The sequence below is a fragment of the Streptomyces sp. NPDC008139 genome, assembly GCF_042957025.1.
GTDB lineage: Bacteria > Actinomycetota > Actinomycetes > Streptomycetales > Streptomycetaceae > Actinacidiphila.
The window spans coordinates 1-56,267 of the sequence record NZ_JBIBHM010000009.1; the positions used below are offsets into that span (position 1 = coordinate 1).

Annotated in this window: 50 protein-coding genes, 3 pseudogenes and 1 CRISPR repeat array; of the genes and pseudogenes, 14 read left to right on the forward strand and 39 right to left on the reverse strand. The window is 71.2% G+C overall.

All coding sequences use genetic code 11. The features are described from left to right. Positions 1 to 415: 415 nt before the first annotated feature. The 5 genes and pseudogenes from ACFZBB_RS19995 to ACFZBB_RS20015 form a co-directional block, all read right to left on the reverse strand. Positions 416 to 1,219, reverse strand: a complete 804-nt coding sequence (locus tag ACFZBB_RS19995; RefSeq protein ID WP_391123994.1) for a tyrosine-type recombinase/integrase — start codon at positions 1,217 to 1,219, stop codon at positions 416 to 418. Beyond that, the gene (locus ACFZBB_RS20000) at positions 1,126 to 1,392 is read right to left on the reverse strand and encodes a hypothetical protein (RefSeq protein WP_391124700.1); all 267 of its coding nucleotides are present in this window, start codon (positions 1,390 to 1,392) and stop codon (positions 1,126 to 1,128) included. Before ACFZBB_RS20000 ends, ACFZBB_RS19995 begins: the two co-directional genes overlap by 94 nt. A 45-nt stretch (positions 1,393 to 1,437) precedes the next feature. After that, positions 1,438 to 1,689 (reverse strand): annotated as a pseudogene (locus ACFZBB_RS20005) (transposase); the annotation flags it as partial. 62 nt (positions 1,690 to 1,751) lie between these two features. Continuing rightward, entirely contained in the window at positions 1,752 to 2,117 is a 366-nt protein-coding gene (locus tag ACFZBB_RS20010) for a hypothetical protein (protein WP_391123996.1), read from the reverse strand. Positions 2,118 to 2,477: 360 nt separating this feature from the next. After that, complete coding sequence (locus ACFZBB_RS20015) at positions 2,478 to 3,068, reverse strand: DUF4240 domain-containing protein (protein ID WP_391123998.1); 591 nt, start codon at positions 3,066 to 3,068, stop codon at positions 2,478 to 2,480. A 366-nt stretch (positions 3,069 to 3,434) separates the two neighbouring features. Between ACFZBB_RS20015 and ACFZBB_RS20020 the strand changes: the two genes are divergently transcribed. From ACFZBB_RS20020 to ACFZBB_RS20030, 3 genes and pseudogenes are all read left to right on the forward strand, one after another. Continuing rightward, on the forward strand, positions 3,435 to 3,719 hold the full coding sequence (locus ACFZBB_RS20020) for a transposase (RefSeq protein ID WP_391124000.1): 285 nt from the start codon (positions 3,435 to 3,437) through the stop codon (positions 3,717 to 3,719). Positions 3,720 to 3,777: 58 nt separating this feature from the next. Next, positions 3,778 to 4,302 (forward strand): annotated as a pseudogene (locus ACFZBB_RS20025) (IS701 family transposase); the annotation flags it as partial. An 89-nt stretch (positions 4,303 to 4,391) separates the two neighbouring features. Further along, positions 4,392 to 4,631: pseudogene (locus ACFZBB_RS20030) on the forward strand (transposase); the annotation flags it as partial. A 204-nt stretch (positions 4,632 to 4,835) separates the two neighbouring features. Here the strand turns inward: ACFZBB_RS20030 and ACFZBB_RS20035 are convergent. The 8 genes from ACFZBB_RS20035 to ACFZBB_RS20070 form a co-directional block, all read right to left on the reverse strand. After that, a complete protein-coding gene (locus tag ACFZBB_RS20035) occupies positions 4,836 to 5,789 on the reverse strand; it encodes a thiopeptide-type bacteriocin biosynthesis protein (RefSeq protein ID WP_391124002.1) in 954 nt (317 codons plus the stop codon). 11 nt (positions 5,790 to 5,800) lie between these two features. Next, positions 5,801 to 6,940, reverse strand: a complete 1,140-nt coding sequence (locus ACFZBB_RS20040) for a lanthionine synthetase LanC family protein (RefSeq protein ID WP_391124004.1) — start codon at positions 6,938 to 6,940, stop codon at positions 5,801 to 5,803. Further along, a complete protein-coding gene (locus ACFZBB_RS20045) occupies positions 6,937 to 9,942 on the reverse strand; it encodes a thiopeptide-type bacteriocin biosynthesis protein (protein WP_391124006.1) in 3,006 nt (1,001 codons plus the stop codon). Before ACFZBB_RS20045 ends, ACFZBB_RS20040 begins: the two co-directional genes overlap by 4 nt. A 102-nt stretch (positions 9,943 to 10,044) precedes the next feature. Beyond that, entirely contained in the window at positions 10,045 to 10,245 is a 201-nt protein-coding gene (locus ACFZBB_RS20050; RefSeq protein WP_391124008.1) for an FxLD family lanthipeptide, read from the reverse strand. Positions 10,246 to 10,287: 42 nt separating this feature from the next. Continuing rightward, entirely contained in the window at positions 10,288 to 11,535 is a 1,248-nt protein-coding gene (gene fxlM / locus ACFZBB_RS20055) for a methyltransferase, FxLD system (protein WP_391124010.1), read from the reverse strand. A gap of 43 nt (positions 11,536 to 11,578) precedes the next feature. Continuing rightward, on the reverse strand, positions 11,579 to 12,103 hold the full coding sequence (locus ACFZBB_RS20060; RefSeq protein ID WP_391124012.1) for a DUF6907 domain-containing protein: 525 nt from the start codon (positions 12,101 to 12,103) through the stop codon (positions 11,579 to 11,581). A 141-nt stretch (positions 12,104 to 12,244) separates the two neighbouring features. Next, positions 12,245 to 12,562: a DUF6415 family natural product biosynthesis protein gene (locus tag ACFZBB_RS20065; protein ID WP_391124014.1), complete on the reverse strand. Its 318-nt coding sequence runs from the start codon at positions 12,560 to 12,562 to the stop codon at positions 12,245 to 12,247. A gap of 83 nt (positions 12,563 to 12,645) precedes the next feature. Further along, positions 12,646 to 13,200 carry an ATP-binding protein gene (locus ACFZBB_RS20070; RefSeq protein ID WP_391124016.1) on the reverse strand — a complete coding sequence of 185 codons (555 nt, stop codon included), beginning with the start codon at positions 13,198 to 13,200 and terminating at the stop codon, positions 12,646 to 12,648. A gap of 161 nt (positions 13,201 to 13,361) precedes the next feature. Between ACFZBB_RS20070 and ACFZBB_RS20075 the strand changes: the two genes are divergently transcribed. Both ACFZBB_RS20075 and ACFZBB_RS20080 read left to right on the forward strand, forming a co-directional pair. After that, on the forward strand, positions 13,362 to 14,717 hold the full coding sequence (locus ACFZBB_RS20075; RefSeq protein WP_391124018.1) for a hypothetical protein: 1,356 nt from the start codon (positions 13,362 to 13,364) through the stop codon (positions 14,715 to 14,717). A gap of 442 nt (positions 14,718 to 15,159) precedes the next feature. Then, positions 15,160 to 15,624, forward strand: a complete 465-nt coding sequence (locus ACFZBB_RS20080; protein WP_391124020.1) for an SMI1/KNR4 family protein — start codon at positions 15,160 to 15,162, stop codon at positions 15,622 to 15,624. A 124-nt stretch (positions 15,625 to 15,748) separates the two neighbouring features. Here the strand turns inward: ACFZBB_RS20080 and ACFZBB_RS20085 are convergent, their stop codons facing one another. Continuing rightward, complete coding sequence (locus ACFZBB_RS20085) at positions 15,749 to 16,126, reverse strand: FG-GAP-like repeat-containing protein (RefSeq protein WP_391124022.1); 378 nt, start codon at positions 16,124 to 16,126, stop codon at positions 15,749 to 15,751. Positions 16,127 to 16,389: 263 nt separating this feature from the next. On the opposite strand from ACFZBB_RS20085, the gene mobF reads away from it, so the two are divergent. Next, the gene (gene mobF, locus ACFZBB_RS20090) at positions 16,390 to 17,604 is read left to right on the forward strand and encodes a MobF family relaxase (RefSeq protein ID WP_391124024.1); all 1,215 of its coding nucleotides are present in this window, start codon (positions 16,390 to 16,392) and stop codon (positions 17,602 to 17,604) included. Positions 17,605 to 17,630: 26 nt separating this feature from the next. On the opposite strand, the gene ACFZBB_RS20095 is transcribed toward mobF, so the two are convergent. Further along, a complete protein-coding gene (locus ACFZBB_RS20095) occupies positions 17,631 to 17,780 on the reverse strand; it encodes a hypothetical protein (protein WP_391124026.1) in 150 nt (49 codons plus the stop codon). A gap of 54 nt (positions 17,781 to 17,834) precedes the next feature. Next, positions 17,835 to 18,169: direct repeats of the CRISPR family, unit length 29 nt; unit sequence GTCCGTCCCGCAGGCGCGGGGGTGAACCG. 245 nt (positions 18,170 to 18,414) lie between these two features. After that, the gene (gene glnA, locus ACFZBB_RS20100) at positions 18,415 to 19,824 is read right to left on the reverse strand and encodes a type I glutamate--ammonia ligase (protein WP_391124028.1); all 1,410 of its coding nucleotides are present in this window, start codon (positions 19,822 to 19,824) and stop codon (positions 18,415 to 18,417) included. A gap of 241 nt (positions 19,825 to 20,065) precedes the next feature. On the opposite strand from glnA, the gene ACFZBB_RS20105 reads away from it, so the two are divergent. Then, on the forward strand, positions 20,066 to 20,533 hold the full coding sequence (locus ACFZBB_RS20105) for an RDD family protein (RefSeq protein WP_188283232.1): 468 nt from the start codon (positions 20,066 to 20,068) through the stop codon (positions 20,531 to 20,533). 81 nt (positions 20,534 to 20,614) lie between these two features. Here the strand turns inward: ACFZBB_RS20105 and ACFZBB_RS20110 are convergent, their stop codons facing one another. The 4 genes from ACFZBB_RS20110 to lipB form a co-directional block, all read right to left on the reverse strand. Beyond that, a complete protein-coding gene (locus tag ACFZBB_RS20110) occupies positions 20,615 to 21,304 on the reverse strand; it encodes a DUF4191 domain-containing protein (protein ID WP_355334356.1) in 690 nt (229 codons plus the stop codon). A 31-nt stretch (positions 21,305 to 21,335) separates the two neighbouring features. Then, positions 21,336 to 21,542, reverse strand: coding sequence for a hypothetical protein (locus ACFZBB_RS20115; protein ID WP_188283230.1), 207 nt, complete (start codon positions 21,540 to 21,542; stop codon positions 21,336 to 21,338). A gap of 389 nt (positions 21,543 to 21,931) precedes the next feature. Then, entirely contained in the window at positions 21,932 to 22,921 is a 990-nt protein-coding gene (lipA, locus tag ACFZBB_RS20120) for a lipoyl synthase (RefSeq protein WP_355334351.1), read from the reverse strand. 258 nt (positions 22,922 to 23,179) lie between these two features. Then, a complete protein-coding gene (gene lipB, locus ACFZBB_RS20125; protein WP_391124030.1) occupies positions 23,180 to 24,019 on the reverse strand; it encodes a lipoyl(octanoyl) transferase LipB in 840 nt (279 codons plus the stop codon). Positions 24,020 to 24,310: 291 nt separating this feature from the next. On the opposite strand from lipB, the gene ACFZBB_RS20130 reads away from it, so the two are divergent. After that, positions 24,311 to 25,816: a regulator gene (locus tag ACFZBB_RS20130; RefSeq protein WP_391124032.1), complete on the forward strand. Its 1,506-nt coding sequence runs from the start codon at positions 24,311 to 24,313 to the stop codon at positions 25,814 to 25,816. A 327-nt stretch (positions 25,817 to 26,143) separates the two neighbouring features. Here ACFZBB_RS20130 and ACFZBB_RS20135 read toward each other — a convergent pair whose 3' ends face one another. Beyond that, positions 26,144 to 27,439, reverse strand: a complete 1,296-nt coding sequence (locus ACFZBB_RS20135; protein WP_391124034.1) for an FAD-dependent oxidoreductase — start codon at positions 27,437 to 27,439, stop codon at positions 26,144 to 26,146. Positions 27,440 to 27,787: 348 nt separating this feature from the next. Further along, positions 27,788 to 28,681 carry a TIGR01777 family oxidoreductase gene (locus tag ACFZBB_RS20140; RefSeq protein WP_391124036.1) on the reverse strand — a complete coding sequence of 298 codons (894 nt, stop codon included), beginning with the start codon at positions 28,679 to 28,681 and terminating at the stop codon, positions 27,788 to 27,790. 64 nt (positions 28,682 to 28,745) lie between these two features. On the opposite strand from ACFZBB_RS20140, the gene ACFZBB_RS20145 reads away from it, so the two are divergent. Then, complete coding sequence (locus tag ACFZBB_RS20145; RefSeq protein ID WP_391124038.1) at positions 28,746 to 29,255, forward strand: GNAT family N-acetyltransferase; 510 nt, start codon at positions 28,746 to 28,748, stop codon at positions 29,253 to 29,255. Positions 29,256 to 29,405: 150 nt separating this feature from the next. Here ACFZBB_RS20145 and ACFZBB_RS20150 read toward each other — a convergent pair whose 3' ends face one another. The 12 genes from ACFZBB_RS20150 to ACFZBB_RS20205 all read right to left on the reverse strand — a co-directional run bounded on the left by ACFZBB_RS20150 (position 29,406) and on the right by ACFZBB_RS20205 (position 46,921). Further along, complete coding sequence (locus tag ACFZBB_RS20150) at positions 29,406 to 29,918, reverse strand: DUF4240 domain-containing protein (protein ID WP_188283223.1); 513 nt, start codon at positions 29,916 to 29,918, stop codon at positions 29,406 to 29,408. A 119-nt stretch (positions 29,919 to 30,037) separates the two neighbouring features. Continuing rightward, a complete protein-coding gene (locus ACFZBB_RS20155; protein ID WP_391124041.1) occupies positions 30,038 to 31,033 on the reverse strand; it encodes a GNAT family N-acetyltransferase in 996 nt (331 codons plus the stop codon). Between the two features lie 341 nt (positions 31,034 to 31,374). After that, positions 31,375 to 34,041 (reverse strand): pyruvate dehydrogenase (acetyl-transferring), homodimeric type, encoded by a 2,667-nt coding sequence (gene aceE, locus ACFZBB_RS20160; RefSeq protein WP_391124043.1) that lies wholly within the window; start codon positions 34,039 to 34,041, stop codon positions 31,375 to 31,377. Positions 34,042 to 34,269: 228 nt separating this feature from the next. After that, complete coding sequence (locus tag ACFZBB_RS20165; protein WP_391124045.1) at positions 34,270 to 34,908, reverse strand: FCD domain-containing protein; 639 nt, start codon at positions 34,906 to 34,908, stop codon at positions 34,270 to 34,272. A 161-nt stretch (positions 34,909 to 35,069) separates the two neighbouring features. Then, a complete protein-coding gene (gene sucB / locus ACFZBB_RS20170; protein ID WP_391124047.1) occupies positions 35,070 to 36,866 on the reverse strand; it encodes a 2-oxoglutarate dehydrogenase, E2 component, dihydrolipoamide succinyltransferase in 1,797 nt (598 codons plus the stop codon). Between the two features lie 51 nt (positions 36,867 to 36,917). Then, a complete protein-coding gene (lpdA, locus tag ACFZBB_RS20175; protein ID WP_391124049.1) occupies positions 36,918 to 38,306 on the reverse strand; it encodes a dihydrolipoyl dehydrogenase in 1,389 nt (462 codons plus the stop codon). 238 nt (positions 38,307 to 38,544) lie between these two features. Continuing rightward, complete coding sequence (locus ACFZBB_RS20180; RefSeq protein WP_391124051.1) at positions 38,545 to 40,050, reverse strand: leucyl aminopeptidase; 1,506 nt, start codon at positions 40,048 to 40,050, stop codon at positions 38,545 to 38,547. Between the two features lie 665 nt (positions 40,051 to 40,715). Continuing rightward, entirely contained in the window at positions 40,716 to 41,510 is a 795-nt protein-coding gene (locus ACFZBB_RS20185; RefSeq protein ID WP_391124703.1) for an adenosylcobinamide-GDP ribazoletransferase, read from the reverse strand. 110 nt (positions 41,511 to 41,620) lie between these two features. Then, positions 41,621 to 42,349 carry a hypothetical protein gene (locus ACFZBB_RS20190; RefSeq protein ID WP_391124054.1) on the reverse strand — a complete coding sequence of 243 codons (729 nt, stop codon included), beginning with the start codon at positions 42,347 to 42,349 and terminating at the stop codon, positions 41,621 to 41,623. A 46-nt stretch (positions 42,350 to 42,395) separates the two neighbouring features. Continuing rightward, entirely contained in the window at positions 42,396 to 44,150 is a 1,755-nt protein-coding gene (locus ACFZBB_RS20195) for a phosphatidylglycerol lysyltransferase domain-containing protein (protein WP_391124056.1), read from the reverse strand. Between the two features lie 91 nt (positions 44,151 to 44,241). Further along, a complete protein-coding gene (gene cobT / locus ACFZBB_RS20200) occupies positions 44,242 to 45,402 on the reverse strand; it encodes a nicotinate-nucleotide--dimethylbenzimidazole phosphoribosyltransferase (protein ID WP_391124058.1) in 1,161 nt (386 codons plus the stop codon). A gap of 334 nt (positions 45,403 to 45,736) precedes the next feature. Continuing rightward, the gene (locus tag ACFZBB_RS20205) at positions 45,737 to 46,921 is read right to left on the reverse strand and encodes a bifunctional adenosylcobinamide kinase/adenosylcobinamide-phosphate guanylyltransferase (protein ID WP_391124060.1); all 1,185 of its coding nucleotides are present in this window, start codon (positions 46,919 to 46,921) and stop codon (positions 45,737 to 45,739) included. Between the two features lie 188 nt (positions 46,922 to 47,109). Between ACFZBB_RS20205 and ACFZBB_RS20210 the strand changes: the two genes are divergently transcribed. Continuing rightward, on the forward strand, positions 47,110 to 47,319 hold the full coding sequence (locus ACFZBB_RS20210; RefSeq protein WP_391124062.1) for a hypothetical protein: 210 nt from the start codon (positions 47,110 to 47,112) through the stop codon (positions 47,317 to 47,319). An 80-nt stretch (positions 47,320 to 47,399) separates the two neighbouring features. On the opposite strand, the gene ACFZBB_RS20215 is transcribed toward ACFZBB_RS20210, so the two are convergent. The 3 genes from ACFZBB_RS20215 to ACFZBB_RS20225 all read right to left on the reverse strand — a co-directional run bounded on the left by ACFZBB_RS20215 (position 47,400) and on the right by ACFZBB_RS20225 (position 50,292). Continuing rightward, positions 47,400 to 48,491: a trypsin-like peptidase domain-containing protein gene (locus ACFZBB_RS20215; RefSeq protein WP_391124064.1), complete on the reverse strand. Its 1,092-nt coding sequence runs from the start codon at positions 48,489 to 48,491 to the stop codon at positions 47,400 to 47,402. 201 nt (positions 48,492 to 48,692) lie between these two features. Beyond that, complete coding sequence (locus tag ACFZBB_RS20220) at positions 48,693 to 49,472, reverse strand: methyltransferase domain-containing protein (RefSeq protein ID WP_391124706.1); 780 nt, start codon at positions 49,470 to 49,472, stop codon at positions 48,693 to 48,695. 238 nt (positions 49,473 to 49,710) lie between these two features. After that, a complete protein-coding gene (locus ACFZBB_RS20225; RefSeq protein ID WP_391124067.1) occupies positions 49,711 to 50,292 on the reverse strand; it encodes a DUF3043 domain-containing protein in 582 nt (193 codons plus the stop codon). Between the two features lie 205 nt (positions 50,293 to 50,497). On the opposite strand from ACFZBB_RS20225, the gene ACFZBB_RS20230 reads away from it, so the two are divergent. The 4 genes from ACFZBB_RS20230 (at position 50,498) to ACFZBB_RS20245 (ending at position 53,919) form a co-directional block, all read left to right on the forward strand. After that, on the forward strand, positions 50,498 to 51,289 hold the full coding sequence (locus tag ACFZBB_RS20230) for a PspA/IM30 family protein (RefSeq protein ID WP_355334301.1): 792 nt from the start codon (positions 50,498 to 50,500) through the stop codon (positions 51,287 to 51,289). A gap of 157 nt (positions 51,290 to 51,446) precedes the next feature. After that, positions 51,447 to 51,725: a hypothetical protein gene (locus tag ACFZBB_RS20235; protein WP_188282672.1), complete on the forward strand. Its 279-nt coding sequence runs from the start codon at positions 51,447 to 51,449 to the stop codon at positions 51,723 to 51,725. A gap of 89 nt (positions 51,726 to 51,814) precedes the next feature. Beyond that, positions 51,815 to 53,212, forward strand: coding sequence for a histidine kinase (locus tag ACFZBB_RS20240; protein WP_391124071.1), 1,398 nt, complete (start codon positions 51,815 to 51,817; stop codon positions 53,210 to 53,212). Continuing rightward, positions 53,209 to 53,919 (forward strand): response regulator, encoded by a 711-nt coding sequence (locus ACFZBB_RS20245; protein WP_391124074.1) that lies wholly within the window; start codon positions 53,209 to 53,211, stop codon positions 53,917 to 53,919. The genes ACFZBB_RS20240 and ACFZBB_RS20245 overlap by 4 nt, the downstream gene beginning before the upstream one ends. A 132-nt stretch (positions 53,920 to 54,051) precedes the next feature. Here ACFZBB_RS20245 and ACFZBB_RS20250 read toward each other — a convergent pair whose 3' ends face one another. Both ACFZBB_RS20250 and nadA read right to left on the reverse strand, forming a co-directional pair. Further along, entirely contained in the window at positions 54,052 to 54,930 is an 879-nt protein-coding gene (locus ACFZBB_RS20250; RefSeq protein ID WP_391124077.1) for a GNAT family N-acetyltransferase, read from the reverse strand. A 22-nt stretch (positions 54,931 to 54,952) separates the two neighbouring features. Further along, positions 54,953 to 56,125, reverse strand: a complete 1,173-nt coding sequence (gene nadA, locus ACFZBB_RS20255; protein WP_391124081.1) for a quinolinate synthase NadA — start codon at positions 56,123 to 56,125, stop codon at positions 54,953 to 54,955. Positions 56,126 to 56,267: the final 142 nt, after the last annotated feature.

Consider the following 56,267-nt stretch of genomic DNA (forward strand, 5'->3'; position numbering starts at 1 on the left):
GGGCCCTGCGCGGCGGGGGTGGCCGGGGGCCAATTGCCCGGCCTCCTGCCGGCGGGGGGGGGGGGGGGGGGGCCGGGCCCCCCCCGGGGGGGGGGGGGCCCCCCCGGCGCCGGTCGGTGGCACAGGCGGCGCAGGGCCGTCCGTCCCGCAGGCGCGGGGGTGAACGGGACACCAGCGCACATGCCCACCAACCGGACCGGTTTGTCCCGCCGTCGCGAGGGGGCCGGCGAGAGCGTCGGCGCTGGTCGGCGGCAGGCCCTCAGTTGGGCGACGTGCGGGGCCCCGTCACGCTCCGGGAGGGAGGCGGCGGGGCTCCGGTGCATCTCGTGAGGGTTGCCGCCAATGGGCGGCAGCCCGGGCTTAGATGTCGAAATAGAGCTCGAACATGGCTCTGACCTGGCCATACGGGGCCTCCTCAGTCGCCAGTCCACATTTGGTCCACATCGGGGCGCGCTCGCTCATGCGGCGGTCGGTAGCGGCGGCCAATCGCCTGCCGTGCCTTGTCGACGGCGCCGGTGACCCGGTGGACGTACATGCGGAGCGTGAACGCCGGGTCTTCGTGTCCCAGGAGGTCGGCGAGGGTGTAGACGTCCACTCCACCGGCTATGGCCTCGGAAGCGAAGAGGTGCCGGAGCGAGTGCATCATCTTCTCGCGGCACTTCTCCCACACGCGCCCGCGCCCAACCGGCTTGTCGTTGAGAGCTTCGACCAGGCCGATCGCTTCGAGTGCGGCCTTCCAGAGGTAGTTGAAGTAGTTCTTGTTGAGCGGCTTGCGCTCGCGCGAGGCGAACATCAAGCGGACGGTGACGGGCGGCCCGTCACTCTCCATCCAGGGCAGGGTGATCTCGACGGGTGGGAAGAGCCGTATGTGTTCGGCGAGGATGAAGGCGAGCTCGTCGCCGATGGGCACGTACCTGTCCTTCGGGTCCTCATCGGTTCCTCCCTTCGGCGGCGCGAACACCATCACGCCACGGTCGTGGGCGATCTGACGCTGTATGTGGACGACCTTCTCCTTGTGCAGCCAGTTGATGTCGTCCGGGCTGAAGCCGAACACCTCGCCTTGGCGCATGCCGATCCCGCGCCCGCAATCGACAGTCGCTTTGTAGGGGTCTGGAAGGTGGATCTTTATGCCTTCGGAGTCGTTCCAGTCGACGGCAAGATCCTTGAACCCCCGATCTGTCGGCGAGGCTTCACTCGTTGGACGGACCGAGAATCGCACGGGTTCTTGCGCACGACTTCGTCATCCACAGCCATGACGAGAATGGAGTTCAGGTGCGAGTAGATCAGGCCGGCTGTCCGTTCGCCGAGCGTCTTTCGTAGGAGCTTGATCCAGGCGACGATCTTTGACGGCGTAAGCTGCCGGATCTTGATGTCACCCAACGGCTCGATGATGTGGAGTCGAACCCGTGACTCGTACTGAGGTTTGGTCCGAGGGGGTCATGTCCCCTGTAGTGGTGTAACCGTGTCGGGTTGATCTTCAGGTGGGTAGATCTTGTCCATGCTGCCTTCGGGGAGGTAGCGGCGGGGGAAAGCGATCCATTCGTCGTGCATCTCGATGAGGACGGCGGTGGTGAGGCGTTCGAGGGCGTCGGGGTTGGGGAAGATCTGGACGACGTCGACGCGGCGCTTGATCTCCCGGTTGACCCGCTCCAGAGGGTTGGTCGACTGGATCTTCTTCTCACATGCACGATCACGCGAACCAAAGGTCTATGCCCGAGTTACCAAACACGCCCGCTGGGGCAAAACGCTCTTTAACTGCAGATGTGCTTGAAGGCACTTGCGCCGGGCCGGGCACGGAACTTCACCTCATGCCCGGCATCGTCGGCGAAGACGGCCTCCGTCTCGGACTTCAAGGTCATCGTGCCGCGCTGGGTAGGGTTGCCCCACCCCTCGGGCGGGTTTCCCGAGCCATCTGAGAGTGGGGTCTCCGCTTCGAAGTACGTCGAGCCGATACGGGCCTCGTCGATCCCGCAATGCGTATAGAGGTCGAAGGGAATCGTCCGGCCTGACGGTGTCGCCCGGACGGTGTCTGCGCCCTCGTCAGTCTGGGCACAGCCCGTGAGCACCCCAGCAGCCAGCGTGAGGGCGAAGATGATGTGTCCAGCTCTCTTAGTCATGGCCTTTCGACGCTCACGCCAAGTCGGCGGTTCCGCACCTCGCAGATGTGAGCCACGGGAGGGTGTCGTGCAGCGACGCCCATCGGCTCGGCTGGTCCGACTGGCGACGCTGCCACCAAGCCCGGCTCCGCCCCTGCGAGTACCAGCGGAAGGCCACTCAAGATCACGATCTACAGCTGGAGTATTAGTACTCCAGTGAGAGTTCTCCGTATGTGCTGGTCAGTGGCCTGGCGGCGGTGAGTGTAGCCGGGCCGATGCGGGGCCGGAGGCGGTTTCGCGGGGAGGTCGCACGAAGGTGTGTCCGCGGTGTTTGTAGTGGCAGCGGCGTGCGTGTGCTTGGTGCTGGCGGCGCCAGTGTGATCAGGATCCAGCACTGGAGTATTGGTCCAGAAAGATTCCGGCGAGGCGTGGCAGGCGGCGGAGCATCTCATCGCTGTCGGCAACGTCCCACCGAGCCCCGGCCAGCTCGGTGATAGCGCTGAGCGGGCCAGCTTCTGGGGAAGCCCCTAGCGCCTCGTTGAGCCCGTCCGGTTCACCGGTGAGACGTTGGTGCGCCCGGTGGGCCACCCCACTGAAGTCCTCGTTCCCGATGAGCACGTCCCCGCCGTCCCGCACCGCCGGATGGTCGGCGAGAGAGTCCGGATCCGCGAGCGCGCGCTCGTACCAGTATCGGCCGAGCGAGATGAGGCCCTCGCGGAAGTCCATAAATGCGTCGTCGGACCACCAGCCTTCGATGAGGAACGCCGCCGCCCACAGGTCGTATCGGTAGGCCTGGTCGCGCAGCTGCCACTGGCGCAGGGAGAACTGGACGATCTCGGCAGGCGTGCGGCTCGCAAGCCGCTCCTCGCACGCGCGCTCGATCGCGTCGCGCCGATTGTCGAAGTCCAGTTCCAGCGCGTCAACCTCGGCGCACGCCTCGCCTATCAGGGCCCAGAACTCCTCGACATCCATCACGGGCTGAGTATGCCAGGCGCTTCGAGACCCCACGCCTGCGGCACAACCGGCGCCAGACCGGCACACCGCCGGAGGACGGCCGTGCACACACGGTGGCGCCCCGGCGCCACCCCAAGCGCTGCGTTCAGGGGGGAGCGACCCACCGTTACACCGTTGATCGGAAATTCCCGCAGCGCCAGCGTGATCACGATCTACCGCTGGAGTATTAGTACTCCAGTGAGAGTTCTCCGTATGTGCTGGTCAGTGGCCTGGCGGCGGTGAGTGTAGCCGGGCCGCTGCGGGGCCGGAGGCGGTTTCGCGGGGAGGTCGCACGAAGGTGTGTCCCGGCGCATACGGTGGCAGCCCGGTGGACAGCCCACCGGTGTGCTCAATGATCTACTCGCGGAAGCGTGGGACCAGGAACTCGACGAACTGCTCCTCCGGATCGGTTCCCGCTTCGGCCGGGTCGAACCCCGGCGGCGGATGCGGGACTACGCGCGCGGGCTCCTCGGCCCGGTGGGCCGCAAGAACAGCCGGCAACTGGCCGAGTACGCAGGCCATACCGCCCCGCACCGGCTGCAGCACCTGCTCGCCGGTGCACGCTGGAACGCGGACCAGGTCCGTGACGACCTCCAGGCCTACGCCGCCGAGCGCCTCGGTGTTCTGTGACGGAGTCCTGATCATCGATGACACCGGCTTCATCAAGAAGGGCACGGTCTCCGCCGGCGTGCAGCGCCAGTACTCCGGCACCGCCGGCAGGACCGAGAACTGCCAGATCGGCGTCTTCGCGGCCTATGCCACCGCAAAGGGCCACGCCCTGGTCGACCGCGAGCTCTACCTGCCCAAGTCCTGGACTGAGGACCGCGAACGCTGCAAGGCCGCCCGTATCCCCGAGGACCGCGCCTTCGCCACCAAGCTCGAACTGGCACGGGACATGGTCCGGCGCGCTCTCGCTTCGCCCCTGCCGATCGCCTGGGTCACCGCGGACTCCGCCTACGGCCAGGACTCCCGCTTCCGCCGCTTCCTGGAAGACGCCGGGCTCTCCTACGTCGTCGCGGTCCCCAAATCCCAGCAGATCCACGGCCCACGCATCGACCACCTCCTCACCCAGGCCCCGCCCGAAGCCTGGCGGCGCCTGTCCGCCGGAGCGGGCGCCAAGGGCGAACGCCTCTACGACTGGGCCGCCGCCCGCCTGCCGTCGGTATCGGAATTCGACGGAGACGAACCCACCCGCCAGCGCTGGATGCTGGCCCGCCGCAGCATCGCCAAGCCCGACGAGGTCGCCTTCTACCTCGCCTGCGCACCCCTGGACGCACCACCGCCGACCTCGTCCGCATGGCCGGCTGCTACCGGGGAACCGGCCTGGTCATCCCGCACCGTCGCGAACGCGGCCAGACCGAACTGCCGGCCTGGAAAGAGGAACACAACACCTCCCACCGCAAAGTCCGCGCTCGCGTCGAGCACACCTTCGCCCGTATGAAGACCTGGAAGATCCTCCGTGACTGCCGACTCAAAGGAGAGGGCGTCCACCACGCCATGCTCGGCATCGCCCGACTGCACAACCTCACCCTCGCCGGGTAATCGAGAACCAAGCAGACCAGCGGGCATGCCGTAGATCATTTACGGGACAACCCTTAGTGGGGGCAAGATCATGCCAGAGCGATGCTCGGTGCGTCGGGGGTTTTGAGGCGATCGGTTCCCTGCGACTGAACGGTTGGGTCCAGGATTTTTGGGGACTGTGACTTGCTATCCAGCGACTTCGCTGCGTAGGTCGTATCCGTCGCTTCACCTCCCAAGAGCCGTCTCTCTGGCGGCGCGGGACCAGATGGATTGCTGTCGGGCCGTGAAGCCCATTCGGTTCCAGTGGAAGATGAGGTGGCGCGCGAGGATGCCGCGTACGCCGAGGTTGAGGTGGCCGTTCTCGGCGGCTTCTGCCAGAGCCTGTCCGCTGAGTTCGAGGCTTGCGATCCATGGGCGTACGGGGGCGAGTGCGCCGGAGTCCAGGAGCGGGCGGGCGTCGGTGAGGAGGAGGCGGCGCATGGGGGTGACCATGGCGCTGACTTGCTCCGGGGTGACGGCTTCGGGGAGCGGGCGGAGGTCTTCCACGCGGGCCCATACGTCTCCTTGCTCGCCGTATTCCAGGTGAGTTGCGCGCATCAGCAGCGTCAAGGCCAGGAGGGAAGTGGTCTTGGCGTCCGGCATCTTCTTGTTGCTGTCTGCCGCGCTGTGGAGGTAGTCGAGCACGCCGAGGCTGTCGGTGTGGAACAGCTCGTGGGCGAGCGTCATCCCGACCGGACCGCCGAAGGCGGTGGTTTCTGGTTCGTATGCGGTGGAGGACCAATCGGTCGTCACGCCGCAGGAGACGGACCGGTCAAGTGCGGCGGTGACGTGCCTGATGGCGTCTTCGGTGGTGGCGTCGGGTGCCGGGTGGTAGCGCAGTCGCCAGTGGGGGTGTTTGCGTACGAACCACCAGGCGCCGACTGGGCCGGTGCGCAGGGCGGGCGTGAGGTGGGTGTGGAAGGCCCGGTGTGCGGTGGGGTAGTCGGCGAAGTGGATGTTGACCTGGTGCCAGCCGGAGGGTTGGGCGTCGAGGGCGGCGCGGCCGGCGGCACGGTAGCGCTGGACCGCTTCGGAGAGGTGGGCGAGCGTCGTGTCGGCCGCGCGGGCGGCTTCTTCGACGGGCGTGCCGGCGAGGACGGCCAGGACGGCGCTCTCGGTGCGGTTGGCGTTGTGCGGCACGAGGGTTCCTCTCAGGTCAGCAGGAGGCAGGCGTCCCACTGTCCCTGGGGCGCGGAACCGGATTCGATGTCCTGGAAGCTGAGGGCGGCGCCGACCCTTCCGACTAGGAATCCGTCCTCCGGCGGAGGCCCGGTCGCCAGGAACTGTTTGGCGATGGTGTCGAGGTGTTGGGTGAAGTCGGTTGGGTCGTCGGCGTCTTGGGCAACGCGCTGGACGGTCCGGAGGAGGCCGCCGACCCCGTGGCACAATCCGCGATCGGTCATAGTGCCGAGTGCGACAGGATCGGTCAGGCAGTACAGCAGAGCCTGCTCGGCCATCCCCTTGCCGTCGCCGTCGCCGAGGGCGATCGCCGCGAGTTGCTGTGCACGGACGAGCCCCGGGGTTCCGTAACACCAGGACGGCGTCGAGGGGGGTGCGGGTGCGGGTCCTCCGTCGCTGATCCATCGCGGCCAGCGAAGGCGGCCGTGGTCGCGTTGCCGGATCTTGTCGAGCCATCGGCAGATCCGGACTATGGCTATCTGGTGGCCGTCCACGGTGATGCCCGCGCGCTTGGCCAGGGCGAGGAGGGCGAGGGGGCCGGTGATGCCGTGCGCAAGACCGGCGTTCGCGTGTCCGCCGGGGGTGGCCGTCGTGTCGCCAGCCGGGGCGTGAGCGACCCACCACCCGGGCCGGGGCTCGCCGTTGATGGGGTCGGTGACGGGCTCGGTCAGGCGGACGAGGTACTCCAGGATGCCCTTCAACTCAGCGCCGCCGGGCGCCCGGCGCAGGAGGAGGGCGCCGATGCCGGTGAGGCCGCGGAACAGGTCGTACTCGGCGAACGACGGCTGCCGTCCGGCGTCGATACGGGCGTGCGCCGCGGCCAGGCGGCGGTTGGTGTGCCCGGCCACGATGCCGTCGAGGGTGCTCAGCGCGGCGCCGTATCGGTCGGTGCCGTCGGCGGCAAGGTGCAGGACGAAGGCCATCGCGGGGGCGCCGAGGAAGAGGCTGGCGTCCCGGCCGTCGATCAGCGGGCCGACTCCGGCAAGGACGCGCTGCACGTCGTACCAGTCGCCGACGCCTCGGCGGGCCCGCTCGATAGACAGCAGAGCGATACCGAGCGGGCCATGTGCGAGGGACTGCCGAGAGGACAAGGAGGGGTCGGCGGCGGTCACCGGGGTGCACCTTGGGAACGAGTGGTCCAGGACAGGGCCGTGGCGCGAGCCGTACGGCGGCAGGTGGCTTCGGCGTCGGGGTCGATGCCCGCGACGCGGTTGTGGTGCATGTGGAGCAGGGACGGCAGGACTTCGGCCGGGGTGATCCCCTGGGCGTGGAGTGCCTGGCGGTAGCGGGCGAGGGCCTCGCGTCGTTCCGTCCAGGCGTCCCGTACGGAGTCGCCTCCGGCGAAGTCGACCAGGACGGGCTTCGGGTCGTCGTCGGCGGTCAGCCGCAGGGCCAGAGCCTGCGCGGGACGAGGTGCCGTCGCGCCGTCGCTGCGCAGCAGGTGACGGACCAGCCAGTCGTGTCCGGCCGACGGAGACCCGAGCAAACCGCAGGCGATGTCGACGTACGACGCCGCGGTGACTCCGGGGTGCAGGTCGGCCGGTACGGCGAGTCGCATCTGGGCCAGGGCGGCGGTCGAGTCGGCGGCGAAGTACGTTTCGGCGGCGGCGAGCGCGGAGCCGGTGCCGTAGCGGCCGGTCTCGGGCTGATCCGTATCCCACTGCACGCGCTGCACCAAGCCCTCGTCTCGCAGCCCAGCCGCCCACGCGGCCACCTCGCGCGTGACGGCGCCGAAATCGTCGGGGCTGGGCAGCCGCAGCCGTATCCGCAGGTGTGCGTCGGGGTCCGCGTAGCGGATGAACCACGACTCCGGGACGGTCTCCAACTGCTCAAGCAGCCGGGGAAGATGAGCGGTGAGCACTTCCGGGACCCGCGCCTCGTTGCCGTAGAGCTTCAGATATGCCCAGTCCGTCAGCCCCGGCATCCGCGCGGTGCCGCGCACGTACGTGGCATCGCGGGCCGGAGCCGGCGCGGGCTGCTGGTCGGCGGCGAACACCATGGTCACTTCGTGGGCATGGCCGATCCAGCCGAACGCGCTCTCGTCCGGGGCCTCGTGGAGCACAACAGCGCCGCGGCGGTCGACCTCTGCCTGCAACAAATCACGATCGGAGGCCAGGTCGAGGTCGAGGCGGAGCTGCCGGTCGTCGGAGCCGACGTACACGGTGCGCGGAACGCCGTACCGGATGCGCCAGTTGGTGAAGCGCACCGTCCAGGAAGCCGGTCCGCCGAGGTCCCCGGTGCGCAGCCGCCAGCAGGCGGCGGACAGGATGGTGCGGCCGTACCGGACCTCGGGAAGGAAGGGGAGACGGGCCGCGGCACCCCAGGCAAAGGGGATCAGGATCGCGGTGTGGGAGCGGTGCAGCTCGCACAGGAATCGCACCAGCGGGTGAGTCGCGGTGCTCAGCTCGACGGCGTTCATCACGGACGGCTCGACGATCCGCCCGGAGGAGAGGGAGACGAGGTAGAGCCGTCCGGCGTCGGCGGCCACGCCCAGGTCGTCAAGGTCGAGCGTGGCAGCCGGGTTGTGCTCGCCGACGGCCACGGCCTCGGGGGCGAGGAGAGGGGCCCGGCCGACGTTGTGCGTCCGGTGCTTGAGCGGCGGTGCGGAGATCTGTGCCCGTACGGCGCCGTCGGTCAGTGTCGGCAGCGCGGCGTAACCGGCTGCCACCCGGGCGAGTTCGGCGGGTTCCAGCATGGGCAGGAAACGACCGGTGAGGGTGCCGGCGGCCAGTGACAGGCCGGCGGTGGAGAGGTTGAAACGGCCCTCCGTCAGCGCGCGGGCGGATTGCGCGAGCACGCCGAAGCACAGCTCGACGTGAGCGGGGACTTGAGTCGGCTCGCCGAGGGACAGCGCCTCGACGTCCTCCTCGGTGAGGACGATCTCGCGCTTGTCGGTGAGCGCCGCGTCCTGTGCGAGCGCGAGGAGGTGCTCGTCACGGGGAGTCGTCGCGAGGGTAGGACGGGGCAGGACGGTGCCCCGGAAGCCGACGGGGAAGCCCAACCCGGTGTCGGGGTCGGTCAGTTCGCGTACGGGAACGACGGTGCCCATGCTGTAGCGCTCCAGGAATCGCGCCCGGTAGTCGTTCCACGCGGGGGAGCCGTCGGGGTACGGCGTGATGCGGGCCATCACCGTCAGGGCGCGCTCCGCCTCCCGGACGACCTCGCGCGGCAGGATCACGTCGCAGTCGGGGCGGACGTTGACCATGAGTGGGCGCTCGGTGACGCGGGTGACCGCCGTCATCGCATCGGTCGCCTTCGCCCGCAGGAGCGGCTGGTCCCCGGCTGGGGCGTGGTCGTGACGGTTCAAAAGCCGGTGGATCGAACGGAGTTGAGCGGTCCTCGGCTGCGCGGCACCGGCCTCGTCGAGCCGCACGATCAGATGGCCCAGCGCGTCCGTACACGTCATCGGCGGCTGGAGACTCGTCAGCAGGACGCGGTGCGCGACAAGGTCGCGGACCATCTCCTGGACGACGGCCTTCGGGGTACTGGGGTAGCCCCCGTGGAGCTTGTCGATCAGATCGCGGCCGCGGATGGGGGAGCGGGCGATGTCGAGCGCCGTCTCGGCGGCGCGGGTCCGCCGCAGGCTGGTGTCGGTGGGTCCGTCCTCGCCGGGCTGGTTCGCAACGACGATCCGGGCCCCGCGGACGGTGCACGTCGGGTCGGTCACGACCGTGAGATACGGGAGTACGGCCGGATCGTGTTCCAGAGCGGCGGTGATGTCGCGCAGCCAGGTGGCGTCGGCGGAGGCGTAGGCGCGGTGCGAACTGCCCCAGCGGACATGCGCTTCCTGACCGATGCGTACGACGGTCGGGCCGGCGAAGAGACCGAACGGGGTGGCCCGATACTGCATTCTCAGCAGATAGCGGGCCAAGGCCCGCCCGGCCCGCCGGACACGTGAAGGACGTGCCGTGCCGTCGATTGCCGAGCGGACGGCGGTCGCGAGCGAGGGCGCCGCGTGGTCGATCGCGTCCGCGCGAGCGTCGTCCGCCCAGACGTTCTCCATCCATGTGCGGACTTCTTCGACGGTGGCGCTCTCGCCGGGCCAGGAGGGCAGCGTCGGGGTGAGCGGAAAGAGCGACACTCTGATCATGCTCACGTCAATCTGCTGATACATCTGTGCTCCTTGAGATCGCCGGGCCCGGGGGCGGGCGAGCCGGTATGTGGTCCGCCCGCCCCCAAGCGCCTGGTCGACCGCGGGTGTTGACGCCTTGTCGGATCAGCCGCCGATGCAGGTGCTGTTCGAACAGGCGGAGGCGCACGTGGCGGTGCAGTTGTCGCTGGTGTCGTTCAGCAGTGAGCCGAGGACCGGAGCCGAGGCGATCGTCTCGATGTTCAGGTCGAAGTCCCCGCCGTCGGCGTGGAAGTCCGTCGCCGCCTTGAGGACGGTGCCCGATGTGTGGGTGATCTGCGGTGCCATCTCGTTCTCCTCCTGGGAGGTTGTAGGGATGTGCTGCCTGGCCTACGGCCAGGTGATCGTGATCCGCGAGTGCCGTCGCTCGATGCGTCGGCCGCCGGCGGGAAGGCGGTCGTCCGGCGTACCCGCCGGGTAGACCTCGATGTGCGCCCGGTCGCCGCGGTGGTCGCGGTCCCAGATGCGGATTTCCTCGGCCAGGCGCTCGGCGAGCTGCCGTCCGTGCGGGCCGTGCCCGATCGCGCCCAGCTCGTAGCGGTCCTCCGCGTCGGTGGCGCGCACCGTCCGGTAGGCGAAGCTGCCGCCGTCGACGAGCGCGGGAATGCCGAGAGGCGAGGCCGAGGTCACGAGCCCGCGCTTACGCGCCCCGGGCTTCGCGGCCAACAGGGGGAGGTTGTCCAAGGCGGTCATCAGCCACAGGTCCAGATGTTCGTTGGACTCGTCACCGGCCAGCGTCACCCCCGACCACTCGGTGGCCCGCGGCGTCGTGAGGGCGTGGGCGAGAGCGGCAGTGTCCGGCTCGGCGTGCCCGTCCAGACGGAGACCGACCTCTTCGCCCTCCACGTCGTGAAGGACCGCCAGGCGCACCCGGTTCTCTCCGACGCCCTGCATGGGCACGAATCCGCACAGCTCGAACCCGTCGCTGACGAGCCGGTCGCCGTCACGCACGAAGGCGACCGTGCGGGTCATGCCGCGCATCCGCAGCGGTACCACGAGGCGCCCGCCTTCGCGGAGCTGCTCGATCCAGGCCGGCGGGACGTCGGTGGCCTGGACGGTGGCGACGATACGGTCGAACGGCGCGTGGTCCGGTGCTCCGCGCTCCGCGTCGGCGGTGACGACGGTGACGTTCCGGTAGCCGGTGGCCTTGAGGAAGTCCGTGGCGCGGTCCGTCACCTCGGAGTCGATGTCCATCGTGACGACACGGCCGTTCTCGCCGACCATCTCCGCGAGGTAGGCGGCGTTGGGGCCGCCGGAGCCGATCTCCAGCACGGTCATTCCCGGATCGATGTCGGCCTGTTCGATCTGCATCGCCTGGATGCGAGGCGCGGACACCGAACTGACATCGACTCCGTGCTCGTCGGTCTTGGTCACCGTCGCGACTTCGGCCTGGTACGTCCTGGCCATGTCCGCCTCGGGGGTGGCCAAGTGCCGACGGACGGTACGGAAGGCGTCCGCGACCCTCGGGCTGCGCGCCGCGCCGAGCTCGATGAGTTGCTGCACCAAGGCATCGCGCAACTGCTGCTCTGCCTCGGTGGGTCGGTCGATGTTGGTCGTCACGTCTGGGACGCCGTCCATACGGGATTTCCTCTCGGTGAATCGTGGGCTTTCAGCAAGGCGCTCAGCTTCTGCCGGGATGGTGGGCGGACCAGTCCTCGCGGGCCGCGATGAGCGCGGGCCGAACCACGTCGGTGAGGAGGTCGGCCTGGGCGCGGAGCTTGGTGGCGACGTCGGCGACGCCGTCGGGGTCGAGGCCGGGGATCCACCGTCCGGGAACGATGTGGATGTTGACGACCGGTTCGCGCTGGGCGGGGTCCGGGTCGTAGGGGTTGCAATCGATCGCGGCTTCGAAGACGGCCTCCTCCTCGACCTGGCTCGTGGAGGGCCAGGTCGCCATGCCCACGATCTGGCCCTCGTACAGGGCACGGTGGCCGATCTCGGTGAGCCGCAGCGCGAGTGCATCCATCGGGACGTCGATCTCGCTGGGATCGTCCTCGGCCCAGGCGGGAAGGTAGCCGGATGTGGTGAAACCGTTGACGGTGGTGATCGTCCAGGCCCCCGGCGTACTCCAGGGCGCGGGCTGCCGACCACGATCCTCGGCGGCGATGACCGCCGAGTTTCGTTCCTCGCTGATAGTTGTCTCCATTCGTAAAAGCTGGTGCTCCGGGCCCGCGTATGCGATTTCAAAGGTCGTCTTCTTGCGGCGAGAAATGCCGGAGACGACTGGGCTTCGACGCCGGATGCTCGTCCGGATCGGCACAGAGCCGGGGCGCCTTGGCCTCGGCCCCTACGGGCTCCGGCTCGGCGGGTAGCCCACACAGCAGTGGTCGAGCAGATCCTGGACGGTGAGCGCGAGACGCCGTACGTAACCCAGACCGTGTGCAGCGCCACTGGAATCGGCTTCCTCAGCAAGGCGGTGAACTCGTGCCGCCGGCTCCGGGCTCATCGGAGGATAAATCTGCTGAGCCATGATCAGAAACCGATCGAACGCACGCGACAGGCGCACTTCGAGACCGGAAATCTCCTCCTCGGAGGGGCCGGAGAACTCCCCGAGCGCCGCTTCGAGGTCGTCCAGGACGGTCCCCAGTAGCGGGGGCTCGTCCATCCTGTCCGTCCCCGCCGAGCTGCGCAGTAACCGCAGAATTCGGACCGTGACGGCGTCGTCGTATGGGGCGAATACTGGCGTGCTCATGCCGATGCCACCGCCCGCCAACCAGGCCGGGCCGGCTCCCGTAGTAGCGGCTGGAGGTGACCGCCGCCGGACGGTCCGTTGGAAGCACGGCCGAGTGCCGAAGCGTCGGCGGGCAACTGGAGCTTGGCCCAGACGAGCTTTCCCGGCCGGTCGACGGCGAGCTGAAAGCCCCAGCGGCCCTCGGTGAGTCCGGCCACGAGGTGCAAACCGCGGCCGTCCTCCGAGTCGTCGGACGGCGGTCGCAGCAAGGGAGGGTTCCGACTCTCGTCGTAGACCGCGATCGCGAGCTGGTGCGAGGAGATCCACATGGTGAGGGAGCACCAGCCAACCTTGGGCTGCCCGTGAGCGGGATCGAACGGCTCGGCCGCGCCACCCGTGTGGCGGACCGCGTTGGCGACCAACTCATCGACGATCAAGGCGGCATCGCTCACCACGTCGCGCGGCAGTTCCCATCGCATCGATATGTCCATCGCGTGCTCACGGGCGTACCGGACGGCAGAGGGCTCGCAAGCCAAGCCCAGCCTGGTCTGGTGGACGTACATGCTGGCCATCGCTACCCTCCGTGTGCTCTCCGGTGCCGCGAGCGGGGGTGCCGCTCGCGATGACTGCCTGCACGCACTACGCAACCGTGTGCGCACGCAGAGCGGTACCGTTGAAGCGGCTTGCGAAGTGGAAAGCGTGGAAAGTTCGTCCACCCTCGGAGAGTGGCAGCATGGCTGAACACGAGCCGAACGAAGGCCTCAGAGCTCTTTTGAGCGAGGCCCGTTGGTCTCAGGTTGAATTGGCCGCAGCAGTGAACCGTGCTGCGGCTGAAGCGGGCGTTCCGGTGAGCTGTGACAAGAGCAATGTGAACAAGTGGCTCTCCGGCACGCGGCCACAGGCGAAATGGCGTCCGTTGATCTTGGAGGCGTTCGCCCGGCGCCTGGGCCGGCCGGTCACCCATGTCGAAGCCGGTTTACCGCCCTCAGTGGCCGAAACAGCGACTCTCGCCGCGCTGGCCATGCCCGAGGACACTGTGGAGGGACTGGTCACCATTGGGAGAGAAGACATGGACCCCTCTCGCCGCAAGTTCTTCACGACGACGCTCTATGCAGCCGCGCTGCCGATTCCGGCCTACGTCGACCTGGCGGGCCGTTCCGAGGCTCACGCGAGTGGACGTGCGACGCGGATCGGAGCGGGCGAGGTTGCTACCGTCCGGACGATGACCAATCGCATCGCGGACATTCTCGATGAGCTTGGCGGGGGGCATGCCCGCCCGATGGCTGCGGCGTTCCTTGTGAACACGGTCGCGCCGTATCTGCGGGCCGATGCGTCCGAGGCGGTACGCAAGGACATGCTCGCCGCCGCGTCCGACCTCGTGTACCTCACAGGCTGGATGGCCATGTACGAGAAAGAACACGGGCTCGGGCAGCAGTACTACGTGCAGGCACTGCACCTGGCCGCGGATGCCGAGGATCACATCACCTACTGCCGTACCCTTCGCGGCATGTCGCTCCAGGCCGCCAACCTCAAGCACGGGAAGCGCTCGTTGGAACTCGCTGACTCGGCCGCGGAGGCGGCGCCGAAAGCAGGTCCGCGTCTCCAAGCGTTCCTCACCGGACAACAGGCGCAAGGCGCGGCGCTCGTCAAAGACAAGCGCCTCGCTTTCTCGCGCCTCGCGGAAACGCAGACAGCGCTTTCGAAGGCGGACAACCGCCGTGACGCCATTGGTGGTTACGACCAGGCCGCATACTTTTTCCACGTGTCCAGCGTGCTCTACGCCCTCGGTGATGTGCCCGGGTCCATCGAGGCCATGCAGGACTCCAACCGCGTCCGGCCTCCGATCGAGAAGCAGGGACGGGCTCACGCCAATGGCTTGCTCGCGCAACGGCAGCTTGAGGTTGGCTATTTGGAGGCGTCCTGCGCCACTTGGTCCAACTTCCTTGACGACTATGAGCGCCTCTCCTCGTCGCGTGCTGATGAGCACTTCAGCGCCCTCAGGCGCCGACTCCGCCCCTATCTCAAGAACCATCAGGCACGCGAAGTTTATGAGCGAGCACAGGAACTCGCCCGCCAGAAGGTCGCGTAGGCGAGCCTGACGTCATCCGGGTGCGGAACAGGGGTTGGCGGGCTCCGGGACCAGAGGTCTTCAGCGCCGCAAACGGCAGTCGACCGAAGGGAGACGCCAAGGAGGCGGGAGTCGGTATTGCGGCCGGGAGAGAGATGCACCCTCGGGCGTCCGGGACGCCGGACGAGATCGGCAACAGGCTCGACGGGCTTTTCATGGCCGTGGGGAACGGTGACAGGATGGGCAGTCATGGTGTAGGCGTGACGGAACGATATGTCGAGTCACTGACCAGGGGGAGAGTCTCACGATGGACCCAAACGCTCAGGCGATCGTCGAGAGGCAAGTGACTGATGCGTGGCAGCGCATCGAGTCCTGGCTTCACCGGAATGCTCCAGCAACTTATGAGGTCCTTCAATCTGGAGCTTCGGAGGATGCGATCACCGTCTTTCAGTAGGCGGTTGGTGTGCGTATCCCGCCGGATTTGAAGGCATGGTGGCGGCTCACTGCGGGTGTGTCAGCGGAGTCGGGCAGGTACGTTTCCTTCATGCTGGGGGAATGGGCTCCGATGCGCTTTGATGGAATCATCGAGGTCTACCGCATGCTCTTAACACAACAGCACGAGACAGGCAGTGAGGAGCTCTTGCTCTGGCGGCCAGCCTGGATTCCGATTTGTACCTACGGTGCTTCTGATTTTACGTCGGGTTTGCTGCTGGATGCCGAGACGGGAAAGATCCGTTATTGGAGCGGGTACGGGGAGCGCAGCGTGAGATTTGAGTCGCTGTCTGTCTACCTGGAAGAGATGGCGGATCTCCTTGAGACTCCTGCGATCAGTGATGGCGCAAAGCCCGGTTTGTGGAACGGTGCTCTCATGTGGGGGCCGCCGGTAAGTGCCGATGAGGCTGCTCAGTGGGTCGAGTTCACCGGCTGAATCTTCCAGGTGCGATTGGCTTCCCCGTGACGTGCGCGTGGAAAGCGATCCCTCTGAGCCCCGCGGTACGGCTCACCGCCCCGGAACCGGGACGGCTGCCGCACCGCGGGCCACTGAGAGAGTGTCAGAAGAGCAGGTCGTAGCGGTTCCAGCCAGTTCCCACCTGGGCCTTGGGCGCCCATACTCCTGGGGCGCTCCCGGTGCCTTGGTAGAGGTAGAGCTGGCCGTTCGTGTCACGAGTGACCAGGTCCGGTTTGCCATCGCCGCTCCAGTCGCCCACCCCGGTCATGGAGTCGTAGACGCTCCAGCCGGAGCCAATCTGGACGCGCGTGGCGAACGGCCCGGCGGCGCTGCCCGTGCCTTTGTAGAAGTACAGGACGCCGGCGGTGTCGCGGGCGATCAGATCGGCCTTGCCTCTTGTGCCGCCCGAAGCGCTGTGGCGCGGGTGGCGGAAATTCGTCCACTCATGGCGGCACCATAACGGAGAAATCCCTGATGGCAAACCCCTCGTAGTGCCTATGGGGAGAATATGAGAAATAGCGAGAGCCGCTGAGAGGTGAAGCAGTGAAGAGACTCGGCGGCAGCCAATTCTGAGCCGCCTGACCTGCATCGATCAGCTCACACATGAGATCCCAGACACCCCTTGCAGATATTCTGAGCATGGCCCGCTGCGCGGGGCTAAGGTGCTCGTGTGATCAGGGAGGAGCGAGTCAGCGGAGCGCGAATAGCGTCGTTTCCCCGGCTCGGATGGAATTCACTGGTCGGGTGTTCGCCGCGATGATGACCATCCACAAGCTCACGTCCGGGACGGGATACACCTACCTGACGCGGCAGATCGCGGGCGGCGACGTGCCACGTCAGGCGGGCCAGTCGGCGGCCGACTACTACACGGCCCAGGGGAACCCTCCGGGACAGTGGATCGGCCGGGGTGCCCCGCTGCTGGACCTGCACGAACAGACCGTCACCGGGAGCCAGATGCGTCACCTGTTCGGCCTGGGCCAGCACCCGGAGGCGGACCGGATCATCGAGGCATACCTGGCAGCCAACGTTCGCGCGGACGTGAGTGATCACCAGCTCGAAGCTGTGCGGACTGCCGCCATCGACGCCGCGAAGCTTGGCCGCGCGTTCCCGCAGTACCAGGCGCTGGCGCCGTTCGAGGGGCGCGTCGCTCAGCGCCTGGCCACCCACATGGAGCAGGCGCGGCGCGATCCAACGCGGGCTGAGGTCAAGAAGATCCAGCGGGAGGAGTCCACCCGGCAGCGTGCCGCGGTGGCGGGGTTCGACGTCGTCTTCGCGCCGGTCAAGCCAGCGGCTGTGCTGTGGGCCTTGGACGACCGCGAGAACGTCCGGGCCGCCGTGCGGCAGGCCCACGAGGCAGCTCGGGATGCGGCGTTCGAGCTGCTGGAGGAGCATGCCGCGTTCACCCGGACCGGTAGTACGGGGCAGGCGCAGATCGAGACGAAGGGTCTGATCGCAGCGGCTTTTGATCACTACGACTCCAGGGCGGGCGACCCCAACCTTCACACCCATGTCGCCGTCTCCAGCAAGGTCCAGGGCGTCGACGGGAAGTGGCGCTCGCTGGACGCCCGAGCGCTGTACGCGATGACGGCGGCGGCGAGCGAGTTCTACAACTCGCGGTTCGAGGTCGAGCTGTCGGGCCGCCTCGGTGTCACGTTCACCGACCGCCCGAGCACGTCGGGGCGCGAACCCGTACGGGAGATCACCGGAGTCCCCGGCGAGTTCATCACGCACTTCTCCTCCCGGCGTACCGAGATCGAAGCCCGCTACGAGCAACTGCTCCGTACCTACCGGGCTGAGCACGGCCGTGACCCGTCCAAGGGAGTCGCGCATCAACTGGCGCGGCAGGCCAACCTGGACACGCGCGAGGGCAAGAAGGCCGCCCGTCGCTGGCCGAGATGCGCGCGGCATGGCGCGGATCGCTCACGGACGCCTTCGGCCCCGAGGCTGTTCAGCGCCTGATGGACGCCGTGCCTCCCGCTCCGCGATCAGCACTTGAAACGGCGGACCAGGAAACGTACGAGGCGGATGTCGACGCCCTGGCCGTGCGCGCCGTCGCCGCCGTTGCCGAAGAGCGGGCGACGTGGACCGTATGGAACGTCCGTGCCCAGGTCGAGCGGCTGGCCCGCTCCGAGCACTCCACCAGTGACCCCGAACAGCACCTCTTGGGCGCGGTGCAGGGAGTCCAGGGCGTCCGTCCCGCAGGCGCGGGGGTGAACCGAACTCGGACCAGTTCGCCACGTACGCGGCCCTGTCCGTCCCGCAGGCGCGGGGGTGAACCGTTCGCGCTGGCCGCCAACGTCCCCGGCAGGGAGTCCGTCCCGCAGGCGCGGGGGTGAACCGATCGATCTCGCCGAGCAGCGCGCCTCCCGGCTGTCCGTCCCGCAGGCGCGGGGGTGAACCGGGGGCAAGCTGGTGGGAGAAGTATCACGGCCTGTCCATCCCGCAGGTGCGGGGGTGAAGCGTCTTCGGCCTACACACCGTTGTCCCCGGCCGCCGTCCGTCCCGCAGTTGCGGGGGTCCGGCGAGAGCGTCGGCGGCAGGCCCTCAGTTGGGCGACGCACAGGAGCCCCGTCACGCTCCGTGAGGGAGGTGACGGGGCGCCTGTGAGGCCCTGTCAGCTGATGAGTGGTCAGCTAATTCGCGTCCCGTTCCACATTTATTACACATGAGGACGAGGACGGGTGAGGATCAGCGAGAGACGCTGAGAGCTGTTTTCGCAGCTCAGAGGGCATCTATCGGTGACAGTCGCAGCTGAGCGTAACCCCGGGCTTAGATGTCGAAGTAGAGCTCGAACTCGTGGGGGTGCGGGCGGAGCTGGATCGGGGCGATTTCGGCGGTGCGCTTGTAGTCGATCCAGGTGTCGATCAGGTCGGAGGTGAAGACGCCGCCGGCCTGGAGGTACTCGTTGTCGGCCTCGAGGGCGTCGAGGACGGCGGGGAGCGAGGTGGGGACCTGGGGGACGCTCGCGTGCTCCTCGGGGGCGAGCTCGTAGAGGTCCTTGTCGATCGGCTCGGCGGGCTCGATCTTGTTCTTGACGCCGTCGAGGCCCGCGAGGAGGAGGGCGGAGAAGGCGAGGTACGGGTTCGAGGACGGGTCCGGGGCGCGGAACTCGACGCGCTTGGCCTTCGGGTTGGAACCCGTGATCGGGATGCGCATCGCGGCGGACCGGTTGCGCTGCGAGTAGACCAGGTTGACCGGGGCCTCGAAGCCGGGGACCAGGCGGTGGTACGAGTTCACCGTCGGGTTGGTGAAGGCGAGCAGCGACGGCGCGTGCTTGAGGATGCCGCCGATGTAGTAGCGGGCGATGTCGGACAGGCCCGCGTAACCCTGCTCGTCGTAGAAGAGCGGTGTGCCGCCCTGCCACAGCGACTGGTGGACGTGCATGCCGGAGCCGTTGTCACCGAAGATCGGCTTGGGCATGAAGGTCGCGGTCTTGTTGTTGCGCCACGCGACGTTCTTCACGATGTACTTGAAGAGCATCAGGTCGTCGGCCGCGGCGAGCAGCGTGTTGAACTTGTAGTTGATCTCCGCCTGGCCCGCGGTGCCCACCTCGTGGTGCTGGCGCTCGACCTGGAGGCCGGAGGCCTCCAGCTGGAGGGAGATCTCGGCGCGCAGGTCGGCGAAGTGGTCGACCGGCGGGGCCGGGAAGTAGCCGCCCTTGTAACGGACCTTGTAACCGCGGTTGTCCTCGACCGCACCGGTGTTCCAGGCCGCGGCCTCGGAGTCGATGTGGTAGAAGGACTCGTTCGCCGACGTCTGGAAGCGGACGCTGTCGAAGACGTAGAACTCGGCCTCGGGGCCGAAGTACGCGGTGTCGGCGACGCCGGTGGAGGTGAGGTACGCCTCGGCCTTCTTCGCCACGTTCCGCGGGTCACGGCTGTACGCCTCGCCGGTGATCGGGTCGTGGATGAAGAAGTTGATGTTGAGCGTCTTGTCCCGGCGGAACGGGTCCACGCGGGCCGTCGAGAGGTCGGCGCGCAGCGCCATGTCCGACTCGTGGATGGCCTGGAAGCCGCGGATCGACGAGCCGTCGAAAGCAAGCTCATCGGTCGGGTCGAACGTCGAGACCGGGACCGTGAAGTGCTGCATGACGCCGGGCAGGTCACAGAACCGGACGTCGACGAACTTCACGTCCTCGTCCGTAATGAACCGGTTGACGTCGTCGGCGTTCTGGAACATCCCACTCCTCCTAGGCCCGGCCCCACGGGTCGGGTTGGCAACTCGAGGCGCGCCAGTGCGGTGGCGCACACTGCCCCGACCATAGGGATCAGGGATTTCTCCAGCATGACCCATTTGTTTCCGAGGCGTTAACCGCGACGCCGGGGCGACACCCGGGCAGCGCCGTACGGGTGGGCGTCCGGAAGGCCCCGTCCGCGACCGCGCTGTAGGGCCGCGGACGGTGCCGGGTTACCGTGGTCGGGTGGACAACAGGGATGCAATCGGATCGTGGCTGTCGGGCCCGGGTGCCGCCGCCGAGCAGATGGGCGTGGAGTTCGGCTACCGCGGGCAGCGCCTCGGACTGCCGGAGAACGGGCCGGGTTCCATCGCGCCGGTGGGGCGCCGCGTCGTGGCGCTCTTCATCGACTGGTTCCTCTGTCTGCTGATCGCATACGGCCTGATCGCGCACCGTGACGCCGGCAAGTCCAATACCTGGACACTCGTCGTCTTCGGCGTGGTCAGCGTCGTCCTGCTGCTGACCGTCGGCACCACCTTGGGCAAGCGGCTGATGGGCCTGCGCGTCGTACGCCTCGACGGCGGCCGTCTGGGAGCCGTCGCCGTCGTCATCCGTACGGCGCTGCTGCTGCTCGTCGTCCCCGCCGTCATCTGGGACCGCGACACCCGCGGCCTGCACGACAAGGCCGCCAAGTCCGTACAGGTACGGATCTGACCCAGCCGAAGACACAAAAAGGGGGTCCGGGGACGCTGCCCCCGGACCCCCTTCGTACAACGACCTCCGTGCCCCGACCGCCTAGCGGCCCTTCGGCATCCGCATCCCCTTGGGCATCGGGCCCTTCGGGATCGGCATGTTGCTCATCAGATCCCCGAGCGCCCGCAGCCGGTCGTTCACCTCGGTCGTCTTCGGGCCGGACAGCACGCGCGGCAGCTTCAGCAGCGTGGTGCGCACCTTCTTCAGCGACAGCTCGTCCGGGCCGTTGCCGACGATGAAGTCGTGCACCGGCACGTCGAAGACGACCCGGTTGACCTTCTTCTTCTCGGCGGCCAGCAGGCCCTTCACGCGGTTCGGGTTGCCTTCACCGATCAGGACGACACCGGCCTTGCCGACGGCGCGGTGCACCACGTCCTGGCTCTTGTTCATCGCGACGGCCGGGGTGACGGTCCAGCCGCGTCCGACATTCTGCAGAACGGCCGCAGCGGCGCCCGGCTTGCCTTCGAGCTGCCCGAACGCGGCCTTCTCGGCCCGGCGGCCGAAGATGACCGCCATCGCGAGGAAGGCCAGCAGGAAGCCAAGGATGCCTGCGTAGATGGGGTGACCGATCAAGAAGCCGAGGGCGAGGATGACACCGAAGGTGACGATTCCCACAGCCGCAACGACAAGCCCGACCTTGGGGTCGGCCTGCCTGGTCATCTTGTAGGTCTGGACGATCTGCTTCAGTCGTCCAGAATTCTCGGGGTTCTCGGGTGTTTCCTTCCTCGCCATGCCGCTCAGGATACGCGAGGGGGGTGCCCGCTCAGTCGTTGAGGGCGCTTCCCCGTGCGGCGCTCACAAGGGCGTCCATCTCGTGCTGCGCCTCCCGCCGGTCGCGGGCCCTGCGGCGGTCCTCGACGACGGCTGCCCAGGCGTTACGGCGGGCTGTCTGCTGCCCACCGCGCAGCAGAAAGGACTCCACGGCGCGCAGCGCCAGGGCCGGACGGATGTGCACGGACTCGGACGGCATGGCGTCCCCCTCATATGCGGCTGAGAGCTGAGAGCTGAGAGCTGGGAGCAGGAAGGTGCGGGGCGGTACGTAAAGCGGGGCGGTACGTAAAGCGGGGCGGTACGTAAAGCGATACGTGGAGCGGTGCTGTGCGGGGCAGTACGTGATGACGCGCGTGATGCGGGCAAGCGCCGGTGGCTCGAAGAACCCCGTGCGTGACACCAGGGTCGCCACACCGTGTTACCAGTCGGTGACCACTCGGTCAATCTCGCATGAAAGCCTCAGTCCGGCAGCACGGCGCCCCGCCAGGTCACTCGCCCGGCGGGGCGTCGTCGGCGGTGAGCGGACTCACACGGCGAGGGTCGGAACCGAGGGTCGGAACAGGGCCATGACGGGGGTCACGGCCGGAGTCATACGGAGGGCGCCGCGACCGGGCCCACGGCCAGCCGCTCGCCCTCCCGCAGTCGCTTGTCCACGGCCTGCTGGAAGAGCCGCCCGGCGCGGTACGAGGAACGGACCAGCGGCCCGGACATGACGCCCGCGTAGCCGATCTCCTCGGCCTCCTCCTTCAGCTCCACGAACTCCGCGGGCTTCACCCAGCGCTCCACGGGGTGGTGCCGCACGGACGGCCGCAGGTACTGCGTGATGGTGATCAGCTCGCAGCCCGCGTCGTGCAGGTCCTGGAGGGCCTGGCTGATCTCCTCGCGCTCCTCGCCCATGCCCAGGATCAGATTGGACTTGGTGACCAGACCGGCCTCGCGGGCGCGGGTGATCACTTCGAGGGAGCGCTCGTAGCGGAAGCCGGGGCGGATCCGCTTGAAGATCCGCGGCACCGTCTCGACGTTGTGCGCGAGCACCTCGGGGCGGGAGCCGAAGACCTCGGCGAGCTGCGCGGGCTCGGCGTTGAAGTCGGGGATGAGCAACTCGACCTTGGTGTGGCCGCCCTCGCGCGCCGCCGTCATGGCGTGGATCTGCCGGACGGTCTCCGCATACAGCCAGGAGCCGCCGTCCTCCAGGTCGTCGCGGGCGACGCCGGTGATCGTGGCGTAGTTGAGGTCCATCGTGACGACGGACTCGCCGACGCGGCGCGGCTCGTCACGGTCGAGCGCCTGCGGCTTGCCCGTGTCGATCTGGCAGAAGTCGCAGCGCCGCGTGCACTGGTCGCCGCCGATGAGGAAGGTCGCCTCGCGGTCCTCCCAGCATTCGTAGATGTTGGGACAGCCGGCCTCCTGGCACACCGTGTGCAGCCCCTCGCTCTTCACGAGTTTCTGCATCTGCGTGTACTCGGGGCCCATCTTGGCGCGGGTCTTGATCCACTCGGGCTTGCGCTCGATGGGGGTCTGGCTGTTGCGGACCTCCAGGCGCAGCATCTTGCGTCCGTCGGGTGCGACTGCGGACACGACCGGCTCCCTAAAGCTTCGATTCTTCGGCGAACACCAGAGTACGCCCGTGATTCGTACGGCTTGATCCGTGCGGCTTCCTCTGGAAGCAACCAGCCGTGTCGTAGCCGCATTCCCGGCCGGATACCTGCTACCGCCGAGGCCCGGCGGTACGGCCACCGGCCCCGGCCGTACGCCCCCGGTTGTGCGGCCGGCGGTACGGCCCGCGAGCCCCCGTCGTACGGCCCACGGCCCCGGCAATACGGTCCAGTGCCCCGGCTATACGGCCCGCGGCAGCGGTACGACCGTGCCCAGGACGTCCGCCAGGTGCCGTTCCAGCACCGGCAGCACCTCGGTGACGCCGATGTCGCGGCCCAGTTCGTTGGAGAGCGAGGTGACGCCCGCGTCGCGGATGCCGCAGGGCACGATCCGGTCGAACCAGGTGTTGTCCGGGTCGCAGTTCATCGCGAAGCCGTGCATCGTCACGCCCTTGGCGACGCGGATGCCGATCGCGGCGAGCTTGCGGTCCTCGCGGCGCTGCCCGGCGTTGGAGGGCGCGTACTCGGGGCCGTTCAGCCGCGGGTCGAACTCGCTGTCCTCGCCCCCCCTCGACGAGGAGGAGCCCGCTCCCACCCGCGGGTCGAGGTCGAGGGTCAGGCCGTTGACCGCCGGGCGGTCCGCCACCGGGTCACCGAGCACCCACACCCCGCTGCGGCCCTCCACGCGCGTGGTCTCCAGACCGAATTCGGCGCAGGTACGGATCAGCGCCTCTTCCAGACGGCGTACGTGCGCGACCACGTCCACCGGGCGCGGCAGCTTCAGGATCGGGTAGCCGACGAGCTGGCCGGGGCCGTGCCAGGTGATCTTGCCGCCGCGGTCCACGTCGACCACGGGTGTGCCGTCCAGTGGGCGCTCGCTGTCGGTCGTACGGCGTCCCGCCGTGTAGACCGGCGGGTGTTCGAGGAGCAGGCAGGTGTCGGGGATCTCGTCCTCGACGCGTGCGGCGTGCACCCGGCGCTGTTCCTGCCACGCCTCGGTGTACTCGACGGCGTCGGCCCCGAACCCCAGGTGGACGAAGCGCAGCTCGTCCGTCCGCGCGGCGTCCTGCGGAAACCCCATGACCACTCCTCTGCGTGCCCGGCGGTGCTTGTTTCGCGCCTCTGCCACTGTACGGCGGCGGGTCCGTGGGGCCCGAGCGGGGCCGAACCTTCCCGCCCTGTGGGGATGGGCTTGAGGGCGGCGCCATAGCACGGTGCCTCCGACCGGTCGGGGCGGTTTACCGATCCTTGAGGGCCCTTATCGCCCATTCGGGCGAATAACGAGGTCTTACGGTGAGCTTCCCGGTACCGACCGTTACATTCACGCCGTTCCGGTTACCTCCCCAGTCCCAGGAAGTGGACCGCACTGCCGATGACGGACCGTTCCACGCAGCGAACCCCGACCCGTCCCAACAGCAGACTCGCCTCGTTGATCGCGGAGGCAGGCTTCTCCAACGCGGGGCTCGCCCGCCGGGTCGACCAGCTCGGCATAGAGCACGGCCTCGACCTGCGGTACGACAAGACCTCGGTGACCCGCTGGCTGCGCGGCCAGCAGCCACGCGGCACCACACCCGCGCTGATCGCCGAGGTCTTCACCCAACGGCTCGGCCGCCGGCTGTCCGCCCAGGACCTCGGGCTCGACGCGTGCGCGCCGGTCTACGCGGGCCTCGAATTCGCCGGATCGCCCGACGAGGCGGTGGACATCGTCAGCGGCCTGTGGCGCAAGGACACCGGCAACCAGACGGAGCTGCGGAAGATCGCCTTCACCGCGGCCGGGCTCGTCGTGCCCAGCCGCGACTGGCTGATCGGCCGCGCCGACGAGAGGGTCGCGCGGGGCGCCGACGCCGCGCCGCTACGGGTGCCCGCGCAGAGCCGCGGCCCCGGCCCTCTGGGGCTCCCGCCGTCCGCCGCGCCCGGACCCGCGCCGGGGCCGGGGCTCGCCGCCAAGGCCGGGCCGCCCCGCGCCAAGGTCGGGGCCGGTGACATCGCGGCCCTGCGCGCCGTCGGCGACCTCTTCCGGGGGCTCGACCACGCGTACGGCGGCGGCCACGCCCGCCAGGCCCTCGTCCGCTACCTGGAGCACGAGGCCGAGCCGATGCTGCGCGGCAGTTACGGCGAGGCACTCGGCCGCCGCCTGTTCTCCTCCGTCGCCGACCTCACCCGGCTCGCCGGATGGACGTCGTACGACATCGGCGCGCACGGGCTCGCGCAGCGCTACTTCGTCCAGGCGCTACGGCTCTCGCAGGCCGCGGGGGACCGGGTCTACGGCGGCTACGTGCTCGTCACCATGAGCCGCCAGGCCGTCTACCTCGGGCACGGCCGCGAGGCCGTCCAGCTCGCCCGGGTCGCCCAGCAGGGCGTCGGCTCCGGCGCGCCCGCCGTCGTCCAGGCCCTGCTGCACAGTGCCGAGGCGCGCGGGCACGGGCTGCTCGGCGAGATCCGGGCGTGTTCCGCGGCGCTCGCGCGGGCCGAACGCTCGCTCGGGGCGGCCCGCTCCGGTGACGAGGTGCCCTCCTGGGCGCGCTTCTTCGACGAGGCCCAGCTCGCCGACGAGTTCGGGCACTGCCACCGGGACCTCCAACTGCACCGGGCCGCCGCGCAGCACGCCGAGCGCTCCCTCCAGCTCCGCGCACCCGCGTACGCCCGCAGCCGGCTCTTCTGCCGCACCGTGCTCGCTTCCGCTCGCCTCGGGCTCGGGGAGGTGGACGTCGCCTGTGCTCTCGGCATCGAGGTCATGCAGCAGGCCACCGAGATGCGGTCGGCTCGCGCCGTCGAGTACGTGCGGGATTTCGGGCGGCGCCTTGAGCCGTATCGCGATGCCGCGGCCGTTCGCGCCTTCCGCGACCGCGCCGTCGCCTTGGGGCTGGTCGCCCCATGACGACCTCCGGTCGCGGTCCCTTACCCACCTCCCGCAGGTGGGTGCCCCCCAGGGGCGCGGTCCCCTGACGTTCACCCCGCCTCGGCGGGGCGGTTCGGTTGTGTCCGGTCCACCGGCCGGTGGTGGGTTGCTCGCGCAGTTCCTCCCCCAGCCTTCGGCCGGGAGGTGCCCCCAGCGCCCCTGGCGGGGCGGGCCGTTCTTCGGCTGGGCGGTGAGCCGGTCTTTGAGGGGCGCGGGGAACTGCGCGGCCAGCCACGATGCTGCCGCAGGTCACCACCGGCCCTGGCGGGGCGGTTCGGTTGTGTCCGGTCCACCGGCCGGTAAGGGCTAGGCGGCCTGGGGGGTGGGGGTGTCGGCGGGGTGGGGGACGGCGTCGCGGAGGATGCTGTGGGCGGCGCGGCGGGCGGAGAGAAGGGCGCCCTGGGGAGTGCTGGTGGTGCGGTGGGCACCGCAGATGTAGAGACCGTCGAGGAGCCGGGCGGGACGCCGCAGATCGTGGGGCGCGGGCATGGCCGGCACGGCCTCGGGATCGTTGTGGACGGCGAGCAGCTCCCACGCGTCGGTGGAGGTCTCGTACAGCTCGGCGAGGTGAGCGCGGACGGTCTTGTCGCCCGCCCCGTCGGGCGGCGGCCCGAGGACGACGGACGTGACGAGGGCGCGCCCGGCCGGCGCCCGGCTCGGGTCGATCTCACTGACCGGGAGAGTGTGCGAGACGGGCCCCATGCGGTCGGCGTCGAGGACGAGCACCGGCTCGCGTACGGGTGGGACGGGCGCCGCGTGGTGCAGGACGGTGACCTCGTGGAAGGACGGCACCCGCAGCCCCGGCAGGAGTTCGGCCGCGGCCCGCGCCCCGGTGGCCACCAGCACGGCCCGGCAGGGCAGTTCGGTGCCGTCCTCGGTCTGCACGCAGTTGACGGCGACCCGCACCGCGCGCGTGCCGAGCCGTACCGCGCCCGGCGGGAGCCCCGCGGCGAGCCGCTGCGGTACGGACGCCGCGCCCGTCGCGGGCAGGCACGTACGGCCACGGGCGAAGCCGCGCAGCACCAAGTCGGCGCAGCGGCTTGAGGTTTGCAGCTCCGGGTCGCACAACAGGGCGGCCAGCAGCGGCCGTACGAAGCCCTCGACGGTCCGCGGCGCGAAACCGCGTGCGCTCAGGGCCCGCGCGGCGGTCGTCTCGGGACGGCTGGCGAGCCGTGAAGCGGGCGTCGCGGCAAGGCGGTTGAGGGTGGTGCCGAGCCGGGCCCGGTCCAGCGTGGAGCCGATCGGGGCACGGGCCGAGCCGCGAACGGTACGAGAGCCGCGCGCGTCACCGACCCGGTAGCCGCGCCCGTCCGCTCTGACCAGGGCGCCGGGCGCGAGCGGCGCCAGCGGCAGCCCCCGCAGCCCCGGCGTGCGGCGCAGTTCCGGATAGGACGTGTTGAGCAGGTGAGCGCCGCGGTCGAGCCGGAAGCCGTCCACCGTGTCGGTGGCCATGCGGCCGCCGACGTGGTCGGCGGCCTCCAGGACGGTGACCGACAGGCCGCCGCCGATGAGTTGATGCGCGGCGGACAGCCCGGATATTCCTGCGCCGATCACGACGACGTCCACGATTCCCGCGACGTCACGGCGTGCTGGTGAGAGCACTGTGCCCCTCCCCGAGGTCGGGTTCGAATCCCCGCTCACGTCGGCGTCACGCCCGAGGCGTCGCAGAACGCTGGTAAAGGTCATGCCCTCATCAAAGCCATCTGATGCCGGGGCAACCCGCAGATTCCAGCCCTTATCCAGCGCTTTTCGGCACCCCCGGCCGAATGTCTCCGGCCCGCACCCGGATCCGGCCCGCCTGCCGCCGGGGCGGCCCGCTCTCCGCCCAGGCGCCCGCCAGCCGTTGCCAGCCGGCCTTCCGGCCTCCCGGCGGCCCCGGGCAGTCCGTATCGGCCCGTCAGCGGCCCCTGGCCGCACACCCGGACGCCCGGCGCGGCGCCGCGTTCGCGGCTATTCGGCGAGAGCCGCCGTCACGGCCTGGGCGAATTCGGGGAAGGCGAAGCGGAAGCCGGAGTCCAAGAGGCGCTTGGGGCGGACGCGTTGGCTCCCGGTGACGTCCTGGGCGAGCTCGCCGAGGACCAGGCGCAGGACGGACTCCGGGACCGCGGCCACGGTGGGGCGGTGCAGGACGCGCCCCATCTCGGCGGTGATCTCACGGTTGGTCAGCGGCTCGGGCGCGGTGAGGTTGACCGGCCCGGACAGGTCGGCCGTGTCCAGCGCGTAGCGAATGGCGGCCACCTCGTCGTGCAGGGCGATGAAGCTCCAGAACTGCCGCCCGTCGCCCAGGCGTCCGCCGAGCCCGGCCTTGAACAGCGGGAACAGCCGCGCCCACGCGCCGCCGCCCTTGGCGACGACCAGGCCCGTACGCGGGTGGACGGTACGGATGCCGGCCGCGCGGGCGGGATCGGCCGCGGCCTCCCACTCCTGGCACAGCTCGGCCAGGAAGCCGCTGCCCACCGGGCTGTCCTCGTCGACGGCCGTGTCGCCGGTGTCACCGTAGATGCCGATCGCGCTCGCGCTGACCAGGACCCGCGGCGGGGTGTCGAGCCCGGCGGCGGCCCGCGCGACGGCGCCGGTGCCGAGCACCCGGCTGTCCACCAGCTCCCTCTTGCGGCTGTCGGTCCAGCGGCGGTCGCCGATCCCGGCGCCCGCCAGGTGCACGACCGCCTCGCAGCCCTCGAGACCCGCGGTGTCGACCGTGCCGCGCGCCGGATCCCAGCGCACCTCGGCGGGACCGACGGGCGCGCGCCGCACCAGACGTACGACGTCGTGGCCGTCCGCGGCGAGCGAGCGGGACAGGGCGGAGCCGATCAGACCGGAGGAACCCGTGACTGCGATACGCATATTCGCATTGTGCCCGCCGACGGCCCGGGACGTCCGATGCCGGCGCGCGGCGCGCCATGGCACAGTGACCGGCGTGACCTCAGCGACCGTCCGGCCCGCGACCCGCGCCGACGACTCCGGCCTCGCGGCGCTCGACGCCCGTACCTGGTCCCCGCTGCACTCCGTACAGCCCGCACCGGCGCCCGGCGCCGCCTTCTACAGCTCGCCCGACGGACACCGGTACGTCCTGGTCGCAGAGGCCGAGGGCCGACTGGCCGGATATCTCAAGCTGGTCCCGCCGACCGCCCTGGCCTGCAACGCGCATGTGCGGCAGATACAGGGTCTGGCCGTCGACACCTGGGCGCGCGGGCGCGGCATCGCGCGCACGCTGATGGACGCCGCCGTCACCGAGGCGCGGCGGCAGGGCGCCGTCCGGATCACCCTGCGAGTGCTGGGACACAACGCCCCGGCCCGGCGGCTCTACGAGTCGGTCGGCTTCGCCGTGGAGGGCGTGCTGCCGGGGGAGTTCCTGCTGGACGGCGCCTACGTGGACGACGTCCTGATGGGCCGGGCGGTCGACCTCACGGCGGTCTGAGCCGACAGAGCCGCGCCGACAGAGCCCGCCGACAAAGGCGAGCCGCGCCGACAGAGCCCCGCCGGCAAAGGCGAGCCGGGCCGACAGAGCCCCGCCGGCAAAGGCGAGCCGCGCCGACAGAGCCCCGCCGACAGAACCGAAAGAGCCGGCTCAGCCGAAGCGCGACCACAGCTGCGGATACCGCTCCGCCATCGCCCGCTCGTCGTCCATGTCCAGCGACTCGCCCTCCGGCTGCTCCGGCTGCGGGAGTTCGAGGTCCGGCAGCCGGACCCCGGTGAGCTGCTCGTACGCCTCGTCCGCCGCGTAGCCCAGATCCTCCGCGTCGCCGTCCGTCTCCGGGTCGAACTCGGTGACGAGGAAGGCCAGGTCGTCGGGTGCGGCCAGACCGCCCTCGAAGACATGGCGGCCCTGGCCGATCAGCCAGCAGCGGAAGTAGTCGAAGGACTCGTCGTCCGCGCCGCCCAGCATGATGTCGGCGGCGCCCCACAGGTCCCAGCGGAAGGCCCGGACGAACCGGGTCTCGAAGTGCCGGGCGAAGTCCACCACGGAGTCCGGGTCGAGCTGGGCCAGCCGCTCGATCAGCAGGTCGGCATGCTCCTCCGGATCGCCGTCCGCCGCCTCTCGCGTACGGTCGACGATCTCCCAGAACTCCGTCTCGTCCATCACTGGTCCAGCTTCCCGGTTGCCGCGCGCACCCGCACGCGGAGTGCCCCGGATGCGTCCGTGTCGTTACGGACTCCATCCGTGCGGGGTGGGTCGCCCACTGTACGAGGTCCGGGGGGTCAGCGCCGACCGAGGGTGAGCTGGTACTCGACCGTGCGGCGCAGCGGCCGGAAGCCGAGCGCGGTGTTGAGGGCCAGCATGTGCCGGTTGTCGTCGGCGTTGTCCGTCTGCACGGCGGTGAGCTGCGGGAACTCCTCCCGTACCCGGCGCAGCATCTCGGCCTTCACCCACAGCCCGAGGCCGTGGCCGCGGTGCGCGGGGAGCACGGCCGTGTCGTACTGCTGGGCGGTGCCCGCGCCCTCCGCCGGGATCACCAGCTCGGTGTAACCGGCGACGGAGCCGTCGAGCGCGTCCACCGCGGCCACCGTCAGCAGCCGCTCCCCGCGCCGGGCGATCACCTCGGCGGCCTCGCGGACCGCGGCCACGTCCCAGCGCACCTCGCCGAAGTCCATGCCACCGGTCGGCATGTCGTCCATGGCGCGCCGGGCGTCCGCGAAGCTCTCGGCGAGCGCGTCGGGGACGACGCCGTCCCAGGACGTCAGCCGGTAGCCGGGGTGCGGGACGTCGGGGAGCTTGTGGATACGGTCGGGTACGTCGTCGAGCGCGAGCCGCTGCCAGGTCAGCCGCAGGACCGGCTGGAAGTCGCGGGTGGCCAGAAATCCCTCGTGCGGGGTACCCGCCATGACCTCGGTGACCACGCTGCGGCAGCCCGCCTCGGCCGCCGCCTCGGTCACCGTGGACAGCAGCCGCGAGCCGGTGCCCAGCCGCCGGTAGGCGGGGTGGACGGTCATCCTGACCTCGGCGAGGTGGCTGCGCCCCGGTTCGCTGAACAGCCGCAGGGTCGCGGTGGCCACCGGCTCCTCGTTCGCGTTGCGCACCAGCCACAGCAGCAGCCTGCTGCGGTTCCCCGTCGTCGTCAGCTTCGCCTGGAGGGCGGTGGCGGACAGCACGGGCTCACCTGGCCGGTCGTGTGCGAGAGCGGCCGACTGCACCCGGTGCCAGGCGCGGAAATCCTCGGCGGTCGGAGCCGTCAGAGGGCTGGGATTTGGTGGCATCCGAGGGAACGTAGCCGGTAGCTGTATGCGCCCGCAATCTCTTTCCGGCCAGGACGGGAGCGGGCGGTAGCCGATTCACGCACCTCTCACGTTGCACCGGACCGCACCCGTACCGCCGCACAGCCCTTACGGTACGGGCCGCGCGCGGCTTCGCGGGCTCTGCGGAGGGCCGCCGCGGCCGGTGGCACGGGGTGACTCGCGGGTGGCCGGAAACGTCTGCTGAAACCTATGAATATTCTCTGAGGCGGATACGGCCGCGCGGGGTGCGAAGGTCCGCGCGCGGCCGTACCAGGGCTGTCGGGGCGGGACGGGACGCGTACCGCGCCCGTCCGCCATCGGCCCTACAGGCCGTACCGCTCGGCGGCCTCCTTGACCGTCTCGGGCTTGATGTCGCCGCGCCGGGCGAGCGCGGCGAGCGCCGCGACCACCAGCGACTGCGGGTCCACCCCGAAGTGGCGGCGGGCCGCGTCGCGGGTGTCGGACAGACCGAAGCCGTCGGTGCCCACCGACGTCCAGTCCTGCTCCACCCACTGCGCGATCTGGTCCGGCACCGCCCGCATCCAGTCGCTGACCGCGACCACGGGACCCGGCGCGCCTTCCAGCGCCCGCGTCACGTACGGCACCCGCTCCTCGCCGCGCAGCCGGGCCGCGTCGCACTCCAGGGCCTCGCGCCGCAGCTCGGTCCAGGACGGCGCGGACCACACGTCGGCGGCCACACCCCACTCCTGCGCCAGCATCCGCTGCGCGTCCAGCGCCCAGTGGATCGCGGTGCCGGACGCCAGGAGTTGCAGCCTGGCCGCGTCCGCCGCCGGGTCCTGCGCCTGCTGGAAGCGGTAGAGGCCCTTGAGGATGCCGTCCTCGACGCCCTCGGGCATCGCGGGCTGCACCTTCGGCTCGTTGTAGACCGTCAGGTAGTAGAAGACATCCTCGGCGTCCGGCCCGTACATCCGCCGCAGACCCTCGCGGACGATCACCGCGACCTCGTACGCGAACGCCGGGTCGTACGAGAGCGCCGCCGGGTTGGTGGAGGCGATCAAGTGCGAGTGGCCGTCGGCGTGTTGCAGGCCCTCGCCGGTCATCGTGGTCTTGCCCGCGGTGGCGCCGATCACGAAGCCGCGGCCGAGCTGGTCGGCCAGCGCCCAGAACTGGTCGGCGGTCCGCTGCCAGCCGAACATCGAGTAGAAGATGTAGAACGGGATCATCGGCTCGCCGTGCGTCGCGTACGCGGTCGCGGCGGCCGTGAAGTCGGCGAGCGAACCGGCCTCGGTGATCCCCTCGTTGAGGATCTGACCGTCCTTCGCCTCCTTGTAGTACAGGAGTTGGTCGCGGTCGACCGGGTCGTACGTCTGCCCCTTCGGCGAGTACAGACCCGCGGACGGGAACAACGACTCCATGCCGAAGGTGCGGGCCTCGTCGGGGACGATCGGTACCCAGCGGCGGCCGGTCTCCTTCTCCCGCATCAGGTCCTTGACCAGCCGCACGAACGCCATCGTGGTGGCGATCTCCTGCGTGCCTGAACCCTTCTCCAGCGCCTTGTACGCCTTGTCCGGCGGCAGCGGCAGCGGTTTGGCGACCACCTTGCGGGCCGGGGCGAGACCGCCGAGCGCCGCCCGCCGCTCGCGCAGGTACCGCACCTCGGGCGAGTTCTCGCCGGGGTGCCAGTACGGGACCACGTCCGCGTCCAGCGCGCCGTCCGGGATCGGCAGCTCCAACAGGTCGCGCATCGTACGGAACTGAGCGCCCGTCAGCTTCTTCATCTGGTGGTTGGCGTTGCGCGACTCGAAGCCCGCGCCCAGCGTCCAGCCCTTGACGGTCTGCGCCAGGATCACCGTCGGCGCGCCCTTGTGCTCGACGGCCGCGCGGTAGGCCGCGTAGACCTTGCGCGGCTCGTGCCCCGCGCGCGAGCTCTGGAACAGCTCGGTCAGCTTGGCGTCGGTCAGCCGGGCGCCGATCGTCCGCAGCGAGGGGTCCGCGCCGAAGAAGTGCTCGCGCAGATAGGCCGCGTCCCGCGTGGCGTACGTCTGGAACTGCGCGTCCGGGACCTCGCGCAGCCGCTTGAGCAGCGCGCCGTCCACGTCCTGGGCGAGCACGTCGTCCCAGGCCGCGCCCCACAGCGACTTGACCACGTTCCAGCCCGCCGCGCGGAACTGGGACTCCAGCTCCTGCACGATCTTGAAGTTGGGGCGGACCGGGCCGTCGAGCCGCTGGAGATTGCAGTTGATGACGAAGGTGAGGTTGTCCAGGCCCTCGCGGCCGGCCAGCGCCAGGGCGGCGGTCGACTCGGGCTCGTCCATCTCGCCGTCACCGAGGAACGCCCACACGTGGGAGTCCGAGGTGTCCTTGATGCCGCGGTGCTCCAGATAGCGGTTGAACCGCGCCTGGTAGATCGCCGACAGCGGACCGAGGCCCATCGAGACGGTGGGGAACTCCCACAGCCAGGGCAGCCGCCGCGGGTGCGGGTACGAGGGCAGGCCGTCGCCGTTCGCCTCCTGGCGGAAGCGGTCGAGCTGGCCCTCGGTCAGCCGCCCGTCGAGGAACGCGCGGGCGTAGATGCCGGGGGAGGCGTGGCCCTGGAGGTAGAGCTGGTCCCCGCTGCCCGCGCCCTCCTTGCCCCTGAAGAAGTGCTGGAAGCCGGTCTCGTAGAGCCAGGCCGCCGAGGCGAAGGTCGCGATGTGGCCGCCGAGGCCCAGGCGGCTGCCGCGGGTGACCATGGCCGCCGCGTTCCACCGGTTCCACGCGGTGATCCGCGCCTCCAGTGCCTCGTCGCCCGGGTAGGCGGGCTCGGCGGAGGTCGGGATCGTGTTGATGTACTCGGTTTCGAGCAGCGACGGAAGCCCGACGCCCGCCCCGGCGCTTTCCAGGGTGCGACGCATCAGATACGCGGCCCGGTGCGGACCGGCCGCCTTGGCGACCGCCTCCAGCGACGCGAGCCACTCCGTGGTCTCTTCCGGGTCGCGGTCCGGGATCTGGTCGAGCTGGCCCCGCGGGGGGCGTACGTCGTCGGGCATGGGTGCCGCCTTCGAACGGAGGTTGGGGGTGGGGAATGCGCTTGTCGGCACGACAGGGCTGTTCCCCACTGACGACGATACGCCGACGATCGATGATCGATCAATGGCTTCCGGCCCAGCAATTCCAAGACGGCACGGGGTGCCAGACCTTAAGGCACGGGGTGCCTCGGCCTTGTGGCCTTGCATGTCACGGAAAACCGCCGACCGCCAGGGCCGCGGGGGGTGTCGTCAGACCTGGGGAGCGCAGCTCAGGACGTGGGACTTGATAAGACCGCAGATGTCCGGGTCGCGGCGCACGAAGGCGTCGACTATGTCCTGGTGCTCGGCCGCGTACGGGCGGGGCTCCGGGCTCAGCCAGCGGATGGACAGCGTCGTCCAGACCTCGATGCCCAGTGACTCCCAGGCGTGCAGCAGCACCGCGTTGTCGGCCGCGCGCACCAACTCGTGGTGGAAGGCGACGGTGTGTCTGACCTGGGCCTCGCCGTCCAGGGCGGCGTCGGCATCGCGCAGGGCGGCCACCTCGCGTTCGAGGGCGGCGGGGTCGGCGGCGAGCCGGGCTGCGGCCAGTTCCGCGGCGACCTGTTCGAGCCCGGCGCGCACCGGATAGCTCTCCTTGAGGTCGGCGGCGGTCAGGCTCCGTACGCGTACGCCCTTGTTGGGCGCGGACTCGATCAGCCGCAGCGTCTCCAACTCCCGCAGCGCCTCCCGCACCGGCGTCTGGCTGACCTGGAGCTCCACCGCGATCCGGCGCTCCACGATCCGCTCGCCCGGCTTCCAGCGCCCGCTCACGATGCCTTCGAGGATGTGCTCCCGGATCTGCTCACGCAGACTGTGGACGACCAGGTGCTGGACGACGGCAGGGGCCATGGGGCGCTCCTTCACGGTTTGCGTGACATAGACGATACGACCAGGAAGCGACGCTGCCTCCCCACAGGCCGCTGCGGGCGCCGCCGGGACGCGACGGAGCCCCCGTCCCGGAAGAGGGACGGGGGCTCCGTCGTACACGCCGTACAGGCCCGTGTGCGGCCTTACAGGCCCAGCTCGACCTCGAACTCGCCCGCTTCGAGGATCTCCTTGACCGCCGTCAGGTAACGGGCGGCGTCCGCGCCGTCCACCAGCCGGTGGTCGTAGGAGAGCGCCAGGTAGGTCATGTCCCGGACGCCGATGACCGTGCCGTCGGGGGTCTCGACGACCACCGGGCGCTTGACGGTCGCGCCGACACCGAGGATGGCGGCCTGGTTCGGCGGCACGATGACCGTGTCGAACAGCGCGCCGCGCGAACCGGTGTTGCTGATCGTGAAGGTCGCGCCCGCCAGGTCGTCCGGGGTGATCTTGCTGGCCCGCACGTTGCCCGCGAGCTCCGCGGTCTTCTTGGCGATACCGGCGATGTTGAGGTCGCCCGCGCCCTTGATGACCGGGGTCATCAGACCGCGCTCGGAGTCCACCGCGATCCCGATGTTCTCGGAGTCGAAGTAGGTGATCGTGCCCTCGTCCTCGTTGATCCGGGCGTTGATGACCGGGTGGGCCTTCAGCGCCTGGGCCGCCGCCTTGACGAAGAACGGCATCGGGGACAGCTTCACGCCCTCACGGGCCGCGAAGGCGTCCTTCGCCGCGTTGCGCAGCCGCATCACACGGGTCAGGTCCACCTCGACGACGCTGGTGAGCTGCGCCTGCGAGTGCAGGGCCTTCATCATGTTGTCGCCGATGACCTTGCGCATCCGGGTCATCTTGACCGTCTGGCCGCGCAGCGGCGACACCGCGGGCGCCGCCTTCTGGGCCGCGGCGGGCGCCGGCTTCGACGCGGCGGCCTTGGCGGCCTCCGCGGCGGAGATGACGTCCTGCTTGCGGATTCGGCCGCCGACGCCGGTGCCGCGCACCGAGCCGAGGTCCACGCCGCTCTCCGAGGCGAGCTTGCGGACCAGCGGGGTGACGTAGGCGCCGTCGTCACCGCTGGTGGCGACGGGAGCCGGGGCGGCCGGGGCCACCGGAGCGGGCGCCGGAGCCGGAGCCGGTGCGGCGGGCGCGGGAGCCGGTGCGGCGGCGACAGGCGCGGGGGCCGGTGCCGGGGCGGCCGGTGCGGGCGCCGGGGCGGCCGGGGCGGGCGCGGGAGCCGCCGGAGCCGGAGCCGGGGTGGGTGCCTCGGCGGGAGCCGGGGCTGCGGGCGCGGGCGCCGCGGCCGGGGCGGCACCAGCGGCGCCGACCACGGCCAGCTTCGCGCCGACCTCCGCGGTCTCGTCCTCCTGGACCAGGATCTCCAGCAGGGTGCCCGCCACCGGCGACGGGATCTCGGTGTCGACCTTGTCGGTCGAGACCTCCAGCAGCGGTTCGTCGGCCTCGACGCTCTCGCCGACGGCCTTCAGCCAGCGGGTCACGGTGCCCTCGGTGACGGACTCACCGAGCGCGGGCAGGACGACGTCGGTACCGCTCGCGCCGCCGCCACCGCTGGCCGCCTCGGCGGTCGGGGCGGGCGCGGGCGCCGCCTGCTCGGTGGAGGGAGCCGCCTGAGCGGGCTCGGGAGCCGCGGGCGCCTGGGCGGGCTCGGGCTCGGCCGCCGGAGCCGGGGCAGCCGCGGGCGCGCCGCCGCCGCTGCCGTCGTCGATGACGGCCAGCTCGGCGCCGACCTCGACGGTCTCGTCCTCGGCGACCTTGATGGACGCGAGCACGCCGGACGCGGGGGAGGGGATCTCGGTGTCGACCTTGTCGGTCGAGACCTCGAGCAGCGGCTCGTCGGCCTCGACGCGCTCGCCCTCGGCCTTCAGCCAGCGGGTGACAGTGCCCTCGGTCACGCTCTCGCCGAGCGCCGGCAGGGTTACGGAAACCGCCATGGTTGCGGTTACTCCTAACGATCTGTGCGGATGGGGTGGCGTGGAGGAGGGTCAGTCGTGCGAGTGCAGCGGCTTGCCCGCGAGGGCCAGGTGGGCCTCGCCGAGCGCCTCGCTCTGGGTCGGGTGCGCGTGGATGAGCTGCGCGACCTCGGCGGGCAGCGCCTCCCAGTTGTAGATGAGCTGGGCCTCGCCCACCTGCTCACCCATCCGGTCACCGACCATGTGGACGCCGACGACGGCGCCGTCGCGCACCTGGACGAGCTTGACCTCGCCGGACGTCTTGAGGATCTTGCTCTTGCCGTTGCCCGCCAGGTTGTACTTCAGCGTGACGACCTTGTCCGCGCCGTACAGCTCCTTGGCCTTCGCCTCGGTGATGCCGACGGAGGCGACCTCCGGGTGGCAGTACGTGACGCGCGGGACACCGTCGTAGTCGATCGGCACGGTCTTGAGACCGGCCAGCCGCTCCGCCACGAGGATGCCCTCGGCGAAGCCGACGTGCGCGAGCTGGAGCGTCGGGACCAGGTCGCCGACGGCCGAGATCGTCGGCACGTTGGTGCGCATGTACTCGTCGACCAGGACATAGCCGCGGTCCATCGCGACGCCCTGCTCCTCGTACCCCAGGCCCTGCGAGACCGGGCCGCGGCCGATGGCGACCAGCAGCACCTCGGCCTCGAAGGTCTTGCCGTCCGCCAGGGTGACCTTCACACCGCTGTCGGTGTACTCGGCGCTCTGGAAGAAGGTGCCCAGGTTGAACTTGATGCCGCGCTTGCGGAAGGCGCGCTCCAGCAGCTTGGAGCTGTTCTCCTCCTCGACCGGCACCAGGTGCGGCAGACCCTCGACGATGGTCACGTCGGTGCCGAAGGACTTCCACGCCGAGGCGAACTCGACGCCGATCACGCCGCCGCCCAGGATGATCGCCGACTGCGGCACCCGGTCCAGGACCAGCGCGTGGTCGGAGGAGATGATCCGGTTGCCGTCGATGGTCAGGCCCGGCAGCGACTTCGGTACGGAACCGGTCGCGAGCAGGACGTGCCGGCCCTGGATCCGCTGGCCGTTCACATCGACCGAGGTGGGGGAGGACAGCTTCCCCTCGCCCTCGATGTACGTCACCTTGCGCGAGGCCACCAGGCCCTGGAGGCCCTTGTACAGGCCCGCGATCACGTCGTCCTTGTACTTGTGGACGGCCGCGATGTCGATGCCCTCGAAGGTGGCCTTCACGCCGAACTGCTCGCTCTCGCGAGCCTGGTCCGCGATCTCACCGGCGTGCAGCAGCGCCTTGGTGGGAATGCAGCCGTTGTGCAGACAGGTGCCCCCGAGCTTGTTCTTCTCGATCAGGGCGACGTCCAGTCCCAGTTGCGCGGCACGCAGCGCGGCTGCGTAGCCGCCACTGCCGCCGCCGAGGATCACTAGGTCGAAAACAGTGCTGGCGTCGTTCGCCACGTCACGTCCTCCATGCATGGGTTCGCCGGAGCCGGTCCACCATGACCGGGCGGCGGCTTTGGTTCGGCCGCTTTGTCTAAAAGGGGGCCCTGTCGTGCCGAACCACATCTTCGCACTTGTTCGCGGCGGACGGGTCATCGGCCTGTGGGGTGAGACCCGTCGAATACGGCCCCGGACGCGCCGTCCGGGGCCGTAAGTGACCTATCTCACCTGTTCGGAGCAGGGTGCGGCGCGGCGGTCAGAGGAGATCGCCGTCCGCGGCCTGGTGGGCCAGGCTGAGCAGGGTGCGGACCGCGGTGCCGGTGCCGCCCTTGGGGGTGTAGCCGAAGGGCGCGCCCTCGTGGAAGGCGGGGCCCGCGATGTCGAGGTGGGCCCAGGTGATGCCCTCGCCGACGAACTCCTTCAGGAACAGCCCCGCGATCAGGCCACCGCCCGGCCGCACACCCATGTTGGCGATGTCGGCGGTGGGGGAGTCGAAGGTCTTGCGCAGCTCCTTGGGGAGCGGCATCGGCCAGGAGTCCTCGCCCGCGGCCAGCGCCGCGGTGTGGATCCGGGTACGGAAGCCGTCGTCGTTCGACATGATGCCGAACCGGCCCTCGCCCAGCGCCAGCACCATCGCGCCGGTCAGCGTCGCCACGTCGACGATCGCGTCCGGCGCCTCCTCGGAGGCGCGGGCCAGCGCGTCGGCCAGCACCAGACGGCCCTCGGCGTCGGTGTTCAGCACCTCCACCGTCGTGCCGCTGTACATCTTCAGCACGTCGCCGGGGCGCGTGGCGCCGCCGCCCGGCATGTTCTCGGCCAGCGCGAGCCAGCCGGTCACATTGACCTCCAGGCCGAGCTTCGCGGTCGCCACGACCGCGGCGAACACCGCGGCGGCGCCGCTCATGTCGCACTTCATCGTCTCGTTGTGCCCCGGCGGCTTCAGCGAGATGCCGCCCGAGTCGTACGTGATGCCCTTGCCGACGAAGGCGAGGGTACGGGTCGCCTTGGCGTGGGTGTACGCCACTCGGACCAGCCGGGGCGGCGTCGCCGAGCCCTGGCCGACGCCGAGGATGCCGCCGTAGCCGCCCTTGGCCAGCGCCTTCTCGTCCAGCACCTCGACCTTGAGGCCGTGCTCCTTGCCCGCCGCCTGTACGGCGGCGGCGAACGCCTTCGGGTTCAGGTCGTTGGGCGGGGTGTTGATCAGGTCGCGCGCCCGGTTCACCTCGGCGCCCACCGCGACGGCGCGGGCCGCCGCGGCCTTGTGCGCCTTGTCGCGCGGCTTGGCACCGGTCACGGCGACCTCGCCGAGCGTGCCCTTGCCGTTATCGGCCTGATACGTGGTGAACGCGTACGCGCCCAGCAGCGCGCCGGTGGCGACCGCTTCCAGGTCCGCCGGGTCGGCGGCGGGCAGCGCGAACGCCGCCTTCTTCGCGCCGCCGAGCGCGCGGGCGGCGACGCCCGCGGCCCTGCGCAGCGCCTCGGCGTCGAAGCCGGTGCCGTCCTCGGGGGTGTCGCCGAGGCCGACCGCGACCACCACCGCGGACTTCAGGCCCGCGGGTGCCGGGAGCTTGGTCACCTCGCCGTCCGCACCCGAGGCGCCCAGCGTCTCCAGTACGGCGGCCAGCTTTCCGTCGAACGCCTTGTCCACCGCCTCCGCCCCCGGTGCGACCTTGGGGCCCTTGGCCCCTTTGGTCACGCCCACGACGACGGCGTCCGCACGCAACGCTGCGGCGGAGGAGGTACTGAGTGTCAGAGCAGTCACGGTGGAGGGGGTCCTATTCGGTCGAGGTCCTGTGCTGCGGCCGGTTGGTTGGCCCGGCCCGGCCCCGGGCATCGTATTCCGCCACATCAGCGGGGCGGCACGCGCCCGTTGCCCAATCCCCGACCCTACGCCTGCGGCGCGCTCCCCCACCCACCCCTCTCCCGCCACCCCTCCCCCCACCTCGCGAAAGCCCCTCCCCCCTCGGTGCGGTCCTTCTGCCGCGACGCCGGCCACGTGCTTTTAGGCGCCCGGCCTCGGTGCGCTTCTTCTGCCGTGGCGCCAGGCCGAGTTCTTTGGGGGCGCGGGGCTGTGTGTGATCTGCGGCTGCCGCCGCGTGGGCGCGCTCAGCTGCGACGCTCCCGCAGGTCATGACCCGCCCTGGCGGGGCAGTTCGGTGGTGGTCGGGCCACCGGCCGGTGGGGGTTGCCCGCGCAGTTCCTCGCGCCCCTGACGGGGCGCACCGCTTTTCGTCCGGGCGGCGAGCCGATCTTTTCAGGGGCGCGGGGCTGTGTGTGATCTGCGGCTGCCGCCGCGTGGGCGCGCTCAGCCGCGATGCTGCCGCAGGTCATGACCCGCCCTGGCGGGGCAGTTCGGTGGTGTCCGGGCCACCGGCCGGTGCGCTCGGCCGCGATGCTTCTGCAGGTCACTACCTGCCCCGGAGGGGGTCAGCGGAGGGCGAGGAGGAGGAGGGAGGTGGTGGTGGCGGTTTCGCAGAGGGCGCCGAAAACGTCGCCGGTGGTGCCGCCGAGGCGGCGGACGGCGCGGCGGAGGAGGAGTTCGGCGCAGAGGAGGGCGAGGGCGGCGGAGAGGCCGGCACGGAGGGAGGTGAGGCCGCCGAAGGGGAGGCCGGCGGCGCAGGCGAGGGCGCAGCAGAGGACGCCGACCGACCAGGCCCCCCGCAGGGACACGGCGGAGGCGACGGCGGCGCCGAGGCCGCCGGGCCGGGCGGCGCGTACGCCCGTACGGCAGGCGAGTGTCATGGCGGCGCGGCCGAGGACGGCGGACAGCACGGCGGCGGTGCAGCCGTAGCGCCAACCGTGCGCGTAGCAGGAGGCGAGGGCGGCGGTCTGGGCGAGCAGGACGAGCACGAGGGTGAGGACGCCGAAGGGCCCGATGTCGGACTGCTTCATGACGCGCAGCGCCCCCTCGGCGGGCAGCCCGCTGCCGAGACCGTCGGCGGTGTCGGCGAGACCGTCCAGGTGCAGGCCGCGGGTGGCCACGGCGGGCACGGCGACCGCGCCGACGGCGGCGAGCAGCGGGCTCGCGCCGAGTGCGGTCAGGACGCCGCCGCCGAGTGCGGCGCCGAGGCCGACGACGGCGCCGACCAGCGGCGCGGCCAGCATCCCGCCGCGCGCCGCCGCCCGGTCCCAGCGCGTCACCGTCACCGGCAGCACGCTGAGCGTGCCGAAGGCGAAGCGCAGGGCGTCGCCGAGGGTCGCCCTGCCGCCGGGCTCGGGCAAAGGCTCGGGCAAGGGCCCGGACACGGGCTCGGGTTCGGTCACCGAGTGAGGCTATCGCGCCAGGTCAGCGCGGCCGCTGGCCCCGGCGGCAGGGGCCCCGCACCGGGGGCTCAGCGCACCAGGTCGGCGTGGTCGCCGCCGTCCCCCGAGGAGCCGTTCCCCGAGGAATCGGTACGGCGCCGCCGCCGCGCCCACCAGGTCTCGACGGCGAAGAGCAGCAGGACGGCGATGATCGCGGTCAGGTGCTCGTAACCGGCGAGATTGGCGAGGGCGAGCACCTCGATGACCATGGACATGGCCACGGCCGCCGCCGTCCACCAGGCGTGGTACCGGCAGGCGACGTACACCCCGAGCGCGACGACCGCGGCGGAGGGCCCGGTGTCGCGGCCGATGAGTTCGACGACGGGCAGCCCGAGGAAGCCGTCGGGGCCGACCCAGTACGAGTAGCGGGCGAAGGTCGTACCGGCCAGCGTCGTGTACAGCGCGATGGCCAGCGTCCGGCGCGCGCCCAGCGTCGTCTCGGCGATCCCGAAGACCACCACGACCTGGATGACAAGTCCCCAGATCGGCAGCGTCGGATCGGGGATGAACAGCGACAGGGGCGTGCGCAGCAGCGCCTTCCACCACGGCAGGGTGCAGTAGATGCCGCCGAGCCGGTCCACCCAGTCGCTCAGCCCCTGCACGTGCTGGACGAGTTGGAGGCAGAGGATGCCCACGCAGGACCCCAGCGTCAGCGGAACCGCCCGCAGCCCGCGCGCCCAGAGCCGGTCGCGTACGTCGTACGCCATCTGTCCCCACTCGGCGCGCGCGAACTCCCGCACCTTGTCGGACGCGCTCACCGCGCCTCCGCGGGGCCGGGCCCCCCGGCGGCCCGCGCGGGGCCCCTCACTTGGCGGTGAACCGTTCTCTGCGGCGCAGTGGCGACGGCATTCTGGGCGCTTCGAGGAAACCCTCGGCGCGGGCGCCCGCGATACCGATCCGGGGCAGTTCGCTGGACTTGCCGAAGAGCAGATAGCGGGGCTCCCAGATCGGGCGGAATTTGGCGTTCGCCCGGTACAACGACTCGATCTGCCACCAGCGCGAGAAGAACGTCAGCAGCGACCGCCACACCCGCAGGACGGGCCCCGCGCCGAGCCGGGAGCCGCGCTCGAAGACCGACCGGAACATCGCGAAGTTGAGCGAGATCTGCTCGACGCCGACCTCGTCCGCCCGCTGGACGAGCTCGATCACCATGTACTCGATCAGCCCGTTGTCCGCGCCCCGGTCACGCCGCATCAGGTCCAGCGAGAGCCCGCGCGGACCCCACGGCACCAGGCTCAGCAGCGCCCTGGGCGCGCCGTCGCCGTCGTGGCACTCGACCATCACGCACTGCCCGTCGCCCGCGTCGCCCAGCCGCCCCAGCGCCATCGAGAAGCCGCGCTCGGTGCCGCCGTCCCGCCACCGGTCGGCCCGCTCCAGCAGCGCCGCCATCTCCGCGGCCGGGATGTCGGCGTGCCTGCGGATGCGTACGGTGCAGCCGGAGCGCGCGACCCGGTTGTACGCCTGCCGGACCGTCCGCATCGCGCGGCCCTCAAGGGTGAACTCGGCGGTGTCCACGATGGCTTCGTCGCCCAGCTCCAGCGCGTCCAGGCCGTGCCGGGCGTAGACCGTACCGGCCTCCTCGCTCGCGCCCATCACGGCGGGCACCCACGCGTGCCCCGCCGCCTCCGCCAGCCACGCCTCGATGGCGCCGGGCCACGCCTCGGGGTCGCCGATCGGGTCGCCGGACGCCAGCGACACACCGCCCACCACCCGGTAGGCGATGGCCGACTTGCCGCTGGGCGACCAGATGACGCTCTTGTCGCGGCGCAGCGCGAAGTAGCCGAGCGAGTCGCGGTCGCCGTGCCGGTCGAGAAGGCCGCGCAGCCGCTCCTCGTCCGCCGGGCACAGCAGCGCCCGCCCGCGCGGCGAGCGGAAGGCGACGAAGAGCACGAGCAGGAAGAGCAGGGCGCTCATGGCGTTGATGACGACGTCCACCCAGCCGGGCGTGGAGATGGTCAGCGAGCCGCTGTCGTCCGGCACCAGGGACACCAGCCGCAGGACCGCGTAGCCGAGGCAGTCGCCGAAACCCGCGCCCTGGTCGTCGTTGGTGACCGTGACCAGCGCGGTGCCGAGCAGCGCGGCCAGCGGCAGACCGGCGGCGGCCACCAGGGCCGCGTCCCGCGGGTTGGCCGGGTCGCCCTTCGCCCGGAACTCGCCGCGGCCGACGAGCAGCGCCGCAAGGAAGGCGGCGGTGAGCGCCAGCGAGATCCAGTTCTGCGCGTGCCGGTGGATGTCGGGCCACACCATGCTGACCGACAGCGCGGCCAGGAACAGCCCGCACAGCACGAGGTTGAGGATCCACGCGGCGCGCTTGCGGCGGCGCATGGTGACGGCCAGGAAGAGCGCGAAGGCGCCGGAGGTGAAGCCCGCGCTCAGCAGGTACGGGGTGAAGTAGTCCTCGACGTTGTGGCGGCGGATGTCCTGGCCGAAGGAGACCCAGACGGCGCCGAGGAGATTCACGCAGGCGACGGTGCGCAGGTAGCGGACGGCGAAGGTGGCCGCGCGTCCCGGACACGCGTGAGGGCGCGGCTGTGTGCTGGTGGTGCTGCCCGTTCCCATAGGAGGGGATTTTATGACGTAACGCCCGATTTGGGGTCGCGCCGGGCCGCTCGCACCCTGGCGGGGACGGTTCCGCCGAGGGGCTTTTCGTTTACGAGGCGGGGTCGGCTTCCGGCTGCGGCGCCGGCTCTGCCTCCGGCTTTGCCTGCGCCTGTGCCTCTTCGGCGTCCGTGGCGTCCTTCTCTGTCTCCGGCTCCGGGTCCGGCTTCTCGTCCGGGTACGGGAGTTCGGCCGACAGGGCCGCCGCGGCCTGGAGGAGGGGGAGGGCCAGCAGGGAGCCGGCCGCGCCGCCGAGGTGCACGCCCTGGTCGAGCAGCGGTTCGAGGGAGATCCGGTCCAGCGCCTTCGCCTGGCCCGGCTCGCCGCTGGCGTGACCCGCCAGCCACCAGTCCGGTGCCCGGAAGGCGATCCGCTGGGCGACCAGCGCGCACGCGGCGCTGACGACTCCGTCGAGGACCACCGGGAGCTTGCGTACCGCCGCCTGGAGCAGGAAGCCGGTCATCGCGGCGAAGTCGGCGCCGCCGACCGCGGCCAGCAGCGCGAGCTGGTCGCCGAGGACCGGGCGGGCCCGGCGCAGCGCGTCACGGATCGCGGCGCACTTGCGCATCCACGCGAGGTCGTCGATGCCGGAGCCGCGGCCGGTGACGACGGAGGCGTCCGTGCCGCACAGCGCCGCGATCAGTACGGCGGCGGGCGTCGTGCCGCCGACGCTCAGGTCGCCGAGGAGTACGAGGTCCGTGCCGGAGTCCGCCTGCTCGTCCGCGACGGTCATGCCGACCCGGAACGCCTGCTCGGCCTCTTCCCGCGTCAGGGCGTCCTCGATGTCGATCCGGCCGGAGCCGCGGCGCACGCGGTGCGCCGTCACGTAGTCCGGCAGCTCGGACGGGTCGCAGTCCAGCGCCATGTCGATGACGTCCACGTGCGCGCCGTACTGGCGCGCCAGCACGCTGGCCGGTGCGGTGCCGCCCAGCACCGCCTTCACCAACTCGGTGGCCGTACCGGCCTTCCGCGCCGACACCTCCAGCGAGGCCACGCCGTGGTCGGCCGCGAAGATGAGCGCACGCGGTGCCGCGATCGGCCCGGTCGGCACCTCGCCGCGCACCGCCGCCAGCCAGTCCGCCAGCTCGGCCGGTTTCCCCAGCCCTCCCGCCGGCCGCACCAGCTTCTGCCAGCGCTCCTGCGAGTCCCGTCGAACCCCAGCGTCGGGCCGCTCCACGAGGGAGCCGAAGTCGTCCAAGTCGATGCCGCTCACCCGTGGAACCCTACCGGTCGCCTCGCCGGCGTGGCCTCACGGGTTCACCCGCCACCCCCAACCTCCCCGAGGGCCCGCCCTCTTCACCTCCCCCGTCCTTCTGCCCTCTACGACGGGGCGTCGAGGCCGACCTCTTGTCGGCTGCGGGAAACCGCGCGGCCCGCACCCACCGGGCCGGTGGTCCGGAGACAACCGAACTGCCCCGCCGCGGCCGGTGGTGACCTGCGGGAGCGCGCTGGCTTGTCGCGCAGTTCCCCGCGCCCCTCAAAAGATCGGCTCACCGCCCCGCCGGAGTGGGCCGTTGGGGCGGGTGGGGAGGCGCCCCGGCGAGGGGTCAGCGGAGGGGGAGGGGGAGGCCGGATACCAGGAGGAGGACGGATTCGGATTCGGCGGCGACGGCGGCGTTGAGACGGCCGAGCTCGTCGCGGAAGAGGCGGCCGGAGGGGTGGGCGGGGACGACGCCGGAGCCGACTTCGTTGGAGACGGCGACGACGGTGCGCGGGGTGCGGCGGAAGGCGGCGACGAGCTCGGCGGTACGGCCGCGGACCTCGTCGAGGGAAGCCCCCGGCGCCCAGGCGTCGGCCTTGTCGAGGACGGACGTGAGCCAGAGGCCGAGGCAGTCGATGAGCAGGGGCGGCCCGGGGGCGGTCAGCAGGGGGACGAGGTCGCAGGTCTCCTCGGTGCGCCACGAGGCGGGTCGGCGCTCGCGGTGGGCGGCCACCCGGCGGGCCCACTCGTCGTCGCCGTCGCGAGACCCCCCGGTGGCGACGTAGAGGACCCCGGGGAAACCGGCCAGCCGCCGTTCGGCCTCGGCGGACTTGCCCGAGCGGGCCCCGCCCAGCACGAGGGTCCGGCGCGGGATGTCCGGCACCTCCTGGTAGTCGCCGACGGTCAGCGTCGTACCGTCGGGGACCGCGCGGGCCCCGAGGGCGGCCAGCCGTCGGCCCAGCTCCGGCCGCGGCGGCGCCCCGTGGTCGAGGTGGACGGCGACCACGTCGGTCGTCGGCCCGACGGCGCCCGCCGCGCGCAGCCGGGCGAGGGCGTCCGGCCGTCCGACGGCGTCGAGCAGGACGAGGTCGTACGGCACCTGCCCGTCCGGCGTCCCGGCGGGCGCGCCGCCCGGCGGGAGGTAGAGCACGCGCAGCCCGTCGGGGGACTCGATGGCGTACCCGGTGCCGGGCGCGTCCATGGCGACGGCCTGCACATGGTGGCCGGTGATCAGCGCGAGCCGCTGCCCGTCGGGGACGCGGGTCGGGGCGGGCAGCCCCGGCGGGATCTCCACGGCCGGGCCGTCGTGCGGGTGCGAGAGCAGCACCAGGCGCAGCCCGCCGAGCGTGTGCCCGGCCCGCGCCGCGGCCAGCGCCACCCCGGGCGTCAGGTCGAGCAGCACCACACCGTCCACCAGAACGGCGGTCGCGCCGCGCGCGCCCGCGCCGACGGCGACCGCGCACGCCGCGCAGGGGCAGTCGGGCAGCGGCAGCCCCTCGGGGCCGCCGGTGCCGAGCAGAGTCAGTTCCACGGGACGATCGTCTCGCGTCCTGCCGCGCCGGGCGCGCGGGGTCCGCCATGCGGAGACTCCCGATACGGCGAGGACTCCCGATACGCTGCGGTGCAGGCGGCACGCGCCCGGTGATCCCCGCAGCTCGCGGCGGCGGGAACGGGAGCGCAGGCGGCACGGTGGACCGACGGGACCGAGGAGAGACACACATGGCGTGGACGTGGCGGTTCGAGAAGGCCGACGGCACCGAGGTGCAGCCCGCGGTGCAGCCCGAGGAGTTCACCACACAGGGCGACGCGGAGTCCTGGGTGGGCGAGGTCTGGAAGGAACTGTTGGAAGGCGGCACCGACCAGGTCCACCTCTTCGACGGCGACTCCAAGATCTACGGCCCGATGAGCCTGCACGGCGACGAGGACTGACCTCGGGGCCTGTCCGGGACGACGGCGGTGCCGCACCCGCGCATGGGGTGCGGCACCGCCGTCGTCATGCCGTACCGCGCTCACAGCGAGCCCAGCGTGACCTCCACGGTCTTCGCCGCCCCGTCCTGCTCGTAGCCGACCTGCACCTTGTCGCCCGGCTTGTACGAGGCCAGCGCCTCGGTCAGCGTCTGCGCCGTGGTGATCGGCGTCGAGCCCAGCTTGGTGATCACGTCGCCCGTCTTGAGCCCGGCCTTCTCGGCGGCGCCGCCTTTGGTCACCGAGACGATCGCGGCGCCCGCGGGCTGGAGCCCGTTGTCCACGACGCCGCGCACGGTGATGCCGAGCGCCGCCCGGCCGGAGTCCACGACCTTGCCGTCCTTGATGATCTGGCCGGCGATCCGGGTGACCGTCGAGGACGGGATCGCGAAGCCGATGCCGGGCGCCGAGCCGCTGCCGAGCTGCGGGTCGGTCGCGGCCAGCGTCGGGATGCCGATGACCTGGTTGGCGAGGTTCACCAGCGCGCCGCCGCTGTTGCCCGGATTGATCGACGCCGAGGTCTGCACCATGTCGGGGATGGTCGCCCCGGTCCCGCCGCCCGTGGCGCCTTCGCTGACGGTGCGGCCGGTCGCCGACACGATGCCCTCGGTGACGCTGCTCGACAGCCCCAGCGGATTGCCCATCGCCAGCACGATCTGGCCGACCGCCACCTTCGAGGAGTCCGCGAAGCTCGCCGGGTGCAGACCGCTCGGCGGCGACGACAGCCTGATCACGGCCAGGTCCTCGGCGGGGTAGGTCGCCACCAGGGTCGCGGCCAGCGCCTTGCCGCCGGTGGCCAGATTGACCTGGAAGCTCTTCGCGGTGCCGACCACATGGGCGTTCGTGACGATGTCGCCCTTGTCGTCGTACACGACCCCGGAGCCGAGGTCGGAGTTCGTCGTGATCTGCACGACCGACGGCAGCACGTTCTTCACGGTGTTCTCGTACGACGTCTGGAGGTCGTTGCTCCCCGACGAGGACGTGTCGGCCGCGGGCGCCACCGTGGCGGGGGCCGACCTCGCCGCCGAGCCGGAGTCGGAGCTGCAACCGGAGGCGAACATCGCCGTCGCGCAGACGGCGGCGGCGCCGGGCAGCAGGAACCGGGTGCGGTGCCAAGGGGTACGCGATCCACTCATGCCTGAATTGTCACGTTTGCGGCAGCCCCTGACCCGGCCCGCACAGCCAAACGGGTCTCGCCCCCGCAGGGACACCGTCCTTCGCCCGGGCCTCCACGCGGGACCTCACTCGGGCCTCCACGCGGCCATAACGCGGACCTCGTTACGTGCCTACACGCGGCCTTCACGCGGATCTCCGTACGGACCTTCACGCAGGCACGGTCAGCAGCGCACGCCGCACAGGTGCAGCAGCGCGGCCACCGCGCGGTACGGATCGGTCCGCCCGGCGGCCTCCTCCGCGTCGAGCAGCTGGGCCAGCTCGTGCGGGTCCTGCGGAGGGCGCGCGCCGTCCGGCGCGGTGTCGGTGAAGACCCGCACCCCGTACCACGCCTGGAGGGGCACGCCGATCCCGGCGAGCGTCGCCGTGAGGCGTTCGCGCCGGTCGGCGCGGGTGGTCAGGCCGAGCCGGTTGGTGTAGCCGGTGGCGCCGACCGCGCCCAGGGCGCCCGACCAGTCGCCCAGCAGCCCCGGCCGCATGGCCAGCGCGTCGCCGTTCCGCACGAGCAGCGAGAGCAGGCCGCCGGGAGCCAGCACCCTGGCGAGCGCGGCGAGCAGCGGCTCGGGGTCGGGCACGTACATGAGCACGCCGTGGCAGAGCACGACGTCGAAGCAGGCGGGCCCGAAGTGGCGGCCGGTCTGGCGGCCGTCGCCGCGCAGCAGCGCCATCCGGTCGCGTACGTCCTGCGGCTCGGCGGCGACCGCGGCCCGCAGGGCGGTGAGCATCGCCGGGTCGGACTCCAGACCGGTCACGATGTGGCCCGCGCGGGCCAGCCGCAGCGCCTGGGTGCCCTGGCCGGGGCCGATGTCCAGCACGCGCAGCGACCGCTGGTGCCGGGCGTGCGCGCCGCCGCTGGGCGGGAAGTGCGCGGTGAGGCGCTCGTCGAGCTGGCGCGAGACCAGCTCCTGCCTGACGGTGTTGCGCAGGCCGTCGAGCCCGGCCAGCCAGTTGCCCGCGCCGCCGGAGAAGCCGCCCGCGCCGGGCGCCTCCGCGACGGGAGCCCGGGGCGGGACGGGCACACCGGCGGCCGGAGTCCCGAAGCCGTACGCGCCGCCCGGATACGCCGACCCGTACGGCGCAACCGCGCCGAAGGACCCGGCGGACGGGTCGTCCCCGCCCGGAGCGGGCGCACCGAATCCGGCGGCGTCGGCCGCCCTCGCGTCGTTCAGAATCCGCCGCCGTTCAGAGCTGGTCGCCGCGCTGCACCTGCGGCTTGGGCAGCCGCAGACGGCGCATCTGGAGGGTGCGCATCAGCCCGTAGGCGACGGCGCCCTTGTGGCTCTTGTCGGGGAGCCGCTTGCGCAACTGCTGGCGCAGCCGGAACGCGGTGACGAACGAGTCGACCACGATCGCCACGATCACGACCAGCCACAGCAGCAGCGACAGGCTCTGGAGGGAGCCGATGATGCTCATCACGAGGATCAGGACCGCGACCGGCAGGAAGAACTCGGCCACCCGGAACCGCGAGTCGACGTAGTCGCGGGTGAACTTGCGCACCGGCCCCTTGTCCCTGACCGGCAGATACCGCTCGTCGCCACCGGCCAGCGCCTGGCGCTGCTTGGCCATCTCGGTGCGGCGGGCGTCGCGGGCCTGCCGCGTGGCCGCCTTGCGGTCGGTCGGCGCGGTGACGGCCTTGCGGCGCTGGCTCTGGGCCTCACTGCGCTTCGGAGTGGGGCGACCCTTGGGAGCCTGCGGGTCACGTACCTGGTCGTCGATCACCGCGGTGGTCGAGACCTGCTCATCTTCGGAACGACGTCGGAACACACCCCCAGGTTACGTGGTTCCCGGGCCCGGCCCCAGCCCCTCACCTACTCCTTGGGCCTGAGGTCACCGAACCGTGATCGTCCCTACGGATGACCGCATCCGCACCCGAACAGTGCGGTAATGGAACCAGGGCCCGTAGGCTGGGGTCTGTAGAGGTGCTGAGGCATGCTGGAGCAGTTGCCGGAGAAGGGGGCGCGCGAGGCCCATGAGCGGTGTCATGAAGCGGATGGGACTGATTTTCCGCGCGAAGGCCAACAAGGCCCTGGACAGGGCCGAGGACCCGCGCGAGACGCTCGACTACTCGTACCAGAAGCAGCTCGAACTGCTGCAGAAGGTACGGCGGGGCGTGGCGGACGTCGCCACCTCCCGTAAGCGGCTCGAATTGCAGCTCACGGAGTTGCAGAAGAAGTCGTCGACCTACGAGGACCAGGGGCGCAAGGCGCTGGCGCTGGGCCGTGAGGATCTGGCCCGCGAGGCGCTGTCGCGCCGGGCCGCCCTCCAGCAGCAGGTCGCCGACCTGGAGACGCAGCACACCACGCTCCAGGGTGAGGAGGAGAAGCTCACGCTCGCCTCCCAGCGGTTGCAGGCCAAGGTGGACGCCTTCCGTACGAAGAAGGAGACCATCAAGGCCACGTACACCGCGGCCCAGGCGCAGACCCAGATCGGCGAGGCGTTCTCCGGCATCTCCGAGGAGATGGGCGACGTCGGCATGGCGATCCAGCGTGCCGAGGACAAGACCGAGCAGCTCAGGGCCCGCGCGGGCGCTCTCGACGAGCTGCTGGCCTCGGGCGCGCTCGACGACCCGAGCGGTCTGGCCAAGGACGACATCCAGTCCGAGCTCGACCGGCTCTCCGGTGGCAGCGACGTCGAGCTGGAGCTCCAGCGGATGAAGGCCGAGCTGGCCGGCGGCAGCGCGCCGCAGGCGATCGAGGGCGGGCAGGGCGGTCAGGCCGCCAAGCCCGAGCCGCAGGACACCCCGCGGTTCGACAAGCAGTAGGTCTCACCGGCAGGAGGTCATGGCCGGCGGTAGGTCGTGACCAGCGGTGGATGTGGACTGCGGTGGACGTGGACAGGGACGCGCGCCGCAGGGGTACGCAGGACAGGCAAGCTCGGCCGCCGGGCGGCACGTCAGCAGGGTTACGGAGGAGGCCGTCATGATCGTACGGATCATGGGGGAGGGCCAGGTCGGGCTCGACGAGAGCCATCTCGGCGAGCTGAACAAGCTGGACGACGAGCTGCTCGCCGAGGTCAGGAACGGGGACGAGGAGGGCTTCCGGCGCACGCTGGGCGCCCTGCTCGACGCGGTCCGCCGCTTCGGCGAGCCGGTGCCCGACGACTCCCTGGAGCCGTCGACGCTGATCCTGCCGTCGCCGGACGCGAGCCTCGAAGAGGTCCGTGAACTGCTCAACGACGACGGACTGATCCCGGGCTGAGGGCGGAGCACCGGGCGGGTACGGGGCGCGCCGGGCTTCCCGTACCGTTGCCTACCGTGCAGTATCCGCTTCCGCCGAGGAATCCTCTCGTGGGCCCGAGCCGTTGGCTGCGGGCGCATCAGGGGACGGCTGACGCGGGTCTCGCCGCCCTCGTCTTCGCGGTGATCCTGGCCGGCACGGTGGCCGGGATCCAGACGTACCGGCTCGGCCTGGTCGACACCGCGCTCGCGGCGCTGGCCTGCGGGTCGCTCGTCCTGCGCCGCCGCGTCCCGTGGGCGGTGCTGGTCTTCACCTGTGTGCTCTCCGCGGTCTTCATCGCGCTGCGCCCGGTCGACGGCCGCATCCCGGTGATCTTCGCGGTGGCCCTCGCCCTGTGCACCGTCGCCGCCCGCACCGACCGGCACACCACCTGGGTGACCGGGCTGCTGGTCAGCGTCGGACTGACCGCGCTGGCCATGTCCTGCGGCCCGGGGCCCTGGTACGGGCAGTCCAACTTCGGCGTCTTCGCCTGGACGGGCATGGCCGCGGCGGCCGGTGACGCGGCCCGCAGCCGCCGCGCGTACGTCGCCGCCGTCGAGGAACGGGCGCTGCGCGCGGAACGCAGCCGCGAGGAGGAGGCCAGACGGCGGGTGGCGGAGGAACGGATGCGGATCGCCCGCGAGCTGCACGACGTGGTCGCCCACCACATCGCCCTGGTCAATGTGCAGGCCGGGGTCGCCGCGCACGTCATGGACAGCAGGCCCGACCAGGCCAAGCAGGCCCTCGCGCACGTCCGCGAGGCGAGCCGGTCCGCCCTGCACGAACTGCGCGCCACCGTCGGCCTGTTGCGCCAGTCGGGAGAGCCCGAGGCGCCGATGGAACCGGCGCCGGGCCTCGCCGTCCTCGATCAGCTCCTCGACGGCTTCCTGCGCGCCGGGCTGCGCGTCACCGTCGAATGCGCGGTGGACGGCCACGAGGTGCGCGAGGACGCGCGTGCGGGGCCGGGGGAGCGGGGCGGGAGCGCGATGGGCGACCCGGCCGTGCCGCCGCTGCCCGCCAGCGTCGACCTCACCGCGTACCGCGTGATCCAGGAGTCCCTCACGAACGTGCAGAAGCACGCGGGCCCCGGCGCGGGCGCCGTCGTCCGCATCCGCCGCGAGCCGGGCGTGCTCGAAGTCGTGGTGGACGACGACGGCGCCCCCGGCGAGGCCGCCTCGCTGCTGCCGTCCGGCGCGCTGCCGGGGCCCCGGCGCGGCAGCGGTTCAGGCGGTACGGGCGGTATGGGGAACGGCGGCCCGCCGGGTCCCGCCGACCGGCACGACGGCGCCCCCGGCGGCCACGGCCTGCTCGGCATGCACGAGCGGGCCAGCGCGCTCGGCGGCATGTGCCGCACCGGCGCCCGCCCCGGCGGCGGCTTCCGCGTCTGGGTCCGGCTCCCGCTCTCCACGCCCCCGCACCCGGCCGCCGCCCCGGCCGTCCCGCCGCGCGCCCAGGGGAGCGCCGGATGATCGGCACCGGCCGCCTCGCCGACGAGCGCGCGCGGGGACCGCTGCGCGTCGTCCTCGCCGACGACCAGGCCCTGCTGCGCGGCGCGCTGCGCGTCCTGGTGGAGTCCGAGCCCGACATGGAGGTGGTCGGAGAGGCCACCGACGGCGCGGAGGCGGTCGAACTGGCCAGGACCGCAAGCCCCGACGTGGTGCTGATGGACATCCGGATGCCGCGTACCGACGGCCTCGCCGCGACCCGCGAGATCACCGCCGACCCGGAGCTGACCGGGGTCGCGGTGCTGGTGCTGACCACCTTCGAGGCCGACGAGTACGTGGTGCAGGCGATCCTCGCGGGGGCCGCGGGCTTCCTCGGCAAGGGCGCGGAGCCCGAGGAACTGCTCGGCGGCATCAGGACGGTGGCCGCGGGCGACGCGCTGCTGTCGCCGTCCGCGACCAAGAGCCTGATCGCCCGTTTCGTGTCGCAGCAGATCGACGCCGGGGTCCGTACGGTCGCCGGCCTCGACGCGCTGACCGTCCGGGAGCGGGAGGTGCTGATCGAGGTGGCGGGCGGGCTGTCCAACGCGGCCATCGCGGCACGCCTCGGCGTCAGCCCGCTCACCGTCAAGACCCACATCAACCACACCATGGCCAAGCTCGCCGCCCGCGACCGCGCCCAACTGGTCGTCGCCGCCTACGAGTCGGGCCTGGTCCGCCCCCACCCCCGCTGACCGCCCCCCGGCCGGGCCCGTCGTCCGCCCCGCCACCGCCCGCCCGCAGCGGAGCCGCCTCGTCGGGCTGACCGCCCCTCGGCCGGCGCCCGCCTCGCCCCCGCCCGCAGCGGAGCCGCCTCGTCGGACTCCTCAGAGGAAGGTCTCCGAGGGGATGTACGGCATCGGCGGACGCATGCCGCGCAGGCAGACGAAGCCGGCGTTGGCGATCTCCAGTCCGGCGGCGATCCCGACGTCCAGGGCCCAGTCCTGCTCGGCGGTCAGCCGGTCGACGCGGGCGGTCTCGCCCTCGGGGACGCTCAGCAGCGCGGCGGTCAGGAGGCGGGAGGCAAGACGCCGCGAGGTGGCGGCGATCAGTTCGACGCTGCCGCCGCGCAGGTAGCAGTAGCCGCTGCCCGCGAGGTCGTCGACCACGAACAGCCGGTGGTGGCGCAGCAGTTCCTCGTGGTCGGCGCCGTGCGCGCCGCCCCGGGTCCTGCGGTCGAGGGAGTCCAGCAGGTCGCGGTGGCGGGCGGTGCCCTCGTGCACCGCGCCGTCCGGCGGCTTGAGACCGGCCGCGTCCACCGGGCCCGTGAGCCGCATCGCGGGGTGCAGCGTGAATCCGGCCCTGCGGTACGTACGGGCCGCCACCGGGTGCCGCGAGCCGCAGATGATGCCGCGCAGGCACGCCCTGCCGTGCACCAACGCCCGTGCGAGCAGCGCCTTTCCGACGCCCTTGCCCTGCGCGCCGGGCACCACGGCCAGCAGCGACAGGCCCCAGGTGCCCTCGCGCCGGGTGGACAGCGCGACCCCGACCGGCCCCGCCGTCCCGTCCTCGATCAGCCAGCAGCCGCCGGGGTCGCTGCGCGCCAGGTGCCGGGTGGCGCTGTGCTGTCTGGCGATCTCCGCGGCCGGTAACGGCCCTTGCGGCGCCTCGCCCTTCAGTAGGTGCGAGGCGCCGAAGGCGGCGGACGAGATCACCCGCACGACTTCGGCGTCCTCCTCGTCGTCACGTACCGGTCGAAGGATCACGTGTCCATCATCGCGCCGCGCGTTACGGCAGGGCCAGCATCTGCTCCAGCGCCAGCTTCGCGAAGTGCTCGGTCTCCGCGTCGACCTGGATGCGGTTGACGAGCTTGCCGTCGGCCAGCGACTCCAGCGTCCACACCAGGTGCGGCAGGTCGATCCGGTTCATCGTCGAGCAGAAGCAGACGGTCTTGTCGAGGAAGACGATCTGCTTGTCGGGGTGGGAGTTGGCGAGCCTGCGCACCAGGTTCAGCTCGGTGCCCAGCGCCCACGCGGAACCGGCGGGGGCCTCGTCCAGCATCTTGATGATGTGCTCGGTCGAGCCGACGTAGTCCGCCGCCGCGACCACCTCGTGCTTGCACTCGGGGTGCACCAGGACGTTGACGCCGGGTATCCGGGCGCGGACGTCCTCGACCGACTCCAGCGAGAAGCGGCCGTGCACCGAGCAGTGGCCGCGCCACAGGATCATCTTGGCCGCGCGGAGCTGCTCGACGGTCAGACCGCCGTTCGGCTTGTGCGGGTTGTAGACGACGCAGTCGTCCAGCGAGAAGCCCATGTCGCGTACGGCGGTGTTGCGGCCGAGGTGCTGGTCGGGGAGGAAGAGCACCTTCTCGCCCCGCGAGAAGGCCCACTCCAGCGCGCGCCGGGCGTTGGACGAGGTGCAGATGGTGCCGCCGTGGCGACCGGTGAAGGACTTGATGTCGGCGGAGGAGTTCATGTACGACACCGGCACGGTGACGTCGGCGACGCCCGCCTCGGCGAGCACGTCCCAGCACTCCGCGACCTGCTCGGCGCTGGCCATGTCGGCCATCGAGCAGCCCGCGGCGAGGTCGGGCAGGATGACCTGCTGCCGCTCGGAGGTGAGGATGTCGGCCGACTCGGCCATGAAGTGCACACCGCAGAAGACGATGTACTCGGCCTCCGGCCTGGCGGCGGCGTCCCGCGCGAGCTTGAAGGAGTCCCCGGTGACGTCCGCGAACTCGATCACCTCGTCGCGCTGGTAGTGGTGGCCGAGGATGAAGACCTTGTCGCCGAGGCGGGCCTTGGCGGCGCGGGCGCGCTCCACCAGGTCCGGGTCGGACGGTGCGGGCAGGTCCCCGGGGCACTCGACTCCGCGCTCGCTGCGGGGGTCGGACTCCCGGCCGAGCAGGAGGAGTGCGAGAGGCGTGGGCTGTACGTCCAGCGGTTGCGTCGTGGTCACGGGCCCGTAGCCCTTTCTTTGCAGCGCAGACCTTTTCGTCTACTTGACGTTATCTATCATAGCCCGTTCGTGTCAGATTGACGATGCCGGTTTCGTCAATGTGACGCATTCGCTCTCGCCGCTCCCTGCGCCCTCCCTCGCC

Bases quoted from the DNA above. Each gene is read 5' to 3' on its own strand.
- ACFZBB_RS20015 (WP_391123998.1), bottom strand. From the start codon at position 3,068: ATGGATGTCGAGGAGTTCTGGGCCCTGATAGGCGAGGCGTGCGCCGAG.
- ACFZBB_RS20065 (WP_391124014.1), bottom strand. From the start codon at position 12,562: ATGGACGAGCCCCCGCTACTGGGGACCGTCCTGGACGACCTCGAAGCG.
- lipB (WP_391124030.1), bottom strand. From the start codon at position 24,019: ATGGGGTTTCCGCAGGACGCCGCGCGGACGGACGAGCTGCGCTTCGTC.
- ACFZBB_RS20115 (WP_188283230.1), bottom strand. From the start codon at position 21,542: ATGCCGTCCGAGTCCGTGCACATCCGTCCGGCCCTGGCGCTGCGCGCC.
- ACFZBB_RS20010 (WP_391123996.1), bottom strand. From the start codon at position 2,117: ATGACTAAGAGAGCTGGACACATCATCTTCGCCCTCACGCTGGCTGCT.
- ACFZBB_RS20150 (WP_188283223.1), bottom strand. From the start codon at position 29,918: ATGGACGAGACGGAGTTCTGGGAGATCGTCGACCGTACGCGAGAGGCG.
- ACFZBB_RS20165 (WP_391124045.1), bottom strand. From the start codon at position 34,908: ATGGCCCCTGCCGTCGTCCAGCACCTGGTCGTCCACAGTCTGCGTGAG.
- ACFZBB_RS20070 (WP_391124016.1), bottom strand. From the start codon at position 13,200: ATGGCCAGCATGTACGTCCACCAGACCAGGCTGGGCTTGGCTTGCGAG.
- ACFZBB_RS20140 (WP_391124036.1), bottom strand. From the start codon at position 28,681: ATGCGTATCGCAGTCACGGGTTCCTCCGGTCTGATCGGCTCCGCCCTG.
- ACFZBB_RS20230 (WP_355334301.1), top strand. From the start codon at position 50,498: ATGAGCGGTGTCATGAAGCGGATGGGACTGATTTTCCGCGCGAAGGCC.
- ACFZBB_RS20215 (WP_391124064.1), bottom strand. From the start codon at position 48,491: ATGAGTGGATCGCGTACCCCTTGGCACCGCACCCGGTTCCTGCTGCCC.
- sucB (WP_391124047.1), bottom strand. From the start codon at position 36,866: ATGGCGGTTTCCGTAACCCTGCCGGCGCTCGGCGAGAGCGTGACCGAG.
- aceE (WP_391124043.1), bottom strand. From the start codon at position 34,041: ATGCCCGACGACGTACGCCCCCCGCGGGGCCAGCTCGACCAGATCCCG.
- fxlM (WP_391124010.1), bottom strand. From the start codon at position 11,535: ATGGACGGCGTCCCAGACGTGACGACCAACATCGACCGACCCACCGAG.
- ACFZBB_RS20075 (WP_391124018.1), top strand. From the start codon at position 13,362: ATGGCTGAACACGAGCCGAACGAAGGCCTCAGAGCTCTTTTGAGCGAG.
- ACFZBB_RS20235 (WP_188282672.1), top strand. From the start codon at position 51,447: ATGATCGTACGGATCATGGGGGAGGGCCAGGTCGGGCTCGACGAGAGC.
- ACFZBB_RS20110 (WP_355334356.1), bottom strand. From the start codon at position 21,304: ATGGCGAGGAAGGAAACACCCGAGAACCCCGAGAATTCTGGACGACTG.
- ACFZBB_RS20210 (WP_391124062.1), top strand. From the start codon at position 47,110: ATGGCGTGGACGTGGCGGTTCGAGAAGGCCGACGGCACCGAGGTGCAG.
- ACFZBB_RS20195 (WP_391124056.1), bottom strand. From the start codon at position 44,150: ATGGGAACGGGCAGCACCACCAGCACACAGCCGCGCCCTCACGCGTGT.
- ACFZBB_RS20245 (WP_391124074.1), top strand. From the start codon at position 53,209: ATGATCGGCACCGGCCGCCTCGCCGACGAGCGCGCGCGGGGACCGCTG.
- ACFZBB_RS20050 (WP_391124008.1), bottom strand. From the start codon at position 10,245: ATGGCACCGCAGATCACCCACACATCGGGCACCGTCCTCAAGGCGGCG.
- ACFZBB_RS20155 (WP_391124041.1), bottom strand. From the start codon at position 31,033: ATGCCACCAAATCCCAGCCCTCTGACGGCTCCGACCGCCGAGGATTTC.
- ACFZBB_RS20060 (WP_391124012.1), bottom strand. From the start codon at position 12,103: ATGGAGACAACTATCAGCGAGGAACGAAACTCGGCGGTCATCGCCGCC.
- ACFZBB_RS20130 (WP_391124032.1), top strand. From the start codon at position 24,311: ATGACGGACCGTTCCACGCAGCGAACCCCGACCCGTCCCAACAGCAGA.
- ACFZBB_RS20045 (WP_391124006.1), bottom strand. From the start codon at position 9,942: ATGTATCAGCAGATTGACGTGAGCATGATCAGAGTGTCGCTCTTTCCG.
- glnA (WP_391124028.1), bottom strand. From the start codon at position 19,824: ATGTTCCAGAACGCCGACGACGTCAACCGGTTCATTACGGACGAGGAC.